The following is a 44,797-nucleotide window of genomic DNA, read 5'->3' on the forward strand; positions in this document are numbered from 1 at the left end:
TAATGAATGGCAAAAAAGGTATCCTCTTTGGGAGGATGCCTTTTTTGCTTCTACAGCTACAGGTACCCCTTGATCGACTTTATCGTTTATTCCGGTAAATAATCTATCGGGTTTACAGCTTTACCATCTTTGTGTACCTCATAATGTAGGTGCGGCCCTGTTGAAGCGCCGGTACTCCCGACAAATCCGATTACCTGTCCTTTCTTTACCTGATCCCCTGTTTTTACAGCAATACTTTCCATGTGGCTATAAAGAGTGGAAAACTCATCATTATGTCTGACCAGGACATAATTTCCTTTCCCGGAAACCTGGTCGTATGCTGACTTTATAATTATCCCGTCAGCCGTACTGTATATTTCTTCACCACTCTGAATATTAAAATCAATACCTGTATGGAAACGTTTTTCTTTGGTCTTCGGATGAAAGCGCCAACCATAACCGGAAGCTTTTCTTTTAAGTTTTTCTTTATCTACCGGATAAATAGACGGGATATTATCCTGCCTGTTAAATCCGGTAACTGAATCTTGTGCTGCCCCGTAAAAATCCTCAACAATAGGATCGCTTAGTGCCGCTGGTCCGGAGTGAACCCTGGGAGAGAACCCCAATACCAAGAGGGCTATCAGAGGTAAAACCAACAAATAAGATGCAATATTTTTTTTAGGTGTTTTATTTTTAGTGATCATGATAATACGATTTTTGATTGTTGTACAATAAAATTGACTGACTAGCTTGCCGGAACTCATTCTTTGGACCTGTCGTAACATACATTCAAGATAATCCCGGATCTGATCCGTTTTTTTCAGGACTTTGTTGTCGGCCAGATATTCATGTTGGAGTTTCAGCGATTTCCGGTAAAGGAAAATAACAGGATTGAACCATAACAGAAGAGCGGCTGATTCTATGAAAAGCAAATCTAACCAATGCAACTGGCAGACATGATTTTTTTCATGTTCAAAAACCAGTGAATTAACTTCTTGTGGGAGGAAAATAATGTTGAAAAAAGAAAACGGTGTATCCGTATCTATCCTTACTACTTTCCATCCATCAAGCAGGTTTACTCCGAATTTATCCTTTAACCGGATGATTTTTACAATAGAAAAAAGCAATTTGAAAAACAGAAGTAACATACCGGTCCCATATATTACCGGCAATAACATTGAATAAAGGTTTGGTTTTACATGACCGGGTAAATTTGTTGTTTGAGATAATTGGCGTTCCACCGTTACCGGGTTGATCTCCTGTATGAACAGGGGTATAAGATCCGGTTGGGTATTCAAAATCGAAATCTTCAGAATGGGAATGAGAAAAGATAAGGCAAGCCCTGAAAGAAGGTATAACCTGTTGAAAAAGAAAAAAGTACTTTTCCTGAGAAACACATAATAGAATAGGTAAAACGCAAAAAGACATATGCTTACCTTCACCAGATACACCAAATAATCAGGCATGTTTTTAATTACTTTTTTTGATATTTCTGATTTTTTCTTCGATCAGATCTTTTATTTCTTCCAATTCGGAAAGATCCAGTTGTTCATTTGCAAAAAACGATGCAAACTCGGGCGCAGAACCATTGAAAAAATTATCGATAATGGATCTTACATGGTTCTGAAAATAGTCTTCTTTTGCAATTAATGGATAATATTCATGGATCTTTCCATAAGAATTGAAACCTATAAATCCTTTTTTTACCAGTACCCGGATAACTGTTGACACAGTTGTGTAAGCCGGTTTCGGATCAGGAAAAAGATCTACAATGTCCTTCAGGAAAGCTTTTTCTATTTTCCATAAATATTGCATTACCTGTTCTTCTGCTTTTGTTAATTCTTTGCTTTTCATGGGGCAAATATACAACTATATTTATAGTAATACAACTATTTTTATAGAAATATTATTATTTTTATAATTACACATTCCCAATGTATTTATATTCAAATGTTTATTTGTTAGTTTAAAAAAGACTAACAGCACTATATTTATCGCTGTGGGCGCTGGTCATCTAATTGGAGAGTACGGACTTATCAGTTTACTGAAAAAAGAAGGGTATCTTGTTGAACCTGTGACGGGTAATGATGAGATTTAATCGCTTAATAATGAAATGTTACATTTGTTAATGTAATATTCCGGAAAAAATAACTTAAAGCGTGATTAGATAATAAGAGAAAGAGCATCTGTTCTTTTATTTTTCTATATTTGTAGAATATAGGATGCACCTCGGCATAGTTTACGAACAAGTTCGATACTCTGCCCTCGGTTTTCACTATATTTGTAGAATATAGGATGCGGTTCGGCAATTTTTCGAAAGCAAACTTTCTACAATTGCTCTCACCTTTCACTATATCTTGTTTTTCATGGGATGTGGTAATGCTATTATTTTGTTCATAAAAAATATTGACTTAATAGTAAATGAATTACAGAATAATTCAATTTTATATGCCTGAATTTTAATCATTTGTTGATTCATGGGATATTTCAAAAAATAAAAACAAACAATGATTTTCAGGATGAAAAGTATATCTTTGTCATCATAAAATAGAATATCAATAACCACATGGAAGATAAAAAAGATAAGGCAAAAGAGATCCAGAAAGAGAAATTGAAATCGCTTCAGTTGACTTTGGATAAGTTGGATAAGGAGTTTGGAAAAGGTTCCATCATGAAAATGAGTGACAAGGTAGTGGAGCAGGTTCCTTCTATTCCGACGGGTTCTATCGCATTGGACGTTGCTTTGGGAATTGGCGGATTGCCTCGTGGAAGAGTGATCGAGATATACGGGCCTGAATCATCAGGGAAAACGACACTGGCGATTCATGCGATTGCTGAAGCCCAGAAATTAGGCGGTATTGCCGCATTCATTGACGCAGAACATGCTTTTGACCGTTCGTATGCGCAAAAATTAGGGGTGGATATGGAATCACTGTATGTATCACAACCGGATAACGGCGAACAGGCGCTTGAAATAGCAGATGCCTTGATCCGTTCCAGCGCTATTGATATTTTGGTGATTGACTCTGTTGCCGCCTTGACGCCCAAAGCTGAAATCGAAGGTGATATGGGTGATTCCCGGATGGGCTTGCAGGCTCGCCTGATGTCGCAGGCACTTCGTAAATTGACAGGCAATATCAGTAAGACCAATACATGTTGTATTTTTATCAATCAGTTGCGTGAAAAAATAGGTGTGATGTTTGGTAATCCCGAAACGACGACGGGAGGTAATGCACTTAAATTTTATGCATCGGTACGCATCGATATCCGCAAAACAACTGCTATTAAGGATGGTGAAGATGTAAGCGGGAACCGGGTAAAAGTAAAGATCGTGAAAAATAAGCTGGCGCCGCCTTTCCGCAGAGCAGAGTTTGATGTTATTTACGGAGAAGGGATTTCCCGTATTGGTGAAATCATAGATCTGGGTATTACTTATAATATCATCAAGAAAAGCGGGTCATGGTTCAGTTATGGTGATACTAAATTAGGACAGGGCCGCGATGCCGTAAAACAATTGCTGGCCGATAATATTGAACTGGCTGAGGAATTAGAAGTAAAAATAAGGGCAGCACTTGTCTCTAACCCTAATCTGGTAGAGGATTAAGTTTTCCTTTCAAAATATCTTGTAAAGCCTGGGTGATCCATCCGGGCTTTATGCTTTTGTTTCAAGATCTTTCAGCCAGAGATTCACTTCAGCATCGCTGGGCATACGCCAGTCACCCCGAGGTGATAAGTTGATGGAACCTACTTTAGGTCCATCCGGCATGCAGGACCGTTTGAATTGTTGACTGAAAAAACGGCGGTAAAAAACCTTCATCCACTGGTGGATAATGTCATGGTCATATTTTCCCTTAAAGGCATATTGCGCCAGGAAGAATATTTTTCGCGGGGTAAAGCCGAAACGAATCATATTATAGAGGAAAAAGTCATGGAGTTCATAAGGTCCTACAATATCTTCCGTTTTTTGCGCTATTTTTCCCTGATCGTCAGCAGGTAATAGTTCCGGACTGACTGGTGTTTCAAGAATGTCCGCCAAAACATTTTTAGTCGTTTCGTCTACCTGTGTTTCTGAGAACCAGCGAACCAAATACCTGACCAGTGTTTTGGGAATGGATGAATTGATACTGTACATGGACATATGATCACCGTTGTATGTGGTCCATCCCAGCGCTAGTTCGGATAAATCGCCAGTACCTATGACCAGGGCATTTTCCTGATTGGCCACATCCATCAATATCTGTGTCCGTTCCCGCGCCTGTGCATTTTCAAAAGTGATATCACAAACGGAGGGATCATGTCCTATATCCTTAAAGTGTTGCTCGCAGGCAGCTTTTATGTTTATTTCTTTGATGGTGATCCCCAGCGCCTTCATCAGGTGGAGCGCATTGTTATATGTGCGGCCTGTGGTCCCGTATCCGGGCATCGTAATACCAATAATATCTTTCCGGGGCATTTCCAGTTTGTCATAGGTATAGATGCAAGCCAGAAGAGCCAGGGTAGAGTCTAATCCTCCGGAAATACCGATGACCGATTTCTTAATTTTTGTATGGATCAATCTTTTCCCCAGCCCGCCTGTTTGTATGGAAAATATTTCTTTGCAACGGTCATGGTATGCATCATCTGCAGGGACGAAAGGCAGGGGATGGATGGTGCGCGAAAGATCGAAATTACCCGGATCAGGAAACGTGAATCTGATCGTTTGGCACTCATCGGCATCTTCAGGAGAGAACGAGTTGATCTTCTGGCGGTCTGAGATCAGACGGTCAATATCTATTTCGCTGATTATTAATTGATCGGAAAAGGAGAAACGTTCGGATTGCGCAATAATGATCCCATTCTCACAAACGATCCCGTTCCCGGAGTAAACAAGATCGGTGGTCGATTCTCCCCAACCCGCTGACGCATAGACGTACCCGGCGATACAACGGGCCGATTGCTGGCGGATCAGGTCTTTCAGGTAATCGTTCTTACCGGTCAATTCATTACTTGCCGACAGGTTGAAGATGATATGTGCGCCCGCAATGGATAAATCGGAACTGGGAGGGATCGGAGCCCAAAGGTCTTCACATATCTCGACCCCGAAAGTCATGTCATCATGTTTGAAAAGTAGATGAGGGCCGAAAGGAACCGGTTGTCCGCAAAAAGTGATTATTTCATGATATATTTTTTTTGCGGAGGAGAACCATCTTTGCTCGTAAAATTCATTGTAATTAGGTAAATATGTTTTTGCCGGGATTCCTAAAATTTTTCCGCCCTGGCAAACAACAGCCCCGTTGAATAATTTCCCCGAAAAGCGTACCGGGGCTCCAACAATAAAAATAATATCCAGATGACGTGTAGCTTCCAACAGATAAAGGACCGCTTTTTCCGCCTGCTTTGTTAAAAGCTGTTGATGGAATAAATCGCCACATGTATATCCCGTAACGGATAATTCCGGGAAACAGATGACCTGCACCTTTTTATCCGATGCATCTTCGATCATTTTCCTTATTTCTTCAGAATTATGGATGCAGTCAGCTACTTTAAGCGTTGGAACTGCGGCGGCTACTTTTACGAAACCATGATATGTCATTGCGATAGATTTGAAAATGACAAAAATAGGCGTTTTTTATATAATAGTGACCTTATAAGTAATATCAATCAATTAATGTCATGTTTAACAATCGTAATCAATTTGATCAATGCGACTTAAGAAGACAATAAATAGCACTGGATGCTTACTTTCATCGACCGGCTCTATTTTTCAAAATTTGTTTTGTGTATATGGTATACCTGAGAATCCACATTTTCTTCCTTTTCCCACGGTTCGGCCACTTTATTCTCTTCGATAAGTGCTTTTAGTGTGTTACTGATCAGCTCAGATGCCCTTCCCCAGTATGGAGTGTGGTAGTTGGCCAAATAGTAGCTGGTCATGGGATTTTCGTACGGTTCTTTTGGCCTAGATTTTAATAGGTGAATTATTTGGTGGGCCGTGAATAAAGAAACATCCGTAATTAAGCCGGATTCAATATACCCGTAATAATCAATGGACAGATCATTCGTGAAATTAAAGTAATAGCTTCTTTTTGAACATGCAGCCACATCGAGATGAAAGGATGAAGCTCCCGATATAAATACATCGTGAACGCTGATAAAATGTAACGGATTTTCTTCTTTTCCATCAGATATCTTATAGTTCAGTTTTGATGCATTATTTTCCCACTCCAATAGAGGCATAGCAGGGTGGGGCCTGACTGTTATTTCGACTTCCGGACTGGAGTACAAAAGTTGTTGTACCAGTTGAAATACTTTATCGGGATTATCAACGGGATTAACAGCTATACCTATTTTGTAGCCTGCAGGAGAATATACCTGTTCTTGTCCGGATAATGTATCGAAACGACTGGCTCCTGATAAAAATATCATGGATTTGGCAGCATTCCGCCTGGTGTATTTTTCAAAAGATTCCCTGCCATCCAGAAAAGCATAATCAAATTCCAGCGGCGGGAAATACTCTGTTACGGAAGCATGCTGGATATAAGCGGTTTTTATGCCCAAATGTTGTGCAACACGCATATACGCCCTGGGTAAGGGAGCATGATCGTTTGAAAGGATAAGGATATCCGGAGTTATCTTTTTTAAAATTCTTTTGGCTTCATAGACATAACCGTAAGTCAGGCAAAAACGGATGAAGCGTTTTTTATATGCTTTGCGGATGAATCCATTACTTGTCAGTAATTGATACAACACTTTGGGTGCAAATGCCATGGCATAGAAATAAACCCTTTGGGAATGAAGTTCATTGCGGTATAATAACCTGGAGTTTTCCGTTAATTGTTGTATCGGAATCAATGCCCTTATGTTGTTATTTGTAGCTGCAATAAATAAATAGGTACATCTCTTTGCAGAAGAGTGATCGGATGATTTGGACGAAGGGGTGACCGTTTTTTTTAAGATCGATAGTGCCTTTTTCCCGGTGGGAGGATCCGTATCCTTTCTGGGTACCTTATTCAGGACTTCCTGCGAATCAATATAATTAATATCCTCAATGTCGATCTTCATCAATTTCGTTTAAGTTTAATGATTTCAGGAAAAAAAACGCTGACAGGGAAAAGACCACAGTGATGCCTGCTTTAATTTGCCAGGCCAGCTCTACAGCCCAGAAGACGAATAATGTAAGAGCTATTGTGATCAGGAAAAAAGCAATGAACGGATATTTAACTTTGGTTTTACTTCGGTATCCTTTCATGAAAAATCCACTGTATCCCATGTATTGCAGAAATATGAAATTGATAATGACAGCACCCCATATCCCCCATATGGGAATTACTACAATATAGCTAATAAAAGCGAGAATACCTGCAATGAAAGAAATCTTAAGCAATCCTACCGTGTTTTCATAATAGAAAAACATATTGGTGGATGCGATGTACATGGGTCTGTAATTGTATGCCATGACAAATATAATGGCCATGGGGTATACCGTTTGCAGATGTGCATTGTTCACCATCAGGAAAAATATTTCCTTTGCCCATAAAGAAAACAGGAATGTGGCACTGATCGTAATGACAGCCATGGCATAGATCAGTTTTTTTGCATATTTTTCCTTATTGTTCCGTATCTGTTCCAGTGTCATGGGGTTTACAGCCATATTTACGGCATTGACGAAAACATCAAAATATCCTCCGAACTGGGATGCAAAGCCGAAGTCCCCGATTTTTCCCATAGACAGGCCGGATCGGTCCATCACCATTCTGCTGGAAGAATTCAGCAGATATGAGCTATAGTAATGAGGGATTGTAGGTAAGGCTATTTTTAAGGCATGTTTGATGGTACGTGCTTTGAAACGGAATATGGGACTGAGTTTGTATTTTTTATTGATGGGCCACCAATAGGAAGCATTGATAAAACACCCTGCAATGAAACTGCTGATATACCAGCCCATATAACCCATTTCAAAATAAACGACAAACAGTAGATTGGCAAGAACAGTTAAAATACCGGAAACAGCGCTTCGGATAGCTATTGGAACCGGATTTTGATGTAACCGGTAATACATAACACCGACCAGTGAAGTGGCCCCAAAAAAAACCGTCGCAAAATTGGACAGGAAAATAATAGCCCATCGATTTTCCTGGGCTTCTTCAGGAATAATAAAATACAAAAGGATACTTTGCAGAATGGCAAAGATGATCATCCAATACTGGAGAAATCCGTATATCTGGCGCCAGATCCACTTATACTGGTATTTGTAACGGTAAAAGGAGGTAGTCAATACAATATTCATCCCCAATGTGCTGAATACGGCAATAGCTCCGGTATACGCGGCAATAGTCAAGGAAATACCATAGTCGACATCAGTCAGGTATTTTGTAAGAATCGGAAGTATTGCGAATCCTATTATCTTGGACACATTCGGGGCTAATCCGTAGAGAGCACTTTGAGAGAGGATTTTTTTTAGCACTGATCTATTGGATTTTATAAATGTCTCCTGTTAAATACCCTGCTTCATTCCAACCAGTCAGACCTACTTCGACACATTGGCCTATCCGGCTATGGTCATAAGGAGAGGCGACTTTTACATAGTTGTCGGTAAAACCGGTCATAGTTCCTGATTTTTCCTTCTGTTCAAAGATGACGTTGCGCTTTTGCCCGATATATTTCTTATAGAATTGTTCCCGTTTAACCTGTGATAAATCCATCAATATCCTGCTTCTTTGTTCAGCTTCGTGGCGGTTTACCTTATCGGGCATATCCGTTGCCTTTGTGTCCGGACGTTCGGAATAGACGAAAACATGCAGATAGGATAAATCCAGGTTTTCAATAAATGTCTTCGTTTCATTGAAATCATCTTCCGATTCTCCCGGAAATCCGACAATCACATCGGCTCCAATAGCAGCGTCAGGCATGTGCCGGTGTATCAGGGATACTTTTTCTGCAAATAACTCCCGGCGGTAACGTCGTGCCATTAACCCCAGGATCCGGTTACATCCGGATTGTAAAGGAATATGAAAATGAGGAGCTATTCTTTCCGACTGGGCGATCAGGGTGATCATGTCCTCTGTGACCAGATTGGGTTCTATTGAACCGATCCTGATACGTTCGAGTCCATCTATCCGGTCCAATGCGGCCAATAACTGGTAGAAATTTTCTCCGGTTGTCTTTCCAAAATCACCGATATTGACCCCTGTGAGAACCAGTTCTTTAATGCCTTTTTCTGCTACAATCCTTGCCTGTTTTACAATTTCTGTAACCGGTGCGTTCCGGCTGTTTCCACGTGCTTTGGGAATGGTACAATAAGTGCATTTGTAATCGCAGCCGTCCTGGACTTTTAAAAATGAACGGGTCCTGTCAAACAACGAATAAGATGCAAAGAATTGTTCTTTAGCATTGCATCCGTACATATCTCCGGTATTTCCATTCTTTAACCGGTGAATATGTTCCATGATGTTGAATTTATCCTTGTTGCCCAAAACAAGGCTGACCCCGGGAATTTTTCCGATACTTTCGGCTTTCAGTTCCGCAAAACATCCGATGATTATGACGATTGAGCCGGGAGATGTTTTCACGGCTTTGCTAATCGCCTGCCGGCATTTCTTATCAGCCTGGGCGGTTACGGTACATGAATTAATGACTACTACATCAGCATGTTCCCCGAATTTGATTTTATCATACCCGTGATCCGCGAATAACCGGCTTATGGTTGATGTTTCCGCAAAATTTAATTTACATCCTAATGTATAAAAAGAAACGGTCATTAGAGATTGATTTGATGGCCGGAAAGTTTTAATTGACTGAAATCAACACCATTGAAGTTTCCAGATGTCATGATCAACAGATTCTTGTCAGACCAGTCCGTTTTTTTTATTTGTTGTAGCAACAGTTTGGAGTCGGTGAATACTTTGATGTTGGGAGTGCCAAAAGAATGGTATACGGCATCCTCTGTAAATAAGGATAGTTTTTTATGTTTTATGGTTTCAGGATTATAATAGATCCAGGCTTCGTCCGCTTCAATCATGGAGTTGCGGTATTCTTCCATAAAAGATTCGCTCAGACTACTGAAGGTATGTAGTTCCATACATGCGATCAACCGTCTTGACGGATATTGTTGTTTTACCGCTTTTACGGTTGCTTTCAGTTTGGATGGGGAATGGGCAAAATCGAAGAAAACATGGGTATGGTCATTCTGAGCCAGGGTTTGTAGCCTTTTGGCCGCACCTTTGAAAGTACGGATAAACCGGTAGAATTGTTCTCTTGTGACACCTAGTTCCAGACAGATCTGCAAGGCCCCGCTGATATTTTGCATATTGTGACCACCGAAAATCAATAGTTCGGTTAATCCGGAATTTGTTTCCAGATATGTTTTTCCATCCTTTATCCGGTAAGGATGGGTGTGATAGGGGATGGTACGTATAGAGCGCTTTCTCTCCTTTACGATTTTTTCGAGCATTTCATCTTCTTCACAATAAATTAAGGTCCCGTCCTTTTTGATTAATTCGATGAATTTACTGAACTGTTCCACATAATTATCAAAGGTCGGAAAAACATTGATATGATCCCATTCTATGCCGGTAATGAGCGCAATATTCGGTTGGTAAAGGTGAAACTTCGGCCGGGGATCAACCGGTGAAGATAAATATTCATCTCCCTCGAAAACAGCAATTTTTGCATTTTCACTCAACCGTACCATGGTATCAAAACCATCCAGTTGTGCACCTACCATGTAATCAAAATCAATTTCGCAAGCTCGTAAGACATGCATTACCATTGCTGTAATGGTTGTTTTGCCGTGGCTTCCTCCGATGACTACGCGGCATTTGTCCTTAGATTGCTCATATAGGTATTCGGGATAAGAGAAGATCTTGAGACCCAATTCCTGTGCTTTTTTTAGTTCGGGATTATCTGCTCTTGCATGCATACCCAAAATTACAATATCCAGACCTTCATGAATATTAGCCGGGTACCATCCGTTCTTATCCGGGAGTAGCCCATGGTTTTTCAGGCGTGTCCGGGAAGGTTCAAATATTTCGTCATCCGATCCGGTTACTTCATAACCTTTTTCTTTCAGGGCAATTGCCAGATTGTGCATTGCACTGCCGCCAATAGCGATCAAATGTATTTTCATCATCGATATTTTGATACCAAAAGTAATAAAATTAAGTAATACCCAACAATTAATGTTATATTTAATAAGCGTAATCCATTTGATCAATGTGACTTAAGAAAACAATAAATAGCACTGAGTGCTTAATCTGTTTCGTAACTGATCCGATAACTGACAAATGCTATTTTTCTGCTGTCTGGTGACCATGAGTTGACATTTATGGTTCCCTGTCCCCCGAAAAGTTTGGCTAAAGTCCGGGGTGTTCCTCCGGTTGCCGGAATGATGCGTAACTCTACGTTCTTATTGGCAAGGTGTTGGGATGGTTCCAGGTCTCCTTTGTAATAAGTGATAAAAACCACCTGTTTTCCATCAGGTGAAATATGTGGGAACCATGAATTTCGTTCCTGATCGGATGTCATCTGCGTCTGTTCCGATCCATCTGTTTTCATGCGCCAGATTTGCATTAATCCGCTTCTTACTGAGTTGAACCAAATATATTTCCCACATGGAGAAAATTCCGGCCCATCGTCTAATCCTTCAGCGGTGGTGAGACGTATTTCCTCGCCTCCGGTTGCCGGAATGAGATACACATCAAAATTCCCGTTTCGCTCTGCACAATATGACAACAGTTTTTGATCCGGACTCCATCCGTGGAGATAACTGGGTGCCATAGGTGTGACCAATTGTGGGATGCCGCCGTTTTTTGGCAAGATATAAATACGTGATTTACCGTCCTCCTTTGTCCCATGGCTTATGGCGATCTTTTTACCATCAGATGAGATCACATGATCATTATTACAGTTTCCCGCAAAATCGGTATTGATCAATTCTGGTTTATCCGAAGGATTTGCCTCAGGAGAAAGTTGATATAATTTTCCTCCGCTGTTGTATATAAGCCATTTTCCATCAGGAGTCCAGTTTGGGGCTTCTATCAGGTAGGGAAACTCTTTTACCACTTTTCGTTTCCCGCTTTGTACATCTAAAATTTCAAGTATACTTGTTGTTTTTGGTTGTGCCCCGCAAACAAGAGGAATAATATACACAAAGAGAAAAAAGATTTTCATAATTATCCGTATTTTACTGATTATTGGGAAGGGGCAATGTGAAATGGAAGGAAGATCCGATCTCCAATTCCGATTCGACCCAGACCGTACCACCCATCTGGATCAGGAGTTTTTTCACAATAGCCAGCCCTAATCCTGTTCCATCGGAGTAGTGGTCGATTTTCCTGAAGCTTTGGAAGATGATATCGATATTTTCAGGAGCAATACCTATACCGGTATCCATTACATAAAAATGTATAAACCCGGGTGTATCGAGCGAAAATCCACATCTGACATATCCTTTTTTAGTGAATTTTAACGCATTTTCCACCAGGTTCAAAAAAATCTGTTTTAAGCGGAAGATATCGGTATAAATGATGAGTGGAGAATTTTCCGAATCCTCATCGATCCATAATTCGATGTGCGGATATTTACTTTGTACAATAGGGCCAAAATACTCTTTTACACCTTTAAAGATATCACTGATCGGACATCTTTCTATTCGTAAGGTCAATTGTTCAACCTCAATCTGGGAGAGGTCAAGGATATCGTCAATCAGCCGTAATAAGTTCTGGCAGTTTTCCTGGATCAATTCCAAATAAGCTTTCTGTTTTCTTTCGGCAAGATGATCTTCTTTCAACAAAACTGAAGAAAAACCGATGATCGCATTCATAGGAGTGCGTATCTCATGAGACATATTGGCCAGGAAAGCTGATTTTAACCGGTCAGACTCTTCTGCTTTTTCTTTGGCAGACATTAATTCCTGTTCAAACTGCTTTTGTCCTGTCTCATCGACCAGGTATCCGTCAAGGTAAGTTAATTCGTCGCTTCCATCAATGGCCACTGCCCGTAGATGGAACCATCGCATTTCGATGTTGTTTTTATAATAACGGTAAGTGATGTCCAAAACGGTTTTATTCCGGACAGCAGAAGAAAGTTGTTCCAATAGTATCTTACTATCATCAGGATGTATCCTGTTCTGGAAAAAAGAAATAGCGTCTCTTGAATTTTCAACAGGTTGTCCCGTAAGTTCTTCCCACCCGGAACTGATATATAAGGTTTTTCCATCACGTTCATTTTCAAAAACAAACCTGAAAATAGCACCATTGGGCAGATTACTGCTTAAATTGAAGATTTGTTGTTCGCTTAAAACCAGTTCGCGGTTTTTATCTTCTACGATGTCTTCCAGATTAGCTTTGTATTTTTTCAGTTCGGCATTAATGGTTTGTATCCTGCGTTGTCGCTTGGCTAAGGTCCTGATAAATACACTTAATACCAGGATAATAAGCAGGCACAGGCATAGAATAATGATCCATAAATTCCGTTTTTGTTTTTCTATTTTTATTTCTTTTTCTATCTGTTCCCGTATACTATGTTCGGCAAACTGATATGCTTTCTGCATGATCTTTACCGAAGATTCAATAGAGTCCTTTAAGTAGACAGATTGTGATATATATTTATACGCAGAGTCATATTCGGATAAAGCAGCGTAATCCAGACCGATAAGCTTGGATACATTCTCTTCTGTTTTGGTAAAGTTATTCTGCTTCGCTATATCCATTGATTTATACAGATATTCCAATGAGGCCTGGTATTTTTTCTGGTGGTAGCGGATAAAGCCTGCTTCATAGTAGTATGCAGCCAGCTCTTTTTTTGATTCTGAAAGCAATCCTAATTTTATGGCTTTGTCTATTTGTATCCATGCCGAATCATAATCTTTTTTGTATTTGTAATAATTTGTCAGACCATAATAGACATTTGAAATTCCATGGTGATTGATCTCCTTAAATGATATTAGAGCATTATTAAAACAAATTCGGGCACTATCCCAGGACTCCAATTTAAGATACATGTTTCCCATGTTGATGTAATTATACCCTAATCGTTCTTTATTATTGTTTTTGAGATATATCTGCTGTGCGTGATATAAAAAATCAATGGCAGGACGATATTGTTCCATGGTCCGGTTCAATTCACCCATCAGGTCATAACTGGGAGCAATGTAAGTCTGGTTATTGGTGGATCTTGCCAGATCTAAGGATCTTTGTGCGTAATCCATTGAAGTCAGGTAGTTCCCCCGATATAGGTTTATGGTTCCCCTATTGTAATATTGTTTATTCAGGATATCGTTTATTTCATATTTTTCAGCAATCTGGATACATTTTTCTGAATAGTAATCAGACTGCTCCTGATTTCCGATATAAAAGAGTGCAGAAGAAAGTGTATTATAGAGTGACGCCAAATGTTTATAATCTTTTTCTGCGGAGTAATAAGAGGAACAAAGTAGGGCATATTCTATTGATTTTTGAAAGTTCTGGGCATCAAAGTGGGCGCCCACTAAAACATATTGGGCATCGGCGATCACTTTTTTATCCTGTGTCCTTTCTCCATACTCCAGCGCTTCTTCAGCATATTTCAATGCATATAGCGGATCTACAGCAGAAATTTTCTCTGCGAGTTTGATCAACACTGCCGCTTTTTCTTTACCATCACTTAGCTTTGAAAGCTGGGCCTGCAATTTTTCAACAGTATTGCTTTTTAAAGGCAATATCATTAAACACAAGAGCCAACAGACGAAACCCAGTTTATACATATCTCAATTTTTTTTTCCTGCTGTCAATTCATGAAAAACATCTTCCAGCGTTTTTTCATGTTGCTGCATTTCCAATACAGCCATTTTTCTTTCTACTGCCAGTTGAAATAAAGAAGTACGTATATCGATATCTTTTTGACCATAAATCAACCACTTGTTTCCTTCCAGCTTTATCGCCTTTTTTACTCCGTGAACCTCCAATAAATCTGTTTCAGTGACCGGTGTACTGAACTCTACCGTCACTGTCTGTCCGTCATAAGAATTTTCTTTCTGTACGTCTTTTACAGCAGCATTAGCAACAAGTTTACCTTTATTGATGATAATAGTACGTTGACAGATAGCTTCCACTTCCTGCATGATGTGGGTGGACAACAGCACTGTTTTAGATTTTCCAACTTCGGAAATTAAGGTCCTTATTTCAATGATTTGATTTGGGTCAAGCCCTGTTGTCGGTTCATCTAAAATTAATACTTCCGGATCATGGATCAATGCTTGTGCCAAACCGACGCGTTGCCTGTACCCTTTTGATAAAAAACCGATTTTCTTATGTTGTTCCGATACTAATCCCGTAGCCTCAATCATTTCTGTGACCCGCCCTTTTATTTTTGAACCTAATTGGTACAATCCGGCGACAAATGTCAGATATTCCCTAACATACATATCCAGGTATAACGGATTGTGTTCCGGGAGATACCCGATACTCCTGCGGACCTCTTTGGATTGCTTTTGAACATCGAATCCGTTCACTGTTACTGATCCTGATGTTGCAGAAATATAGCCACATATAATTTTCATGACTGTAGATTTCCCCGCACCGTTCGGACCTATGAATCCAACAATTTCTCCACTATTTATGTCGAATGAAACCGCATCAACCGCGGGTTGATCCCCGTACATTTTTACAAGATCCTGTATAACAATCGACATATCTTTTTTATAACAAAAATAAACAAAACGTTGATTACGACAAAATAAAGAGTGGATAAAAAATAATCGGCAATAACACATGATAATATTATTGCCGACTACCTTTTACACAATACAGATACCCTACCTGTAAACGTAAATCACTAGAAAAAGAATTATTTTATATTATTCTTCAGTCTTTGATTCGATTTCTTTCTGAGGATTAGCACTACCGCTCTCATCTTTGGTTGCTTTCTTGAATTCTTTCATTCCTTGCCCAAGACCTTTCATTAATTCGGGAATTTTTCTTCCTCCGAATAAAAGCAATAAAGCAACAACTATAATAACGGCCTGCCACGGTCCGATCATCCCCAATAAAACATAAAGGTTCATCATGATGCTATTTATTATAAATTACGCAACAAATATACACATTAATATTGGATTATTTTATATTAAATAATAATAATCTTGATCGTTATCCGGATTTATTTAATAAAGAACCGGATAATATCATTTCCGTTGGCTACCAATAATAATCCTAAGAGGATCAGCATTCCTGTAATCTGGGCATACTCTAAAAACTTATCGCTGGGTTTGCGTCCTGTGATCATTTCATAAAGAAGGAACAGGACGTGTCCTCCGTCAAGTGCCGGAATGGGCAAAATATTCATGAAAGCGAGAATAATGGAAAGGAAGGCGGTTAATTCCCAGAATGATTGCCAGTCCCAGGTTGCAGGGAAAATATTTCCGATGGCCATAAATCCGCCTAATTGCTTTACTCCTTCTTTGCTGAAAAGAAGTCCTAAGCTTTTTACGTATTTTATCAATCGGTCAATGCCAAAACTGATCCCTTCCGGAAAAGATTCCCAAAAACTATATTTAATATGTTTTGCGTTCAGGATAGTTTCTGGTTTTTGCGCATATACCCCAATGGTGCCTTCTGCGGTTACTTCCATATTTACAGTTTGTTCCGATCCATTCCGTTCAACAGTTAAATGGATGGGTTTTCCGGGATTGTTTTTCACTTCCTTTACGAAGAGGTCTGCCGTGATTGTCGGCACCTGATTTACGGCGACAATACGATCTCCGGATTGCAGTCCGGCTTTCTCGGCAGGTGATCCGGATACTGTCTTGTCAACCACCCATGGGTAATTCAGGAAAGCAAATCCCTGCTCTTCCGCAGCAAGATACTGATTGGAAAAGTCGGATGGCAGAACGACATTGACCATTTGTCCGTCCCGTTCGACCGTCACATTTTTGGCTTTTCCGATAATAATTTCATTGAATGCATCCGGTATCAGTTCGTAGGTATTGCCATCAACAGAAATGATCTTATCTCCGTTTTGGAATCCGTTCTTTAATGCGGTTTCACAGAATTGATAACCATAAGTTGCATGTTGCATGGGAATATATTTTTTGCCCCAGACAAACATGATCATGGAATAAATAAATAGTGCCAGCACAAAATTTACCACTACTCCTGCAACCATGATCGTTAATCGTTGCCATGCCGGTTTTGACCGGAATTCCCAGGGCTGAGGAGGTTGTGCCATCTGTTCTTTATCCATAGATTCGTCGATCATACCGGATATTTTCACATATCCGCCTAACGGTAACCAACCGATGCCATATTCGGTTTCTCCCTTTTTAAATTTGAAAAGAGAAAACCAGGGGTCAAAAAACAAGTAAAATTTTTCAACGCGAACCTTAAATAACTTAGCGAAAAGAAAATGCCCCATCTCGTGTGCAACAATCAGGATGGAAAGGCTAAGCAAGAATTGCGCAGCTTTAATAAGGATATCCATTAATATTTATTTTGGTAAGAGGTGTTCTAATACTTTGATCGTTTCATGATGTGTTTCCTGTAGATCTTTTAATGTCGGTTGTTTGATGTAGGTAATTTGCGACATGGCTTCTTCTACCCGTCTTGAAATATCTGTAAAACCGATTTTCCCTTTTAAGAATGCATCTACAGACATTTCATTGGCGGCATTCATTACACAGGGAACATTGCCTCCGGATTTTAAGGCTTGAAATGCAAGATCCAGTAAAGGGAAGCGGTTAAGATCCGGTTGTTCAAAAGTTAATGAAGGGTATTGTGAAAAGTCGAGGCGTGGAAAAGCCGATTCCAGCCGCTGTGGGTAGGAGAGGGCATATTGGATGGGAACCTTCATATCCGGGATGCCCATTTGTGCCTTTACGGACCCATCAACAAGCTGAACCATTGAGTGGATGATGGATTGCGGATGTATCAGCACCTCGATCTTTGCAGCCGGAATGCCAAATAACCAGTAGGCTTCAATAACCTCCATCCCTTTGTTCATCATTGTAGCAGAATTGATAGTGATGATATCTCCCATGCTCCAGGACGGATGTTGTAAGGCGTCATCTTTAGTTACGGAAGCCAGGTCTTCAATTTTTTTTGTCCTGAAAGGACCGCCAGAGGCAGTAAGTATTAACTTATCAATGGCGTTGTATGGTTCACCTTGCAAACATTGAAATATAGCAGAATGCTCCGAATCAACCGGCAATAGTGGAGCCCGGTGTTTTTTTGCAAGAGTGGTGACCAATTCACCTGCAACCACCAATGTTTCCTTATTGGCCAATGCGATCGATTTGCCGGCTTCAATGGCTTTGATCGTGGGTAATAATCCACTGAATCCGACCATTGCAGTTACTACCATATCAACAGAGGGTAATGCTACAGACTGGCATATGGCGTCATATCCGGCAAATACTTTGATCGGATGTGATGAGAGTGCTTCTTTCAGGTATGGATAATGTTGTTCATTCCCGATAATTACCGCATTAGGTTGAAATAAAACTGCTTGCCGGATTAATGTATCCACCTGGTTGTGCGCAGTGAGTATTTCTACCTCAAATGCCTCCGGATGTGCTGCTATGACATCCAGCGTTTGAGTTCCGATAGAACCGGTTGAACCAAGAATGGCAATCCTTTTTTTCATAGGTGTCAGAAAACGATAAAATCCTCCGGATTAACGGGTTTTCCACTTTGCCACATCTCAAAATGAAGATGAGGTCCGGTGGTTAAGTCTCCGGAATTACCGATAATGGCAATTGCGTCGCCGGCTTTCACTACATCTCCCGATTTTTTAAGTAAACTGGCATTGTGCTTGTAAACGGATAAGATATTGAATGCATGCTGTACCTGTATCACATATCCGGTTTCTACCGTCCAGGCGGCCATGATCACCGTTCCGTCCAATGTGGCTTTCACCACCTGATTTGGGGAAGCGACAAGATCAATCCCCAAATGATTATTTTTCAGATCAAATTTGCTGGTGATCAGTCCCTCTATTGGTTTGAAGAAATGTATTTTTGAAATAGATTCTTCTTCAGAATAAGGGGATGTTTGAAGTACAAAATTGAATTGTTCTTCTTCTTCAACATGCTTCCGTAAAAGCGAATCCTCCTCGGAACGGGTGAAAGAAATATTGTTATAATCCGGGTTCGTATTATCGGATAAAGATTCGGTTAATTCCGGTTCCTTTCCGGATATTATGGCATTTATTGTGTTAAAATACCGGTCACGCAGATGAATTTCATATTCAAGGGAATCTAGCATTAAGACATTGGATACCAGTCTATTTCTCATTTCCTGAGTGGGGTATCCGGGAACCATCTCACGCATAGGGGTGAACATGACCAACGCTATGGATCCTCCTACCAGCAAAATAAAAATAGTCCCTATGATCGAAAGTATATTGATCAGCGTAAAGCGTACATGCCATACTTCTTCGAAATTACTATCGTTGAAAAATACCAGGCGATAGGTATGTTTCAACTTGCGGAATATTTTCTTTCTTTTACTTTTTGGCTTATCAGGCATATAACATTCTATGAAACGGCAAATATAGTGAAAAAGTGTGTAAGCTCATCCGCTAGGATATTCAGTTTTTATGAACGACGAATTTTCTGGTTACTTGTTTCCCTTCTATCATTATCCGGATTATATAAATGCCGTCAGGGTAGTCGGATACGGAAATTGAAAGATCATCTTTAGCCGGGAGGTGATGGTACATTGTCTTTCCGGATACATCCCATATTTCTATATGGGTGATCAATTTATTATCAGGAGATTGTATGTGGATGTATTCGTTTGCAGGATTAGGATATATCTGTATGACCGGCATATATTTCGAAGAAGAAGCCGAAGTGATATCATCGGGAGAGACATCAATGATTCCGCAGACTTCTGTCGAAATCTCACCGAGCCATCCGGCATTGATATTCACAGCAGTATAAATTTTAATAAAATCTATTCCTTCCAGTTCTACCGGATTCCCGTGTTCATCTACCGCCCAGTCAATATCAAAAGCATTGCCACCGCTTCCTTCCAGAAGATCGAATGTTTTCGGATTATCAGGAAGATAGGGCGGCCCCATATTGGTAAAGGGACGATTGTCTGCATAACCGTATGCTAATGGTTTGATCCGGACAAACTGGGGGTTGCTGTCATTGATGTCCAGACTTACCAGTGTGCCTGAAAAAGTAACTTCATCTCCGGGATATTCCGGAAAATTATCTATCGAAGGATAATAGGCCTGTGAATGGGCCGGAACGGTTTTGACAAATCCGGTAATTCTTTCACTGTCTGTCCAGGGAACATCTGCAGGCTGCAGTGGATTGTAATAGGTAATGGAGTAGTGATGGATGGTGCTCAAAGAATCATAACTGCTCCCTTTCAGTTCATACCATGTATCGTCAGGCAAACCGTTTCCGTTTTCGTCTTTCATCACCATGACGATACCCGGTTCGGACGAATTGCTTACGGCGTTTCCGATCACGGTAAAGTCAACGCCATAAGGGTTATCCGGATCATTCCAGATCGTATGGTCAAATCCGACAATAATGTATCCGCCGAAATTACCCAGAGAGACCATTCCGCTGGTTCCGCCTACAATACTTTCTGCTGCTTCGCTTGTGCCAATACCGGGAATATTAATAAATTGTCCCGGAGCCGGTTTATATTCTATGATACAGTTGATATAAGGGTTTTTCCCTTTTTCGGCATCTCTTCGTTCCTGCCATTTATCGGGTGTTTGCGCACAGATAACAGGTGCAAAGAGGAATATTGTAATAAAAAGGAAAAATAATCGTCGGACTGCAGTGATCGGCATTTGAATCAATTCGAAGTTTTGGCTTTGATATTATCCAAACAGAAAAAAGCAGGCGTATTCATGCCAAAAGGGCTGTTATCGCTTGAAGACAGGGAAAACTCCAGCCTGGAGATAGCACTGTTTCCGGGGATATCAATGGTTACCCATTTATCTAAAACAGATGTTCCTTCTGCCAGGAATATTTCCCCTGCAGTCTCAGGTATACCCTGGCCTTTGCTATCGTATGCCTGGTAACTTAGTTTGAACCAATCGCCTTCTTCGAACTTTTTTGAGTAATCACTACCATCTTTGATCAATAAAGCTGCTACTGTGGTATTAGCTACATCAAAAGAAAGTTGTTGGACGGTTTGTGAGAAGGTAATGCTCAATTTATTTACATATATTTCAGGATCTGTTTCATCGGGCATGGAAACATATGCTATCGCAAACTTATTGTTTTCCGGATTATTACTGGCATAAACGCTGTATTGATTTTCCCAGTCTTTATTTTCCATATCATCCATTTGGGAAAATGCAAATCCGCTCCAGGAAAAATATTTCTCATCATAGATGTTGGGGAAAGAAATAATATCCAGGATAAAGGTTTCCTCCTCGGCTTTGTTGATATAATTCTCTCCGGAGGGGAAGACAATGTCCTGAAAATGAATGACGACATCCCGGAGGGTATCTTCATCTTCGTCTTTGCACGAGACCGAAAAAGCAATGATCAATGCCAGAAAAAGCAGACTGAAGCGTGAGTATATCATGATATAATTATATATTTAGTAGCACAAATGTAGTGATAAAATACGAAACGGATTACTCCTTTTAACAGGAGTAATCCGTTTCATGATATCGTTTGCCGTTCTGAGAAAGTCCGGCGACTTATATTTTTAGATCAACATCAATGCCACGCAAGCGATCACAACAAAACAAATGGTAAACAAACGTAACTTTTTCATATCTACTCGATTCTAAATACCCTAAACTATTAATTCAACACTCTATAACATTATACGCCCAAGTAATAAAAAAGTTTCAAAAAATGTTAGCTTTTGTCGGAAGACGTTTGCCTGTTGTATTTTTTGAAAAAACTTTTCCATTTCATCACCACGACACCCCAAAAGGCTTCGTTAAATATGCCGCCGCTCATTTTGGATGTTCCGGCTTTACGGTCACAAAAAATAATAGGTACTTCCATTAACCTGAAACCGTATTTCCAGGCGGTAAATTTCATTTCGATCTGGAAAGCATAGCCTTTGAAGCGTATCTGGTCCAGGGGAATTGTTTCAAGTACTTCACGTGTATAACACTTAAAGCCGGCCGTAGTGTCATATATTTTCATCCGGGTGATAAAACGAACATATTTGGATGCGCAATAAGACATCAAAACCCTTGACATAGGCCAGTTGACTACATTTACTCCGGTAACATAGCGGGAACCTATGGCCAAATCCGCTTTGCCTGATGTGCAGGCATCATGTAACAACAGCAAGTCATCAGGATTATGGGAAAAATCGGCATCCATTTCAAAGATATAATCATATTTGTATTCAAGAGCCCATTTAAAGCCTGCAATATATGCGGTTCCTAATCCTAATTTTCCTTCCCGCTCCAATAAAAATAATAGATTTGGAAACTCTTCCTGAAGCCGTTTTACAATGCCGGCAGTTCCGTCAGGTGAGTTGTCGTCCACAATTAAAATGTGAAAATCGCGGGGTAGGGAAAATACTTTCCGGATCATCCGTTCGATGTTCTCATTTTCATTATATGTGGGTATTACGATAATGTTCTTCATTGTTTATAAACAATTCCGGCTTCTGCCATTCATGTGTGTTTGTGTATGTAATGGTTTTATTTTTGATGCATCGGTAAGGGCAGAGTGAATATTTTCATATATCTTTGCAAAGATGTTGGAAATCATTGAAAGATACAAACCAAAAATTCTTAAAAACATATAAATTAAGTCGATCTCTTCAGTAAATGAAATACAAACTCAAAATTCAGGAGAAGACTCTGAAGGGAAGCGTTCGTCTTCCTTCATCCAAAAGCATCTCTAACCGACTGTTGATCATTCAGGCATTGAATCCTGGAAAAATGGACATTGTTGGTTTGTCGGATAGTGATGATACAAGGGTCTTACGGGATGGATTGATGTCAACCTATGAGACGGTTGATGTCGGCCATGCAGGTACTTCCATGCGTTTTTTGACGGCGTATTTTGCTGCGACAGGACAAGCCAAGATACTTACCGGATCGGATCGAATGAAAGAAAGACCGATTGATGAACTGGTGGATGCATTGAACCAGCTGGGTGCCGACATCCGTTATCTGGAGAAAAAAGGTTTTCCTCCGATACAAACATCAGGGAAACCGCTTTCGGGGAATACCGTCAAGATAAGCGGGAGCATCAGCAGCCAGTTTATTTCCGCGCTTTTGTTGATCGCTCCGGTTCTTCCCAACGGACTTACCATCAACATTACAGGTGATCCGGTATCATCATCTTATGTGAAGATGACCCTGAACCTGATGCAGCAGGCCGGAGTTGAAGCACAATGGAAAGAACAGTCCATATCTGTTGCTCCGCAGCCGTATCATTTATCTTATATAGAGTGTGAACGGGATTGGAGTGCTGCATCCTACTGGTATGAAATAGCATCTTTAGCCAATGATTTCGAATTGTTTCTCGAAGGAGTTGCCAATACGAGCATCCAGGGTGATGCTGTCGTATCACAGATATTTGATGCCCTGGGCGTTAAAACTACCTATACGGAGGGAGGAGCTTTGCTGACCAAAGGTCCATGTACCCAGACGCGATTTATTTTTGATTTTATCAATGCCCCCGATATTGCCCAGACGATGGCTGTTTGTTCATGCTTAAAGACTATTCCTTTCCGGTTTTCGGGGGTGAAGACTTTACGAATAAAAGAAACAGACCGGATCATGGCGCTTCAGGACGAGTTGTCGAAACTGGGGTTTTTCCTTGAAGAAACCAAACCGGGTATCATTGAATGGGATGGGAAATACATGATCCCCCAAAATGACATCACTATTTCTACTTATCACGATCATCGCATGGCGATGGCTTTTGCCCCGGCAGCTATTGTTTTTCCGGGAATCCAGATTGAAGATCCGGGAGTGGTAACTAAATCCTACCCTACATTCTGGCCGGATCTGGAAAAGATCGGATTTAAAATAGAAGAAATAGATTAAGAATAAGTCTGAAAGTTTATAAAGTTTGAAAGTTGAAAAGTAAGAATGTTCATAAAGTCAGAAAGTGAGGGTTTGAAACCCGTTTTTCCAGCATATTATCTCATTTTTTAATTCATTTATCGTTCAAAGTTCATCATTTATTGATTTTCAATCATCCATTCTCAATTCTCCATTTTCCATTTTCAATTCTTCCCACAGTTTATTCCACAAATATCCAGATTGCCGTACCCATTCCTGAAACTGACCTTCTTCTTTGATGGGTGAGGCTTTTATTTCCATTAATTGGTCCAGATCAAAGGATGAAGCCAGTATTACTTTTCCCGTTTGCCAAGCATCGAATGCATTTAACTCTTGTTCCGCATGCGCAGGAACGATCAATACAGGCTTGTTCAGGTACAGGGCTTCCGACACCGATTCAAATCCTGCTGTTCCGAAAAAAGCGCGGCAAGTTTTCATCATCCCGATGAATGACTCATCATCCAGTTGATGAAAAAATAAATTAGGATGAGGGGAATAGATTTCGGGCATATCGGGTTTATCCCAGAATACGTGGATGCAAACGTCCGGATGTTTGCTGTGCCATTGGATCACCTCTTCCGAAAACCCGTGATTAAGAAGGTAGCCCAATAGGAAAGGCTGTGTCTCAACATCAGCGTTTAGTACCTCATTGCGTAATAATGGAGGGAAAACAATTAGCTGTTGGGAAGTGTGATCAGGCATTTGACTGAAAGACAGGGCAATGCATTTGCTAGCATTGATGGAACAAAGCCGGGTGTAACATCGGAGCATTCGTTGGGTGAATGACGGTTTTCTACGGAAAGCATAGTCCGGATGCTCAAATATGAACTGATGGGCCACACAGACCATGGGTACCTGCATTTTATAACGGTTGTATACCAATCCTCCCAGTAATTCATAAAAGTTAATGACGATATCCGGATTCACTTCATGGATACGTTCGGAAATAAAGCGGATACTGTTGAAATAAGCTTTCCTTTTTTTTCGTTTTAAGTGATGAATAAAACTCCTGAAGATCAAAAAATGCTTATTGTCTTTTGTTTTCAGGAAATTGGGACTATCATATGTCCGGATAAGATTTTCGAAATGTTTTGTAAAAAAATCGGGAATTTTTCGCATTTCGCTGTATCCGAGCAATACTTCAACGATTTGATGTCCTCCATGCCGTAATATATCCGATAAAGCAATGGACTGGGTCATATGTCCCCGTCCTTCACCCTGTACGATAAAGAGAAAACGCATTGATCAGGATTTATCCGACCCCAGGGTCATTTGAACTGCTTAAACGTCCATTCCTGTGATTTTTCCCATTGCTCCGGATAAGTCCAGTGTCCGGTTTCTTCGACCAGAAATAAGGTCCTGGGGGCCTGGATCATATTGTAGGCAGCATACATGGATGTCGGAGGGCATGTAACATCATTGTACCCGAAAGAATAAAAACCTGGAACTTTTAATTGCCGTGCGAAATTCACCACATCATAATATTTGGATGTTTCTACTTTATTGGGAGTGTTGTTGGCCTTGTTGGCATCGTTGAACATATGCGGCCATCCCCCGGCACGTCCGTTCAGGTATCCGGTCAGATCACATAAAGCGGGATAGAACGACACCAATCCTTTGATCCGGTTGTCAAGTGCCGCTGTAACAATGGCCAGTGCACCTCCCTGGCTTCCGCCGGATACGACAATATTATTGCCGTCGAACTCCGGTAAACTGAAAATGAAATCAACCGAACGGACACATCCCAGATACACCCGTTTATAGTAATATCGGTCCTTATCATCCAGATTGTAGCCCCAGTATCCATCCAGAGCACCTCTTCTCAAAGCGTCATATAGGGTAGCCTCCATATTGACTGGGATACCGTGTATGCCTATCTCGAAAGTGATGGCGCCTCTTTCCGCACTACCTACATCACCATAATAAGGACGTACTCCCGCCCCCGGGACCTTTAATATGGCCGGATATTTTCCCGGAGCTTTCGGGACACATAGAATACCATACAAACGGGAATACTTAAAATTTTGCAGGTTGACATGATATACGTTGACTTTTTCCGTACAACGTTCCGGGATCAGGGTCAGCCGTGCATCCATCGGTATCTTTGCCAGGTCGCTTTTTGCTTTATCCCAGAATCCGATGAAGTCCGAAGGAAGGGTAGTGGTAGGTTGAATACCTTCCGGATTAAAGGCGGCTGTGGCCAATCCTTCATAGTTTTTCCCCTCGTATTTTGCATATACCCTGCAACGCAGGAAACCGGGGTTTTTCATCGTCCCGCCGTCAATCGTGGTTTTTCCGTTTTTTAAGACCTGGGTTTCTTTTTTTTGAGGCGGCATCATATCGGGACCTACTTCATAGCTGATTTCTATATTCTGAAGAAGGACGTCGTTTTTGGTGACTGTTACCTCAAATTTTACCTTTTCCCCGGGTTGATATACCCAATCGGGATGTTCCGGTGCAATATTTACCTTGATGAATTTTTCTCCCGGTTGTGCAAAGAGAGAAGCGGAACAGAGCATGAACCACCCTGTCATGAAAATGATAAAATTTCTTCTTGTCAGCATCTTATTCAATTTTAAGCACTCAGTGCTATTTATTATTTATTAAGTGTCACTTATTAAGTGGATTACGTTCGGAAAAATACAATATTAATTGTTTTATATTATTTATAAGGTGAATCGTATGATTATTATTGACGGCTTACTGATGCAAAACTATAAAAATATTGCTATTGGACAAGGAATCCCGGGAAATAACCGTATCAACGGATGTATATGATCCTATGGTCGATCAGGATAAAGACAACGCCGATCAGTACCGAATAAAAGATATACCAGACCATCGGAACATAAGATCTGGGAGAAATGCCCAGTTTATAGTAATTGTACCACATGAGTACAAATTTTTCAAGTATATGTATTAACCCGGATCCCAGTGCGATCCCTACTATCCCGTAATATTGTACGAAAAAGAGGGAAGCGGCAACATTCAGGATGATTTCCAGAATAGAAGCCCACATGAGGATATTGGTTTTTTTTAGCCCGATGAGAATGGTCTGCGGAAACACAATGCGGCTGATGATCATTAGCTGGTATACCATAAAAACGTCTGCGCTTCGCACGAATTCTTCATTGAACAGGAACCTGAAAATAACATTGCTGAATATCATGATAAGAACAGACAGCGGATAAAGGATATGCATCAGCCGGAGGGACTTTTCTTTTATTTCCGCCAGTATCCTGGGTATATTCTTTTTTATGGAAAATTCGGGAATCAATGCATTATGTAACCCTGAAGTCATCATGACCACAAAAGGCAGTTCTTTACAACCGTATCGGAAAACGGCCACATTTTCGGCGTCAAATGCGAGCGACGCGATAACACTGTCGATATATTGTGTAGATCCGCTTAACAGCGCACTTAATATGATCGGATACCCGACATACAGGTTGTTAAGAATGAATGGTACGGATATTTTGAATTCGGCATACAGGCATAAAAGCCGTATCAGGTATAATAATTTCAGGAAATTTACCCCGATGAGGCCCCAGAAAGCAGCTTCGATACCGTATCCCAACATGACCGGGATACAAACGGCGAGAATCTGGAGTACTGTTGAAACGATCCCATACCAGAAAATATGTAAAGGTTTATCCTGTATCAAATAAATGTGTTCGATGAGCGGGGATACATTGCTCAGTATAAAATAAATAAATACCAGATGGGGAAACGGGATTTTTGCTCCGGCCGAAAATCCGAGATTGACATTTGAAATCAATAAGATAAGGAAAGCAAATCCTATACTGAAAATCGATAACAGGATGAATGCATTGAATATTTCGGGGGATTTGCCGTCTGTCCGCTTATGTTGGACGAAAGCCATGCTTCGTTGGGAAAGCGGCAGGAAAGACTGGAGAATGCCCGTAACCCAAAAAAAACTAAGCGCTCCGCAGGCGATAAATATAATTTCCCAATCCCCGATATCTTTTTTGGAAAGCGGTATTTTAGTAAAATAAATACTGATGATAAAAAAACACAGGAAGCGCAGAAACTGGAAAATCTGAAGTGCAGAGACCTTATTTATTTTAAAAGGGAATGCCACAATTATTTATTTCTCGTTTTGTTGGGTGATCACAAGAACAGGTGTGTATGTTATTTTATCGGAAATTTTCAAGCACAACAAACACAAAATCATATTTATTGAAATAATAATCCTACAAAGATAATGAAGAAATTTACTTCAATCATTGCAAAGATCAAAAATAATCATTTATCTTTGCAGCCGAAAATGGTGGATGTAGCTCAGTAGGTTAGAGTAGCGGATTGTGGTTCCGTTGGTCGTGGGTTCGAATCCCATCTTCCACCCAAAAGCACCGGAAAAAACGGTGCTTTTTTGTTGGATATGTTTGTTCGTGATTTTGCGAATTTTTACAACACTCAATCTGTTTGTTGTGAGGGCTTTGTAAAAGTTGCTTGTGGAGTTGCAAAGAAATGGGCCCGGAGAGAAATACCGGATTCATTTTTATATATTTTTTCTTTATTTAATTACGAACCATTATTTTTGTATCCGGCAGGAAAGATTTTTTAATGGGACTTAACCAGACGATACTGTGATAGAAAAAAAATATGTTGAAACTCCTTTGATGAAGCAATACTATAGCATTAAAGGAAAACATCCTGATGCAATACTGTTGTTCCGGGTAGGGGATTTTTATGAGACTTTCGGTGATGATGCCATCCAGGCAGCGGAAATATTGGGCATTACGCTTACACGCAGGGCCAACGGATCGGCTTCTTCTGTTGAGCTGGCAGGATTTCCTTATCATGCACTGGATACTTATCTTCCGCGGCTGGTCAGGGCCGGACAACGAGTGGCCATCTGCGAGCAGCTGGAGGATCCTAAAGCGACAAAAAAGATCGTGAAGCGCGGGATCACCGAGCTGGTAACCCCCGGGGTGGTGTTGAACGACCAGGTACTGGATAATAAGGAGAATAATTTCCTGGCCTGTGTCCATGTGGAAAAGAATATGGCCGGAGTGGCATTCCTGGATGTTTCTACAGGAGAATTTCTGGTAGCGGAAGGGCAACAGGAGTACATAGACAAATTACTGAACGGATTTAATCCGAAAGAGGTGCTGGTGGAACGCAACAAACAAAGTTGGTTCAAAGAGGTTTTCGGTACCCGTTTTTATATATCGGTTCTCGAAGACTGGGCTTTTGTGGCGGATACGGCCAGGGAAAAAATGCTGGCCCACTTCAAAACCATGAACCTGAAAGGGTTCGGTGTCGACGATCAGGTGGCCGGCATAACGGCTGCGGGAGCCATCCTGCAATACCTGGATATTACCAGGCATGAACAACTGGGACATATCAACAAAATATCCCGGATCGATGAAGACACCTATGTGTGGCTGGATAAATTTACCATCCGTAACCTGGAATTACTGTATTCTTCGAATGAAGGAGGACGTACGCTCTGTGAGGTCATCGACCGTACTTTATCGCCCATGGGTGCGCGGTTGCTGAAACGTTGGATATCCCTTCCCCTGAAAGATATCCGTCGGATCAATGAACGTTTGAATGTGACGGAATATTTTTACCAGCATCCGGATATTACCGGATCCATGGGTGAATATATCCGGCAGGTGGGCGATATGGAACGCATCATCGCTAAAGTAGCGGCGGGTCGGATCACACCCCGGGAAATGTTACAATTGAAGAATGCCCTGGGACTGGTGATACCGATCAAAGAGATATGTACTGATTCGAATAATGAATCGCTGATGAGGATCGCTGATCAGCTCAATCCCTGTGCATCGATCCGTGAACGTATTGAACGGGAATTGAATGAGGATCCTCCGACGGCAGTGAATAAAGGGAATGTCATAGCAAAGGGAGTATCGGCCGAGCTGGATGAACTGAGGTATATTCAGCACTCCGGGAAAAAATACCTGACAGAATTGCAACAGCGCGAAATAGAACGGACCGGTATTACATCTTTAAAAGTACATTTCAATAATGTATTCGGTTATTATATCGAAGTTCGTAATACCCATAAGGATAAGGTGCCTGCTGATTGGATACGTAAGCAAACACTGGTGAATGCCGAGCGTTACATCACGGAAGAACTGAAAGTATATGAGTCGAAGATACTGGGTGCCGAGGAAAAGATCATGGCCCTGGAAACAGAACTGTTTGCAGGGCTGGTGGGAGCAGTGGTGGAATATATCGCCGCCATTCAGCTCGATGCCTCATTGATCGCCCGTTTGGATTGTTTGCGTTCATATGCGCAGGTGGCTGTGGACCAGCAGTATGTAAAGCCGGTCATTACCGAAGATGACAGTATCGATATCAAACAGGGACGCCATCCGGTCATTGAAGCTTTTTTGCCGCCGGACAACCCGTTCATTGCCAATGATGTGTACCTCGATACTACCGAACAGCAGATGATCGTGATTACGGGTCCCAATATGTCGGGTAAATCGGCCTTGTTACGCCAGACGGCTTTGATCGTCCTGATGGCGCAGATCGGCGGCTATGTGCCGGCAAAAAGCGCCGAAATCGGTTATGTGGATAAAATTTTCACCCGGGTGGGTGCCTCCGATAATATTTCGCAGGGGGAATCCACATTCATGGTAGAGATGACGGAAGCCGCCAGCATCATGAACAACTTGTCCCCGCGCAGCCTGATCCTGCTGGATGAGATCGGGAGGGGAACCAGCACCTATGATGGTATTTCCATTGCCTGGGCTATGGCCGAGTACATCCATGAACATCCCACAGCCAAAGCGAAGACGTTATTTGCGACACATTACCACGAACTGAATGAGATGGAGAACAGCTTTCCACGCATTAAAAACTATAATGTGGCAGTGAAAGAACTGAGCGATAAAGTTATTTTCCTGCGTAAACTGACCAGGGGCGGAAGTGAACACAGCTTCGGTATCCATGTGGCCAGGATGGCCGGAATGCCTAAGAGTATCGTATCCCGCGCCGGTGAAATACTGAAGGAACTGGAATCGAATCATGAAACGGGAGGAGTAGCCAAGCCTATTGCCGATCTGGGACAGAAGCGGGAAGGATACCAGCTTTCCTTCTTTCAGTTGGATGACCCTGTACTGAAGCAGATCAGGGATGAGATCAAGAAAACCGATATCAATAATATTACACCGCTGGAAGCGCTACAGAAATTAAGTGATATCAAAACTTGGGTAGGGTTGAAATAAGTACATAGTGCTATTTGTTGCTCTTTAAGTTGCATTGATTACGTTGTATCATGCGATATTAATTGACATTACTTAATTAACGCCAATGCTTTTGGTATAATCTTCTTCTTTTGAATGAAACTGTTCTTCCCGGTGTGAGCAGTATCTATTGATAAAATATCCGGGACGTTTTTTGGTTTCGTTGTAGATAATGCCCAGGTATTCGCCGATGATACCCAGTGCCAGCATAATGAACCCGCCTACCAGCAGCAGGATACACATCAGGGAGGGATAACCTCCCACCGGGTCACCCCAGACCGCTGCTTTGATAAAGACAATGACCAGATAGATGAATGCGGCAACGGAAGTGACCAACCCGGCAATGGACACCAGCCTCAACGGTATGACGGAAAATGAGGTCAGTCCCTTTATCGCCAGATTGACCAGTTTCAGGTAATTCCACTTGGTACAACCCGCCAAACGGGCATTCTGTTCATAATATACAGCCTTCTTGCGGAAGCCGATGTAAGAGAACAAACCCTTCATGTTGCGTTCCGTTTCTTTCAGCTCGCGCAAAGCCATGATGGATTTGCGGCTGAACATCCGGAAATCGCCGGTGTCTTTCTGTACCGGAACTTCCGACAATACGCCCAGGAACCGGTAATAGGCCTTTGATGTCCATTTTTTCATGCGCGTTTCCCCATTGCGGCTCTTACGGCAGCCATACACGTCATCATAACCTTCCATGATCCCGGAGAGCATTTCAGGGATCAATTCCGGCGGGTGCTGCAGGTCGGCATCGATGATCAGCAATATGTTTCCCCGGATGTAATCGATGCCTGCACTCATGGCGGTTTCCTTTCCAAAATTCCGCGACAGGTCGATATAGCTTACACGCCGGTCGTGGTCATGCAAAGCATGGATCATGGCCAATGAGCCGTCTGTACTTCCGTCGTTGACAAACAGGATCTCCGAAGCACAGGGCAGCCGGTCCAGTACCGCCGATAGCCGGGTGTAGCATTCATGCAGGCATTCCGCCTCATTGTATACAGGCACGAGCACGCTCAGCAGCGATGCCTCATTCGTTGGATCCGATCTTTCTTCTGATAAGTTCATAGTCATCTCTTTCACGGATTACTACCAGAGTTTTTTATTCATTCATGTTTTCCCGTTCTTCATTTTGTTCCGGCATACTTTCATTGAGCAATTCCCGGAATTCTTTTTTTAAGGTATCGCTGTCTTTCCATGCATAGGTACGGTAATGGGCATAGCCGCCAAGATACAACAGATAGCAGACCACAACAGCCATCATCCATTTTTTGCTGTGCACCGACATTTTTTGTATCCATTGTACCCCATACCACGCGATAATAAAGAATATACCCACCGAAGGCAGGTATGCATAACGATCGGCTATGATGGAAAAACGGGACATAGCGATCACATGTAGCATGAGTGATATGTTGACCAGGAAAAAAAGAAGCCCGAAAATAACCGGCCAGTCCTTACGTTTGAGTATTTTGATAAAGAATATGATCGCTGCTGCAATAATCCCCGGATAGATGAAAAAACGAACCGGAAGGGGAAGTCCCGGAGCTATCGGGAAAGGATATAGATATAGTAAGTTTACCGGGAAAATCAATTTACCCAGATATTCCAACACCGAATAGCAGGCAAATACCATCCTTTGGCCGAAAGGATAACCAGCCCAACGATCTATGGTATGTCCACTTTGGTTAGCGTAAGTACAAAGACCGGCAAAAAGGGCAAAAAGAATGAAGGGTAATTTTTCAAGCAGCAGGTATCCCCATGATCTCTTTTCGATGAATGATTTTTCCGGATCCTCGCCACAAGGAACAGATGTGCGGCCAAGCAGCCAGTCCAGAAGCAACAGGGTGGCAGGCAATACAACAGACTGTTCTTTACTGCCGAAAGAACAAACAAATAATAACCATGCCCCGATATAAAGACCGCTTTTTCCCGTACGGACATAGCGGATATAGGATAACATAGCCAATAGGACAAAGAACGTATAAAGCGGAATTTTCGAGGCGCTGATCCATGCAATGCTTTCTACATTAAGCGGATGGATAGCAAATAATAAAGCAGTGAAAACGGATATGCGCCGGGCGGTAATGGTGTCGGTACGATGATGTATCAGTTGTTGTATCAGTATCAATACCAGACAACTGTTGATCATATGCAACAATAAGGGATAAAGGTGATACACCATGGGATTATACCCGAATGCCGCATAAATAGCCATATAGACCACTTCATTAATAGGACCGTACTGGGTCACGAAAAATTCGGTAAAAACTGCTTTTAGATTATCCCATGTAAAACCAAAAATAGTGTAATGGTTCATTACCATCCAGCCATCGTCCCAGCCCCGTTGAAAGTCAAGCCCAAGAACAGGGAAATATACCAGCAGGATGGTAATACATACTCCAATATATGGTAATGCATTAGTGAATAGTCTTCTTGGCATAGGTTATGATTTCTTTGATGTTATTGGGGTGGGTGGACGAAATGTTCCGGGCAGTCATATCAGGAAATACCACACAGGCATAAGGCATTCGCTTAGCGTCAATCGCAGGAAGTAATGTATCGGCGGTCCCGTAAACAGGACAGCTAAGTCTGGTGCGTTCCCGGAAATAATAAATATCCTTAGGTTCGTTGGCTGCTATGATTACAAAAATCCTGTTATCGCCAATATATTCCCCGGCATGGCCAATAGCTTCGGCAAAATCGGCTTCAAGGCAGGAACAGGTATTGGGTGGGAACCTGAAAAGAATATACGCTGAATCCGCAATTGTTTTTGCCAGAGAATTACTTTCATTGTTCTCATCAAATAAATTGATGTTGTTCACAGTATCTGCTAAAAGTTGATGCGTCGGATTTGTATCTGAAAATAGCCTCCAGTCCTGTTTTAACATTAAAGGCAACCCTATCAGGATTGTTAATACGCTTAATCCTATGAAAAGGAATAGTTTTCTATCCATCATATTACATTTTCAGATCAAATAAAACAATTACGGGGTTGTCCCCTTCTTTCCAATTGACCAGCTCTTTCCTCGATTTAAGGATTTGAAAGTTTAGTTCATTTTCAGGGTCAAAATCAACCACACTGAAAAAATATTTCCCAGTGCTTCCTTTTGCTTCAGTAACTCCGAGAGTTACGTAATAATCAACTACTGAAATTGAACAGGCTGATTTTGTGTGTTTATTGTATAATAGAGAATTACGATTAGCCCCCCTCATACATCCAATCACAATGTAATTGTCTGTTTCATAGATGTATACATTTTCAATGAAATATTCTTCCTCAGTCATTACTTTTGTACGTTTATAAGGATCTTCCCGTGACCATTTCTCAATAATATTCACAGGTGGCTTAAGTAAATTTTTGATGCCAATCATTGGAAAAACACCCTCATTATTTATGGAGTATATAATTTCGGAAAATTTTGGAGAATAATATGTCCTGTTCGGAGAATAATAAAAACTATACGTACTAAAATTTAATAAGCCTAAATCATGTAAAAATTTTTTGTTTTTTAATAAAAATTCTATTTTCCTATCCACTATATCATAAGCAGCCAGGTTCGCAAACATTTTCCCGGACTCCCAAAGTTTAGACCAGTACATTTTATTTTCTACTAAACAGAAATTCGACAGATAATAATCTGTTTTAACATCCCGCAGGTATTCTCCCGTCGAATTAAAGATCAGGAATTTTTTCCCGAAATGATCAAATATGTATATGTCGCCATTATTCTGAATGTCAAAATCTTGGAAGCTAATGTATTCTCCGGGACCTTTCCCTTTCCGTGCAATCTTAAAAATAAATTTTCCTTGCATGTCGAAGACAAATAATGCCATGGCATTGTCAAAGTCTGCAACATAGATTTGATTGTTCCTGATCAGTACCTTACTGGGATGTCCTATAAAACATTCCTTGGATGTTTCCAATGGAATATATTGAATATGATTAACATTTAAGGGTGCCACTTTAGCTGAGTCAATATCGATAATGATTGGAATATCTTCTAAGGAATACTCAGGTAATTCCTGATTGATACATAATTGTATAAACAAGAACGAAAGAATTAAAAAAAACATTATTTTCTTCATTTTCTGTTTGGTATGATCATTTGTATTCTAAACTTACCTCCGATTTTGTTTCAGAAAATTTGAATCATATCATTAATAGACTTAAAGTCAATAGAAAGAAATATATCCCTGTTCATTATTATATTTCCAGATCAAAAATAACAACAACAGGATTATCCCCTTCTTTCCAATTGACCAGCTCTTTCCTCGATTTGAGGATTTGATAGTTTTGTTCATTTTCAGGGTCAAAATCAACTACACTGAAAAAATATTTCCCAGTGCTTCCTTTTGCTTGGGTACTTCCAAGGACAGTGTAATAATCGGATGCTAAAATTGTACAGGTATGCTTGGTGTGTTTATTAAACAATAGAGAACCTTGCTTGGCCCCTCTTACACATCCAATGGATATATAGTCGTCTGTTTCATAGATATATATATTTTCAATGAAGTATTCTCCTTCAATCATTTGTTTTATATGCTTATGGGGATCTTCATCTTTCTGTGACCATTTTTTTATGACGCTTGCAGGTGGTTTAAGTAAGTTCTTAATGCCGATTACAGGAAATACCCCTTCATTATTTATAGAGTATATAATTTCAGAGAATTTTGGAGAGTAATAAATATTGTTCGGAGAATAATAAAAACTATACGTACTAAAATTTAATAATAAATCAGATAAAAATTTTTTATCTTTTAATAAGAATTCTGTTTTTCCATTCACTATATCGTGAACAGCTAGATTAGCAAACATCTTTCCGGATTCCCAAAGCTTGGACCAATACATTTTATTTTCTACTAAACAAAAATACGACAGATAATAGTCTGTTTTTATCTCACGCATGTATTCTCCTATAGAATTATATACAAGGAATTTCTTTCCGAATACATCAAAAATGTATATATCACCATTAACCTGAATATCAAAATCACGGAAACTGATGTATTCACCAGGACCTTTTCCTTGTCGTGCGATTTTAAAAAGGAATTTTCCATTCATATCAAAAATAAATATTGCCATGGCTTTGTCAAAGTCTGCGACATAGATTTGGTTGTTCCTGATCAATACTTTATCGGCATATCCTATAAAACATTCCTTAGACGTTTCTAATGGAATATATTGAATATGGGTAGCTTTTAAGGGTGCTAACTTAGCCGAATCAATATTGATAATGATTGGAATATCTTCTAAGGAATACTCAGGTAGTTCCTGATTGATACATGATTGTATTAACAAAACTGAAAAAACTAAAAAAAAGATCATTTGTTTTATGTTCATATGGAGGTATGTTAATTGTTTACATAAGAAGACCCTTCTATGCCCCTTTTTCTTAGGGTAGCCCCACTTCTATAAAAAGAATATTTTCTTTTTATAGAAGTGCATTTTTCATAGAAGAGTCTCTTTTAAAGTTAATCTGGTGTAAAACAATTTTCACCTGTATTTACCCATGTGCCAGGAGTACAGTCGTCTGTACCTCCAGGATCACAGGATTGCTTAGAAGTAATTTTGTACTTTTGACATATTTCTTTGCCTTTTTGCACGGGAGCATCAAATACTGGATCTGTTATTACTATCTTCCTGTAGTATTTGTCATTTGCGGTTCCGATACAATCACCTGGCCATGAACTGGTACAACTGACCGATCCTGAGCCTGATCCCGAACTTGATCCTGATCCTCCGGAAGAGCCACTGGCAAGTATTTCCGGATTCAGGTTTTTGTTGCCTTTAATCCCATGTCCTGTCAGTGCATTTTCGACGGATAATCCGGTAATAGCCAAAGCTAAAAGTACACCCAGTATTTTCATGTTTTTATTCATGTTCAAAATTTTATTGGTTCATATATTTCCACAAAGCCTTATAAGCTTCCTATGACAGTGGAAAGGCCTGAAACTGTCGCCCTGTTATCCGGAATTCATGCGGATTTTCCGGTAGGGCAAAATAAACTGCCCGTGTAAACTGTAACAGCCTGTGATTACGAAAAAGAATAGCTTTTCGATAAAGGCTGGTCAGGTAATCATGTAAATATGGAAGTATATATGTCATAAATGCAATGGGTTATTCTAATATACTCAGAAAGACAGTATGTTTATTATAAAAATAGCATATACGTTGTAGACATTTTTTAAGAATGAATTAATATTATCACTTACTCATTCAGGTTATAAATAATAGTCAAAAAATATTTTTAAACATATCTCTTTATGTGGTTTAATCAGTCAATTGTATATCAGTATTACTAGGATTCGTTAAATAATTGCTGTGCAAATGTATTATTAAATTTCTAAACAAACAAATATTTCAATGTAAAAATTAAAAATATTTTTCATCAAAGCTTGAGATGTATTTATTGGTATTGCAAACATTCCTTTTGTAATCATTAAAACACTTAATCCGGGAAATAGAAATTTTTTTCGATCCATATATTATTATATTTCTATATCAAAAATGACGATCACCGGATTATCTTCTTCTTTCCAGTTGGTTAATTCTTCCCGTGTTTCAAGGATTTTCCGATGTTCCTTATAGTCAGGGTTAAGACGAACCATACCGAAGAAATATTCGCCGATACTTCCCCTGATATTATCAATTCCGAGATCCATCCCATAAAAGAAATTGGGAATGGCATAAAATGATTCTGATTGTTTATGGTACAATATGGTTATGGACTCTATCGTTTTTTTGTTGATACACTTGAAGGCAGTATACCTGTCTGTTTCGTAAATATGTACATTCTCTTTAAAATATCGCTCATCCGAATTTATCGCAAACTCATATTTTTTTTCTACCCATTCTTTAATGACATGCTCGGGTGGTATTTGCAGGTTTTTAATGCCAATGGCAGGGTGAACACCATTATGGTCAATAGAATATATAATTTCGGAAAACCTGGGAGAATAATAAACCATACCATTCGGCGAAGAATAAAATCCATATGAAGTAAAATCCAATGATAATTTATTATCATTCAAATTTATTTTATTGTTTAATAAAAATTCTGTTTTTTTCCCAGGAATATGATAGACGGCTAAATTGGCATACATCTTTCCATATTCGGAAAGCCTCGACCAGTACATTTTATCCTTTGCCAGGGTAAAATAAGAGAAAGAATAATCTACCCTTAATTCTTCCAGGTATTTTCCTGCTGCATCAAATATCAAAAATTTCTTTCCAAAATGATCAAACATATAAATATCGCCATTGGTTTGGATATCAAAATCGCGGAAACTGGTGTATTCTCCGGGTCCTTTTCCGACCCTGGCAATCTTGAAAAGGAATTTTCCGGTCATATCAAAAACGAACAAAGCCATGGTTCTGCTGCTAAAATCAGCGACATAGATCCTGTTATTCCTGATAAGCACTTTATCTGCGAAACCTATCAAACAATCACGGTTGGTTTCCAGCGGCAGATACCGTACGTAACCCGTTTTTAAAGGAATATATTCAACCGAATCGATGTCCACCACAAGGGGTACATCCGTAAGGGAATATTTGGGTAATTCCTGATTGACACATAATTGTATAAACTGGAACGAAAGAACTAAAAAGAAAGTTATTTTTCTCATTTTATGTTTGTTATGGTCATTTGTATTCTAAATTTACCTCCTAATTTTGTTTCAGGAAATTTGAATCATATCATTAATAGACTTAAAGTCAATAAAAAGAAATATCTCCCTGTTCATTATTATATTTCCAGATCAAAAATGACGATCACCGGATTGTCTTCTTCTTTCCATTCCTTCAACTCTTCCCGTGATTTAAATATTTTCAGATGATACTCATTATCAAGATTAGGATCAAAATAACTGAAAAAATATTTACCGGTGCTACCTCTGATTCCATTAGTTCCGATATCTGTATAATACCGGAAAAACGGTGAGCAACATATCGAATGTGAATTTTTATCATATAAAAAAATACTAGAACTGACAGTTGTTTCTGTAATACATTGGAAAGTAATGTACCGGTCTGTTTCATAAGTATGTATATTTTGTTTAAAATACAGATTATCAGAATCAATCCCCGAATCAGAACCAGGACTTTTTCCGCCCCACTCCTTTATTACATGATCAGGTGGAATATTCAGATTTTTGATACCAATTGCAGGATGGACACCTGTACTGTCAATAGAATAAATTATTTCAGAAAATTTGGGTGAAAAATAAACCATACCATTGGGTGAAGAATAAAACCTATATGAAGTATAATTTAATAAATTTAATTCATGTAGGAATTTTTTATCCGTTATTAAAAATTCTGTTTTTTTTTCTTTTTTGTTATAAACAGCTAAATTGGCGATCATTTTATTATATTCCCAAAGTATTGACCAATACATTTTATCTTTAACCAGGCAGAAATGGCTGAAAGTGTAATTGACACCAAATTCCTGTAAATATGTTCCTGCCGGGTCAAAAACTATAAATTTTTTCCCGAAATGATCAAACATATAGATGTCGCCATTGGCCTGAATATCAAAATCACGGAAACTGATGTATTCTCCGGGTCCTTTCCCCATCCTGGAAATTTTAAAAAGGAATTTTCCATTCATATCAAAAACATACAATGCCGTTGTTTGATAAAAGTCTGCAACATATATTTTATCATCCCTGAAAAGTACTTTATTTATACGGCCTATTAAGCAATCAGAAGTCGTTTCTAAAGGAATGTACCGGATATAACTTAAATTTAGGGGAATTGATTGAACCGAATCAATGTCCACTACAATTGGAGCATCTGTTAATGAATATCCGGGCAATTCCTGATTGATACAGATTTGTGACAGAAAGAATGAGAGTATGATAAAAAAGCTGATTCGTTTCATTTTCTAAATATATAATGTGGTAGTATGTGGCGTGGTTTTTATCTATATTTGAATTTTAGCCTGTCAAATGTGATAGGAAGATTCCTATTTGATTTTTTTCTGATCCGGTTCTATCGAAAACTCTCGATATCTGCATCCCGTGGAAAATATACTATTCACAAGAATCAGGAGGCAGATCTACAATAAGCAATTGACCATCCGTTTTTGATGTTTTTTCAGGAAATCCAAATGAATGCATTTTATATTTTCTCATGGCAAATATACTGGAAAAGGAGCGCTTTTATTATTTACGGAAATAATTATTCAGTATTTTCAAAAAAATATAATCATTTTCGTTGATAAAAAAAAGGTATTCGTTGATTCTGAATTCTCTGCCGGCAATAAAGGAATCATTTTTGTGTTTTGCATAGTATTATGTAACCTTTAAAACTTTTCAGACATGAGGACCAGATATTTTTTTCTTTATTGCATTTGCATCGCAACTTTTGTGTTGTGCGCATGCTCCAAAAATGAGTTGTCTGATAATATTCCGGACGAGAATGAGCAAGTCGATCAGACAGATCCGGGAAATTCGGAAAATCCGGAAATCCCAGAAGATCCTGGTGATCCTGGCGATGATGAATTGATCCCCAATTCACAGGAAATCTATTATGAGAATGCCATTACCATCGCATTCTCAGGAAACAACGTGGTCATCGATAATCCTTTCTCCGAAAACGGAGTAACGGTAGAGGAGGATAACGGACATGTCGTTATTCGTTCCACCATTACCGACAGTGAACTGAATTATATCCTGTCAGGAATCACCAGCGACGGTTCGGTGAAAATATACGGTGAGAAAAAGTTCGGGTTGATACTGAACGGGGTCGGCATCACTAATCCCAACGGTGCGGCCATCAATATCCAGAATAAGAAAAAAGCGCTGGTTACCATTGTCGACCAGACAAACAACCGGCTGATCGACGGCGCTGTTTATACCTATACCGACGGGGAGGATATGAAAGCAACCTTTTTCAGTGAAGGCAACCTTGACATATCCGGAAAAGGATCGCTCGAGATCCGTGGAAAAAATAAACATGGTCTCTGTACCGATGGAGCTTTAACATTTACGGATGGTGTCATCCATATTAAAGAAGCTGCCAGTGACGGTATTCATGCTAACGACGAGATCATCCTTTCAGGTGGTACCCTCACGATACGATCTGTCAGCGATGGAATTGAAAGCGAAAGCAAGACGGAAGCCATTGAAATTACCGGTGGAACGTTGAACATAGTTACTACCGGGGAGAAAGGTCATGCTATCAAAGCCAAATATAATATATACATCGATACCGGAGGGAGTGTAGACATCACTGTATATGGCGATGCATCCAAAGGGATCAAGCCAACCGGGGACTTGACCATCATGAGAGGAAATATCACCATCAATACTGCAGGTAATGCCATCTGGGAAGAGGATGAACAGGACCTTTCTTCTGCGGCGGGGATCAAGTGCGACGGTAACCTGCTCATAGAATCGGGTACCCTGTATATTTTAAGCGCAGGCTCGGGAGGCAAAGGCATCAATGTAGACGGTACCATTACAGTGAATGATGGCGATATAACAGTCATCACCACCGGTAACCAGCATGTGTACAACCGGAACAACGACACAGCCGCTAAAGCGATAAAAAGTGACGGCGACCTGACCGTCAATGGCGGCACCATAAAAATACGTACCTCTAAGACCGAAGCCGAAGGGCTTGAGAGCAAAGCGACGCTGACCATCACCAACGGTGATATTGATATCGAAGCATATGACGATGCGGTCAATGCTTCGAAGAATATACAGATAGACGGTGGGAAGATTTATTGTAAAAGCGAGACCAATGATGCGATCGACTCCAACGGAACAATCTTCATTACAGGGGGAGTGGTTATCGCTGTTGGCGCATCGTCTCCTGAAGGCGGATTTGACTGCGACAATAATCGTTTCTCCATTACCGGAGGCACCATTCTCGGTATAGGAGGAAGTACCAGTAGTCCGACGGCCAGCGCAAGTGCCCAACGCTCGGTTATATTCCAGGCATCCGCCAATGTGCAGGTCATACATATTAAAAATACTTCCGGTAGTGCCGGAGTGTTGACATTCAAGCTTCCGGTAATCTACAGAAGCAGTTCAACAGTTCTGTTCAGCAGTCCGTTATTGGAAGGGAGTACCGGGTATACCATCTATACCGGTGGAAGTATTTCGGACGGTAGTAGCTTTCACGGCCTCTATACAGATGCGACCTATAGCGGCGGTTCTTCATCCGGCACATTTACTACTGGTTCGGCGGCAGGAGCGGTCACGAGTATAGGATCTTCCAGCGGTCCGGGCGGTGGAAGGCCATAAATGAACACCTTTTTCTGAAATAATGTCCGATCAGATTCGCCGTTATGTTATCTTTGTATGCATCACGGCGAATTAAGCGCTCAGTGCTATTTATTGTTTTCTTAAATCGCATTGATCAAGTCGATTACGTTCATGTAACATTATTTGTTTTATATTACTTATTTATTGAAAACTTAATTCCGGAGGATAAAACAATGAAAGCCCGTAATCAGGTCCTGCTTGAGAATGGAATCTATTTCCTGATATGGATCGTTATCTTTTTGGTTCCGCTTTTCGGATATAACGACAATCAGGGTATCCGTTGGGATGATGTCAGGGATTTCTGGCTCCGGCTGCTTCCGTTTTTTTCCCTCTTTCTGGTCAATAATTACCTGCTGCTTCCGTTCCTGTTTCTGAAAAAGAAGTATATTGCCTATTCCTGTTCGGTGCTTTTTCTAATTGTCCTTTTGTCGTTTTTCTTTTTCTCCGGGCCATCAGACGCTCCTTCCCGTAAAAATCCTTTTTCCGGACAATCAGACATGATGTTCCACGGAAAAGACGGAGATCCCGGGCGAAAGGATGGGTTCGATATCTCACGGAAACCTGAATTTACCGATTCTATGGCAGGTAAGCCTCCGTTTATCCGTCATGGTGACAGGCCGTTTCCCGATAAAGGTTTTGCTCCGCACCGGCTGGCGCCTTTCCGGTGGGGCCCGATATTGAATAACTGGTTACTGGCCATCTTACTGGTAGGATGTAATATTGCCATTCGTCTTCTGTTCAAATCCATCCGTGATGCCCGCCGTTTCGAAGAGCTGGAAACCCAGACATTGAAAGCGGAACTCGATTACCTGAAAGCACAGGTTAATCCGCATTTTTTCATGAATACGCTCAATAATATACATGCATTGATCGATATCGATGCCGAAAAAGCAAAAGATACTGTTATCGAATTGTCCCGGATCATGCGGTATGTATTGTATGAAGCCGATAAAGCCCTGGTACCGCTTCAAAAGGAAATCGAATTTCTCGGGAATTACATATCCCTGATGCGAATCCGTTTTTCGGATGATGTGGAGATCACCACCGTTTATCCCGACCCGCTTCCCGACCTCCTTCTTCCTCCGCTTATCCTGATCCCCCTGCTCGAAAATGCGTTCAAACATGGAATCAGTCATCAGGAAACTTCATATATTCATACCCGGCTTTTCGTCAGTGACGGATATCTTTCCTATGAGGTAACCAATAGTAGTTTTTCCGAACCGGCCGGAGAAAAAGGAGTAGGAATTGAAAATTTACAAAAAAGATTAGCCCTGCTTTTTGACAGTGACTATGTACTGGATCTCAGAAATGAGGAAAAAGCATATATTGCCATCCTGAAAATACCTGTGAAATGAAGATGCGATGTATAACTATGGACGATGAACCTCTGGCTCTGGCACAGATGTCGAAATACATCGGGAATACACCATTTCTCGAACTGGTCGCTGCCTGCCGTAATACAAAAGAAGCACAGGAAATTCTGTCAGGACAGGAGATAGATATCCTGTTTGCCGATATACAGATGCCCGGGCTTAACGGACTGGATTTTGTCCGGTTATTGCCTGTAAAACCCTTGATTGTATTTACAACGGCTTTTCCTCAGTACGCATTGGATGGTTTTCGGGTAGACGCCATTGATTATCTGCTCAAGCCTATCAGTTATAAGGAATTTTTACGTTCAGCCGAAAAAGCATACCGGCAGTTTACTCTTTTGGAACATTCAAAGGGTCAGGAATTACCCGAAGTGATCTTTGTCCGGTCGGAATACAAAACGATTCCCCTTGCTATAAAAGATATTATCTATGTAGAAAGCCGAAGTGAATATGTGCGTATTTTTACCGCGACAAGCCGGCCGGTAATGAGTCTGGGTAGTATGAAATCCTACGAAGAAAAGCTAAAAGACCATGGATTTATGCGGATTCACCGTTCTTACATTATTAACCTGCAAAAGATAAAAGCCATAGAACGGAAACACATTCTCCTCAGAGACGGTAAACAAATACCTATAGGCGAGTTATACGAGGAAAAATTCAGAAAATATATTTCCGGATGATCTGAAAATCTATGATTTACTCAGGTCCGGTTACGATCAGATGTTACATATAAACAAGCCTGTTTTATTGATCTTGCATGATCCACACCTTTGCCTGTTCAATGATATTATCCGACTTCCCGTCTTTGGTATTCAGCAAAACCGGTTGGTAAGGGGCAATGCCTGTTTCAATGCTTCTCTTGTGGATATCATACATCGGGTTGGTAGACAGTTCCACTGTCCATCCGTTATACAATTCGGCAGATATGGGTGC

General features: G+C 40.4%; 35 protein-coding genes, 1 tRNA gene and 2 pseudogenes. 8 read left to right on the plus strand and 30 right to left on the minus strand.

Features of this window, described 5'->3' with window-relative positions; all coding sequences use genetic code 11:
* Positions 1-137: 137 nt before the first annotated feature.
* From LBQ60_07150 to LBQ60_07160, 3 genes and pseudogenes are all read right to left on the minus strand, one after another.
* Positions 138-683, minus strand: a pseudogene (locus LBQ60_07150) (M23 family metallopeptidase).
* Positions 678-1,127, minus strand: a pseudogene (locus LBQ60_07155) (hypothetical protein). The pseudogenes LBQ60_07150 and LBQ60_07155 overlap by 6 nt, the downstream one beginning before the upstream one ends.
* A 322-nt stretch (positions 1,128-1,449) precedes the next feature.
* Complete coding sequence (locus LBQ60_07160) at positions 1,450-1,833, minus strand: BlaI/MecI/CopY family transcriptional regulator (GenBank protein MDR2037684.1); 384 nt, start codon at positions 1,831-1,833, stop codon at positions 1,450-1,452.
* 133 nt (positions 1,834-1,966) lie between these two features.
* Here LBQ60_07160 and LBQ60_07165 point away from each other — a divergent pair, with 133 nt between their 5' ends.
* Together LBQ60_07165 and recA are read left to right on the plus strand one after the other, a co-directional pair.
* A complete protein-coding gene (locus tag LBQ60_07165; GenBank protein ID MDR2037685.1) occupies positions 1,967-2,077 on the plus strand; it encodes a TraB/GumN family protein in 111 nt (36 codons plus the stop codon).
* A 468-nt stretch (positions 2,078-2,545) separates the two neighbouring features.
* The gene (recA, locus tag LBQ60_07170; GenBank protein ID MDR2037686.1) at positions 2,546-3,583 is read left to right on the plus strand and encodes a recombinase RecA; all 1,038 of its coding nucleotides are present in this window, start codon (positions 2,546-2,548) and stop codon (positions 3,581-3,583) included.
* Between the two features lie 48 nt (positions 3,584-3,631).
* Here the strand turns inward: recA and LBQ60_07175 are convergent, their stop codons facing one another.
* From LBQ60_07175 to LBQ60_07245, 15 genes are all read right to left on the minus strand, one after another.
* Positions 3,632-5,551: an NAD(+) synthase gene (locus LBQ60_07175; protein MDR2037687.1), complete on the minus strand. Its 1,920-nt coding sequence runs from the start codon at positions 5,549-5,551 to the stop codon at positions 3,632-3,634.
* 164 nt (positions 5,552-5,715) lie between these two features.
* The gene (locus LBQ60_07180) at positions 5,716-7,020 is read right to left on the minus strand and encodes a hypothetical protein (GenBank protein ID MDR2037688.1); all 1,305 of its coding nucleotides are present in this window, start codon (positions 7,018-7,020) and stop codon (positions 5,716-5,718) included.
* Positions 7,004-8,422 carry an oligosaccharide flippase family protein gene (locus LBQ60_07185; GenBank protein MDR2037689.1) on the minus strand — a complete coding sequence of 473 codons (1,419 nt, stop codon included), beginning with the start codon at positions 8,420-8,422 and terminating at the stop codon, positions 7,004-7,006. Before LBQ60_07185 ends, LBQ60_07180 begins: the two co-directional genes overlap by 17 nt.
* Positions 8,423-8,426: 4 nt before the next feature.
* A complete protein-coding gene (gene mtaB, locus LBQ60_07190) occupies positions 8,427-9,716 on the minus strand; it encodes a tRNA (N(6)-L-threonylcarbamoyladenosine(37)-C(2))-methylthiotransferase MtaB (GenBank protein MDR2037690.1) in 1,290 nt (429 codons plus the stop codon).
* Complete coding sequence (locus LBQ60_07195; protein ID MDR2037691.1) at positions 9,716-11,083, minus strand: Mur ligase domain-containing protein; 1,368 nt, start codon at positions 11,081-11,083, stop codon at positions 9,716-9,718. The genes mtaB and LBQ60_07195 overlap by 1 nt, the downstream gene beginning before the upstream one ends.
* A 122-nt stretch (positions 11,084-11,205) precedes the next feature.
* Entirely contained in the window at positions 11,206-12,126 is a 921-nt protein-coding gene (locus tag LBQ60_07200; GenBank protein MDR2037692.1) for a transporter, read from the minus strand.
* Positions 12,127-12,139: 13 nt separating this feature from the next.
* Positions 12,140-14,698, minus strand: a complete 2,559-nt coding sequence (locus tag LBQ60_07205; GenBank protein MDR2037693.1) for a PAS domain-containing protein — start codon at positions 14,696-14,698, stop codon at positions 12,140-12,142.
* 3 nt (positions 14,699-14,701) lie between these two features.
* Positions 14,702-15,625, minus strand: a complete 924-nt coding sequence (gldA, locus tag LBQ60_07210) for a gliding motility-associated ABC transporter ATP-binding subunit GldA (protein ID MDR2037694.1) — start codon at positions 15,623-15,625, stop codon at positions 14,702-14,704.
* 165 nt (positions 15,626-15,790) lie between these two features.
* A complete protein-coding gene (locus LBQ60_07215; GenBank protein ID MDR2037695.1) occupies positions 15,791-15,997 on the minus strand; it encodes a twin-arginine translocase TatA/TatE family subunit in 207 nt (68 codons plus the stop codon).
* 95 nt (positions 15,998-16,092) lie between these two features.
* A complete protein-coding gene (rseP, locus tag LBQ60_07220; protein ID MDR2037696.1) occupies positions 16,093-17,412 on the minus strand; it encodes an RIP metalloprotease RseP in 1,320 nt (439 codons plus the stop codon).
* A gap of 6 nt (positions 17,413-17,418) precedes the next feature.
* A complete protein-coding gene (locus LBQ60_07225) occupies positions 17,419-18,573 on the minus strand; it encodes a 1-deoxy-D-xylulose-5-phosphate reductoisomerase (GenBank protein MDR2037697.1) in 1,155 nt (384 codons plus the stop codon).
* Between the two features lie 5 nt (positions 18,574-18,578).
* Positions 18,579-19,457 carry a M23 family metallopeptidase gene (locus LBQ60_07230; protein ID MDR2037698.1) on the minus strand — a complete coding sequence of 293 codons (879 nt, stop codon included), beginning with the start codon at positions 19,455-19,457 and terminating at the stop codon, positions 18,579-18,581.
* A 61-nt stretch (positions 19,458-19,518) separates the two neighbouring features.
* Positions 19,519-20,748, minus strand: coding sequence for a T9SS type A sorting domain-containing protein (locus LBQ60_07235; protein ID MDR2037699.1), 1,230 nt, complete (start codon positions 20,746-20,748; stop codon positions 19,519-19,521).
* A gap of 5 nt (positions 20,749-20,753) precedes the next feature.
* Positions 20,754-21,494, minus strand: coding sequence for a DUF4465 domain-containing protein (locus LBQ60_07240; protein MDR2037700.1), 741 nt, complete (start codon positions 21,492-21,494; stop codon positions 20,754-20,756).
* Positions 21,495-21,775: 281 nt separating this feature from the next.
* Positions 21,776-22,525, minus strand: a complete 750-nt coding sequence (locus tag LBQ60_07245) for a polyprenol monophosphomannose synthase (protein MDR2037701.1) — start codon at positions 22,523-22,525, stop codon at positions 21,776-21,778.
* A gap of 185 nt (positions 22,526-22,710) precedes the next feature.
* Here LBQ60_07245 and LBQ60_07250 point away from each other — a divergent pair, with 185 nt between their 5' ends.
* A complete protein-coding gene (locus LBQ60_07250; GenBank protein ID MDR2037702.1) occupies positions 22,711-23,940 on the plus strand; it encodes a 3-phosphoshikimate 1-carboxyvinyltransferase in 1,230 nt (409 codons plus the stop codon).
* Between the two features lie 147 nt (positions 23,941-24,087).
* Here the strand turns inward: LBQ60_07250 and LBQ60_07255 are convergent, their stop codons facing one another.
* From LBQ60_07255 to LBQ60_07265, 3 genes are all read right to left on the minus strand, one after another.
* Entirely contained in the window at positions 24,088-25,200 is a 1,113-nt protein-coding gene (locus LBQ60_07255) for a glycosyltransferase (GenBank protein MDR2037703.1), read from the minus strand.
* Between the two features lie 26 nt (positions 25,201-25,226).
* Positions 25,227-26,492, minus strand: a complete 1,266-nt coding sequence (locus LBQ60_07260) for an acetylxylan esterase (GenBank protein ID MDR2037704.1) — start codon at positions 26,490-26,492, stop codon at positions 25,227-25,229.
* A 227-nt stretch (positions 26,493-26,719) separates the two neighbouring features.
* On the minus strand, positions 26,720-28,060 hold the full coding sequence (locus tag LBQ60_07265) for a polysaccharide biosynthesis C-terminal domain-containing protein (GenBank protein ID MDR2037705.1): 1,341 nt from the start codon (positions 28,058-28,060) through the stop codon (positions 26,720-26,722).
* 188 nt (positions 28,061-28,248) lie between these two features.
* Here LBQ60_07265 and LBQ60_07270 point away from each other — a divergent pair.
* Positions 28,249-28,324, plus strand: a tRNA-His gene (locus LBQ60_07270).
* Between the two features lie 277 nt (positions 28,325-28,601).
* Positions 28,602-31,184 (plus strand): DNA mismatch repair protein MutS, encoded by a 2,583-nt coding sequence (mutS, locus tag LBQ60_07275; GenBank protein MDR2037706.1) that lies wholly within the window; start codon positions 28,602-28,604, stop codon positions 31,182-31,184.
* A 72-nt stretch (positions 31,185-31,256) separates the two neighbouring features.
* Here the strand turns inward: mutS and LBQ60_07280 are convergent, their stop codons facing one another.
* From LBQ60_07280 to LBQ60_07315, 8 genes are all read right to left on the minus strand, one after another.
* Complete coding sequence (locus LBQ60_07280; GenBank protein ID MDR2037707.1) at positions 31,257-32,279, minus strand: glycosyltransferase family 2 protein; 1,023 nt, start codon at positions 32,277-32,279, stop codon at positions 31,257-31,259.
* A 34-nt stretch (positions 32,280-32,313) separates the two neighbouring features.
* Positions 32,314-33,654, minus strand: a complete 1,341-nt coding sequence (locus tag LBQ60_07285) for a hypothetical protein (GenBank protein MDR2037708.1) — start codon at positions 33,652-33,654, stop codon at positions 32,314-32,316.
* Positions 33,632-34,171: a hypothetical protein gene (locus tag LBQ60_07290; GenBank protein MDR2037709.1), complete on the minus strand. Its 540-nt coding sequence runs from the start codon at positions 34,169-34,171 to the stop codon at positions 33,632-33,634. Before LBQ60_07290 ends, LBQ60_07285 begins: the two co-directional genes overlap by 23 nt.
* A gap of 1 nt (position 34,172) precedes the next feature.
* A complete protein-coding gene (locus LBQ60_07295) occupies positions 34,173-35,264 on the minus strand; it encodes a 6-bladed beta-propeller (GenBank protein ID MDR2037710.1) in 1,092 nt (363 codons plus the stop codon).
* Positions 35,265-35,418: 154 nt separating this feature from the next.
* Entirely contained in the window at positions 35,419-36,555 is a 1,137-nt protein-coding gene (locus LBQ60_07300; GenBank protein MDR2037711.1) for a 6-bladed beta-propeller, read from the minus strand.
* Between the two features lie 131 nt (positions 36,556-36,686).
* Positions 36,687-37,094 (minus strand): hypothetical protein, encoded by a 408-nt coding sequence (locus tag LBQ60_07305; protein MDR2037712.1) that lies wholly within the window; start codon positions 37,092-37,094, stop codon positions 36,687-36,689.
* A gap of 609 nt (positions 37,095-37,703) precedes the next feature.
* On the minus strand, positions 37,704-38,840 hold the full coding sequence (locus LBQ60_07310) for a 6-bladed beta-propeller (protein ID MDR2037713.1): 1,137 nt from the start codon (positions 38,838-38,840) through the stop codon (positions 37,704-37,706).
* A gap of 119 nt (positions 38,841-38,959) precedes the next feature.
* Positions 38,960-40,096 carry a 6-bladed beta-propeller gene (locus LBQ60_07315; GenBank protein ID MDR2037714.1) on the minus strand — a complete coding sequence of 379 codons (1,137 nt, stop codon included), beginning with the start codon at positions 40,094-40,096 and terminating at the stop codon, positions 38,960-38,962.
* A gap of 439 nt (positions 40,097-40,535) precedes the next feature.
* Between LBQ60_07315 and LBQ60_07320 the strand changes: the two genes are divergently transcribed.
* The 3 genes from LBQ60_07320 (at position 40,536) to LBQ60_07330 (ending at position 44,544) form a co-directional block, all read left to right on the plus strand.
* Positions 40,536-42,470: a carbohydrate-binding domain-containing protein gene (locus LBQ60_07320; GenBank protein MDR2037715.1), complete on the plus strand. Its 1,935-nt coding sequence runs from the start codon at positions 40,536-40,538 to the stop codon at positions 42,468-42,470.
* 194 nt (positions 42,471-42,664) lie between these two features.
* Positions 42,665-43,846, plus strand: a complete 1,182-nt coding sequence (locus tag LBQ60_07325) for a sensor histidine kinase (GenBank protein MDR2037716.1) — start codon at positions 42,665-42,667, stop codon at positions 43,844-43,846.
* On the plus strand, positions 43,843-44,544 hold the full coding sequence (locus tag LBQ60_07330; protein MDR2037717.1) for a LytTR family DNA-binding domain-containing protein: 702 nt from the start codon (positions 43,843-43,845) through the stop codon (positions 44,542-44,544). The genes LBQ60_07325 and LBQ60_07330 overlap by 4 nt, the downstream gene beginning before the upstream one ends.
* A 64-nt stretch (positions 44,545-44,608) precedes the next feature.
* On the opposite strand, the gene LBQ60_07335 is transcribed toward LBQ60_07330, so the two are convergent.
* A partial coding sequence (locus LBQ60_07335; protein ID MDR2037718.1) for a peptidase S41 occupies positions 44,609-44,797 on the minus strand: 189 nt, incomplete at its 5' end.

Source organism: Bacteroidales bacterium (assembly GCA_031275285.1).
GTDB lineage: Bacteria > Bacteroidota > Bacteroidia > Bacteroidales > UBA4181 > JAIRLS01.

Coding starts and splice junctions, on each gene's coding strand:
- LBQ60_07240 (MDR2037700.1), bottom strand. CDS start 21,494: ATGATATACTCACGCTTCAGTCTGCTTTTTCTGGCATTGATCATTGCT.
- LBQ60_07315 (MDR2037714.1), bottom strand. CDS start 40,096: ATGAAACGAATCAGCTTTTTTATCATACTCTCATTCTTTCTGTCACAA.
- LBQ60_07260 (MDR2037704.1), bottom strand. CDS start 26,492: ATGACAGGGTGGTTCATGCTCTGTTCCGCTTCTCTCTTTGCACAACCG.
- rseP (MDR2037696.1), bottom strand. CDS start 17,412: ATGGATATCCTTATTAAAGCTGCGCAATTCTTGCTTAGCCTTTCCATC.
- LBQ60_07290 (MDR2037709.1), bottom strand. CDS start 34,171: ATGATGGATAGAAAACTATTCCTTTTCATAGGATTAAGCGTATTAACA.
- LBQ60_07300 (MDR2037711.1), bottom strand. CDS start 36,555: ATGAACATAAAACAAATGATCTTTTTTTTAGTTTTTTCAGTTTTGTTA.
- LBQ60_07215 (MDR2037695.1), bottom strand. CDS start 15,997: ATGAACCTTTATGTTTTATTGGGGATGATCGGACCGTGGCAGGCCGTT.
- gldA (MDR2037694.1), bottom strand. CDS start 15,625: ATGTCGATTGTTATACAGGATCTTGTAAAAATGTACGGGGATCAACCC.
- LBQ60_07310 (MDR2037713.1), bottom strand. CDS start 38,840: ATGAGAAAAATAACTTTCTTTTTAGTTCTTTCGTTCCAGTTTATACAA.
- LBQ60_07330 (MDR2037717.1), top strand. CDS start 43,843: ATGAAGATGCGATGTATAACTATGGACGATGAACCTCTGGCTCTGGCA.
- LBQ60_07285 (MDR2037708.1), bottom strand. CDS start 33,654: ATGCCAAGAAGACTATTCACTAATGCATTACCATATATTGGAGTATGT.
- mutS (MDR2037706.1), top strand. CDS start 28,602: ATGAAGCAATACTATAGCATTAAAGGAAAACATCCTGATGCAATACTG.
- LBQ60_07305 (MDR2037712.1), bottom strand. CDS start 37,094: ATGAATAAAAACATGAAAATACTGGGTGTACTTTTAGCTTTGGCTATT.
- LBQ60_07160 (MDR2037684.1), bottom strand. CDS start 1,833: ATGAAAAGCAAAGAATTAACAAAAGCAGAAGAACAGGTAATGCAATAT.
- recA (MDR2037686.1), top strand. CDS start 2,546: ATGGAAGATAAAAAAGATAAGGCAAAAGAGATCCAGAAAGAGAAATTG.
- LBQ60_07205 (MDR2037693.1), bottom strand. CDS start 14,698: ATGTATAAACTGGGTTTCGTCTGTTGGCTCTTGTGTTTAATGATATTG.
- mtaB (MDR2037690.1), bottom strand. CDS start 9,716: ATGACCGTTTCTTTTTATACATTAGGATGTAAATTAAATTTTGCGGAA.
- LBQ60_07250 (MDR2037702.1), top strand. CDS start 22,711: ATGAAATACAAACTCAAAATTCAGGAGAAGACTCTGAAGGGAAGCGTT.
- LBQ60_07175 (MDR2037687.1), bottom strand. CDS start 5,551: ATGACATATCATGGTTTCGTAAAAGTAGCCGCCGCAGTTCCAACGCTT.
- LBQ60_07200 (MDR2037692.1), bottom strand. CDS start 12,126: ATGAAAATCTTTTTTCTCTTTGTGTATATTATTCCTCTTGTTTGCGGG.
- LBQ60_07320 (MDR2037715.1), top strand. CDS start 40,536: ATGAGGACCAGATATTTTTTTCTTTATTGCATTTGCATCGCAACTTTT.
- LBQ60_07225 (MDR2037697.1), bottom strand. CDS start 18,573: ATGAAAAAAAGGATTGCCATTCTTGGTTCAACCGGTTCTATCGGAACT.
- LBQ60_07195 (MDR2037691.1), bottom strand. CDS start 11,083: ATGAAAATACATTTGATCGCTATTGGCGGCAGTGCAATGCACAATCTG.
- LBQ60_07235 (MDR2037699.1), bottom strand. CDS start 20,748: ATGCCGATCACTGCAGTCCGACGATTATTTTTCCTTTTTATTACAATA.
- LBQ60_07230 (MDR2037698.1), bottom strand. CDS start 19,457: ATGCCTGATAAGCCAAAAAGTAAAAGAAAGAAAATATTCCGCAAGTTG.
- LBQ60_07280 (MDR2037707.1), bottom strand. CDS start 32,279: ATGAACTTATCAGAAGAAAGATCGGATCCAACGAATGAGGCATCGCTG.
- LBQ60_07325 (MDR2037716.1), top strand. CDS start 42,665: ATGAAAGCCCGTAATCAGGTCCTGCTTGAGAATGGAATCTATTTCCTG.
- LBQ60_07255 (MDR2037703.1), bottom strand. CDS start 25,200: ATGCGTTTTCTCTTTATCGTACAGGGTGAAGGACGGGGACATATGACC.
- LBQ60_07180 (MDR2037688.1), bottom strand. CDS start 7,020: ATGAAGATCGACATTGAGGATATTAATTATATTGATTCGCAGGAAGTC.
- LBQ60_07245 (MDR2037701.1), bottom strand. CDS start 22,525: ATGAAGAACATTATCGTAATACCCACATATAATGAAAATGAGAACATC.